The following is a 57,671-nucleotide window of genomic DNA, read 5'->3' on the forward strand; positions in this document are numbered from 1 at the left end:
TGGGCCATCTGAAATATTGACTAGCATATCTTGAAGTACAAACTTCATTCTTTGATTATCAATTTTATAGTGTTTCCATAATTTAGGACTAATACCTCCATCATCCTCCATTAAATATAATGTATATACTTCTCCCGCTGGAGATATATAATAACGTTGAAAGCCAACCGCCACATCAGAAAAATAAATATAATTATTAGCTAAATAAATCTTATCTTCTACAATATTGTCTTTAACTATTGATAGAGATATTTCACGCCCAAGGACAGTTTCAGGGGCAATATCATATTCATTTAATGGCATACTCAATGTCAGTTGAAAATCTTGTCCGTTATAGATGACGCGGGGACCTTGGTAAATAAATTTATGCAAACTTGTAAAATCAAATTTGAGATTATTTAAAGGGCAAAGCTTATCTGCTTCTTGTTGCTTTATATTATCCAATTGCCAATAATCTAAAGGATAGGTACAATCTTTTTCTAATTTATTCATATCGATTTTTCTAAAAAATGGGTCGCCACGATATTTATCCTCTATTTGATAGTGCTGACTGTAACAGTGGGGGCTAATTAATAAACATAATAATGCTAGATAATATGAATATTTCATAATTTTATTCCTTAATCTCTTCAATTTTGGAAAGTGAAAATTCCGCATGAAAGTGAGAATTATGCAAACTTTTACCATCTTTTACTTTTGATAATTTTCTAAATTCAACAAAGTGATCATCACTACCAACTAGAATTATTTCAAAAAATAACCGCATCGCATTTAAAAAAGCTTCGTCATCCTTATATTGTTGAGAAGTATGTGGATGATATTTACGCTTCCAAGTTGCTTTACCATCTATTATGACTTTTTTCTTCCCGTTAGATGACTTGTAGGTAAAATCAATACTCATACCATTAATATGATTTATACTTGGAAAGCAAGAGCCCCACTTAAACGCACTCCCTGTAGTAGTAACGCTTTTATTATAAACAGCGATACTGCCTAACATTGCAGCAAATAACCCTGGATTAGCATAACGACGTTGGGAGTCACTAAAGCTATATTTAATCTTGAAATTGTCAAATTGCTTATTTAGCGAATCGGGTATTTTAATCAATTCAGTATCATCGGTAGTTGCTCTAAATAATCGCCATATCGTTCCTTTAGTATCATGAGAACCAAACTCGGCAACATCACCATTTTCATAAAAAACTCGGCGAGTTGTATTTCCATCAGAGACCTTATTATTTGATAAAATCGGACTATGTGTCCAATAAGAAGACTCATTGGATTTAGTTTTTAGATTATTAGCGGAACTATCACTTTGCTTCTTTTTAATAGTATGCCAATCACAAATGCATATTTCATGTTCATTACTGTTTTGATCATGATAAACATACTTATATTTTTGCTCGTAACGTTTCGATATTTCCTGTGGTATGTGTTTTTCAATTTTTCCATCGTGATAAATATGATATGTCACTATACCTGGATTTACAAATCTACCCAGCATTGATACTGGATGAATAAACCATGCTTTACCATCAGCAGAAAGATTGCTTAGTGCCGGTGTTTGTGCGATTTCGTTGTTTGATGATTGGGTTGGTTGGGATTGTGCTACTTCTCGCCACCAAAGGGAGGGTTTAATACGCTGCTCTTTTTCTAGTTGCCAAATTGAATTGGTTTTCTCATGCACGTCATCCACCATGTTTAAGGCATAATCTCGCTTATAAGGTATCGTTATGTTATTTTCATCTAACTGTTTTTCAATTAAATTTTTTTGTTTTTCCTCCTCAAATAAATCATCTATTTCATTCCATTTGGTTAGCGCTTCGTCTGCATACCATTCACTTTCATATTTTATTATTAAGTGACCTATCATTTCAGCTGTCCAACTGTTGCGAAGACCGTCTTTCAGATATTCAACAGTAAAAGGCGGCAGTGCTTTTTTTCGCTGAACAGAATATAAAAGGGATTGAGTCAATATTTTATGCAGCTTCTTCATTGAATCGGTATAATCTTCAATATCCAATGTCGCTGCTCGGTTGTCGTTGACTTTAGTATAAAATTCTCCCACAGCAGCTTTTTCGATTACTGTCTCAAATCCTTGCCAATGCCAAATGCTTATTCAGATGAATATTTATAATGTTTAAGATATTAATGAATGCCAGATAATAAGAATATTTCATCTGTTAACCGTTAATCCTTTCCTTATTTTTGAAAAAGTTGCGTTTAAAAATCACAACTTTTTCTATGTAATTATCTAACTTTTTTATCATTTTTATAATTTCATACTTTCAAATCCAACTTCCTCGCTAATGAATGAGTTGTTTTTCAACACGTGATAACTCTACTTTAAAGCCTTTTATTTCGCATGAATATAGATTATCAAGATAGCGATCAAGCCCATCATCATCAAACGGAAGCGGAGTAGCTAAACATTTTTTATCTAATTTCTGTTTGAATAGTGAAAAACGATTTTTTTTATCTTTTTGTTTTTTAGTCAATAACTCCATTTTTGATTTTAATTGATCTAGATAATAACGATAGACTTGGGAGCCAAAACACCCCTCACTTGTTTCATCTTTTAAACATTTTTTAAACTCTTTATCTTTATAGTTGTCCGTATCATTAGGTTGGCTTAGTTTAAAAAAACTATCTGATAAGCTAATTTTAAAATATCTAGTATCAATTTGAATTAGCTTAAACTTCATAGTTTGTGTATCGATTTGATAATGCTTCCATATTGTAGGTAAAATTCCATCATCAGATTCTCCTAAATATAAAGTATATATATCGCCCTGTGGAGATATATAATAATATTGGTAAGCAACAGCATCATTGGAAATTTCAATAAAATTATTGGCTAAATAAATCTTATCTTTTACAATATTATCTTTAACTATTGATAGCGATATTTCACGCCCAAGGATAGTTTCAGGCGCAATATCATATTCATTTAATGGCATACTCAATGTTAATTGGAAATCTTGTCCGTTATAGATAACGCGAGGACCTTGGTAAATAAATTTATGCAAACTTGTAAAATCAAATTTAAGATAATTTAAAGGGCAAAGCTTATCTATTTCTTTTTGCTTTGTGTTATCCAATTGCCAATAATCTAAAGGATAGGTGCAATCTTTTTCTAGTTTATTTATATTGATTTTTCTAAAAAATGGGTCGCCACGATATTTGTCCTCTATTTGATAGTGCTGACTGTAACAGTGGGAGCTAATTAATAAACATAATGATGCTAGATAATATGAATATTTCATAAATTATTCCTTAATCTCTTCAATTTTGGTTAGTGAATAGTCAGCATGAAAATGATGATCGTGTAAAAGACCACCATCAATAACATTTTCTAATTTCCTAAACTCAGTAAAATGGTTATGTTGACCAACTCGAATTTGCTTAAAAAATAACAGCATTGCTTTTAAAAAAGCGAGGTCATCTTTATATTGTTGAGAAGTATGTGGGTGATAGGTATCTTTAGATATATAAGATCTATATGTGAAATCAATACTCATACCATTAATATGTAAAACACTTGGAAAACAAGAGCCCCACTTAAATGCACTTCCGGTAGTAGTAACGCTTTTATTATAAACCGCGATACTGCCTAACATTGCAGCAAATAAACCTGGATTAGCATAACGACGTTGGGAATCTTTAAAACCATATTTGATACTAAAATTGTCAAATTGTTTATCTAAAGTATCGGGCATTTTTAATAACTCTACCTCATTATTGTTTACACCAAATACACGCCAAGTATATGGATTATCAAGTTTGGGGTTAAAATATTTACCATGTTTACCCCACTCAGCAATTTCTCCATTGGCGTAAATGATACGGTAATAAGTGTCACCATCACTTACATTTGAGGCAGTATCTCCGTGACCTGGGGTATAAAAATTTTTGGCTGTATTTGGATTAACTACTTTACTGTACTTTTCTTTAATTTTGAAATATTGCAAGTCACAAACTTTATGCTTTAGTCCATTATTATCAATAATAATATAACGGTATTTATTTTTATTCTCTTCACTGATAAATGAGGGGATATATTTTTTTATTTGACCATCTAAATATATATAATAGGTGGCAATGTCTTTTTCTAAAGAAAAAGAAAAATTAATCAATGTAATTGGATGAATAAACCATGCTTTACCATCAGCAGAAAGATTGCTTAGTGCCGGTGTTTGTGGGGGTTGGTTATTTGATGATTGGGCTTGCTGGGATTGTGCTACTTCTCGCCACCAAAGGGAGGGTTTAATACGTTGCTCTTTTTCCAACTGCCAAATTGAATTGGTTTTCTCATGCACGTCATCCACCATGTTTAAGGCAGAATCTCGCTTATAAGGTATCGTTATGTTATTTTCATCTAACTGTTTTTCAATTAAATTTTTTTGTTTCTGTTTTTCCTCCTCAAATAAATCATCTATTTCATTCCATTTGGTTAGCGCTTCGTCTGCATACCATTCACTTTCATATTTTATTATTAAGTGACCTATCATTTCAGCTGTCCAACTGTTGCGAAGACCGTCTTTCAGATATTCAACAGTAAAAGGCGGCAGTGCTTTTTTTCGCTGAACAGAATATAAAAGGGATTGAGTCAATATTTTATGCAGTTCTTTCATTGCATCGGTATAATCTTCAATATCCAATGTTGCTGCTCGGTTGTCGTTGACTTTAGTATAAAATTCTCCCACAGCAGCTTTTTCGATTACTGTCTCAAATCCTTGCCAATACCAGGGGCTGATTCGTTTAACGTGCTCTTGAGCATCTTTTTTGATGTTTACCCAACCTTTTATTGGCATACCCTCTTCATTTCCTGCGGTCACATTTACCCATATTGAACCCGTGCTTTCATCTTCTATAGCGATTAAATTCTCATTACTTAATGAATTTAATGACACCGTCCGTGGATAATGTACTGTGTTATCTTTGGTTGCAGGAGGTAGATTATCAAGTGATAATGGAAAATTATTCCAAAAAGGAATAGCGTTATTGAATATTCCAATTTGTCCAAATAAGTGAGAGACATCTTTTGACGTTACCCAATAATGTTTAGTTTCCACACAAAAACGTATTTTGACAGATGAGCTAGTGTGATCAATTTCAATCAGTTCAACCTTATCTGGAATATCTGAAATGGTTAACTGCGGATAAATGTCATTATATCTATTTTTTAACCAATATCTTTGGTCGGCAGTTAAATTAATTTCTTCATTCTTATTCGACAACGAGCCCGCAAGTTCTTCAATATTTATCAATCTATATCGTTGTGTTATTAGATTATTTTCAGCATAGTATTCCTTTGAATTTAAAGTATATTCCAGATTAATTTTAACGTAATAATTATCTTTATCACTAATAAACTTTATCCCTAATCCTGAATTTAAGTTACCATTTGCTTTTGATTCTTTTATCAATCTTGCCTTTTTTTCAACTAGAACTAGATTTTTTTCACTTTCCGGTAAACTATCGGCTAATTCTCGTGTTTTGGTAATAAATGTTGGTAAATCATCACAGGTAAATAATTCAACATGTAACAAAGGCGGTAATTTTTTATCTGATGGCCGTTTTAACTTTGGTATCGGTAAGCTTTTTAATGCCTCAATATGGTCTTTTTGGCGTTGATTATGCCCAATATAACCGATAAAATCGCCACTTGAAATCGCAATCGGTGATTTTAATACCACAATATCATTGAATTTTTCAGGTTTAAACGTGAATGAAGTCAGTGAGGTCACTTTGACATAACCTTTATGCGGTGCATCTTCACTGCCATCTTCTTTTTTTAATAGGTCTGGAACTTCACATCCTTCAATTTTACGAATTTTAGCGTAGCCGTTTTCTTGGCCATCTAATTCAAATGTTGCCGTTAGTGGTAAATAAGTCAATTTTTGTTTATCATCAGCAGTTTCATATACCGCTATGCCCTTTACCTGCACATTTGACTTACCAACAGTGTTATTGTCTTCTTTTAAAACTTCATAATCTTGATTGGCATCTGCTGTGTTTCCGGTTGGTAGCGGCGATAGGTCCTTATGCCAAACATAACCGGTAATATTACCTAATTGTTGTTTAAATTCGGTTGTGGTTACCAATGTCCCTTTTGATATCGAAACAATTTTATACCAGCCTGCTTTTCTGTGTTTTTCACCTAAACGAATTTTACTCCCTTTTAACAACAGACCAACCACTTCGGTTCCTTTGCCATCGGTTCTAATTACACTACCACAAACCGTATCCCCCTTATTCTCGTCAGCTTTTCCTGATTCAAGGTCCCAATAGTGAGGATATTGTACGTTTGTTGTTTCATCTTTCATTTTTCTCTGATAACCATACCAATCGAGCTGATGCATATACAAACTGTATAAGGTTATTGCCGGAGGCTCATCTTTTGCATCAATTGCTTTTGGCATTTGTAATAGGTGTCTGACTAATGTGAAACCAGTGGAAAAATAAGAAACTTTTTCTAGCTTGGCAAAAATTAAATTTTCTTCTGGATAAGTTATTTTAGGGTAAACATCATTTATACGATAGGCAATGACTTCACCGTTAGCCATGCAATGTAATTGCTCATCATTACCAAGTTTGTTTAACACTTTTTTATCAAGATGAATGCCGCCATGCCATAAACCATTTTCTCCAAATGGATAAAAACCATGATCAGCTTCGGATAATGCCCTATAATAGGTATCTTGGCTTAATTCTTTTTCACCTACTGGAAAAATGAATTTCGTTGTTTTTTTTATGGACATTTTATTATTCCTTTATTAATTATCCCGAAAAATTAACATAATGACTGTTTATTAAGCGTACTATAGACACTTCTAGTTCATTTTTGGTAAAATTACGCTTCTCGTTATCTTGTGTAGTAGGCCCCATTTTCTGCAATGCATTACTTTTTATATAAACATTATCAGCCGTGCCCAGCTCAATCCCGGAACTGCTGATTTTGATATATGAACCACCGCAGATTAATGTGATTTTTTCACTGGCGGTAATTGTCATTTCTCCATCAACACTGTCTATTTGAATATCTTGTTTGGCAGCCATATTCAGGTCGGCATTTTGTGCCTGTACCTCAACATCGCCCTGATTGGCAAAGATTTTCATTCCTGATTTATGGGCAAATAGACCGATGGATTCACCTGACGAGATGGTGATATTTTTTAATGCATTAATGTCAGTTTGGTTTTCACTGGCTACCGATACACTGTTCGAGGTTGACAGTTGGATGTTTTCCGGACTGGTTAAAGCTATCCCCTCTTGTGCATAAGCTATAATGCCACTTTGGGATAACTGGGTTAATGTCGCTTTAAGTTGCTCTTGACTGTCGGTATCCGCACCATGGGCTTCAGATTCGGTGGCGGCATTTTGTAAGGCTTTGGCAATCGATAGCGCATTTTCCAGCTGAGTAATGGCTGCTTGCATATCAAGCTGTTTGCCCTGTGCCTTAGGCGTGGTCTGACTGGTTAGGTATAAGCCTTTATTGGCAGCAATCGCCCCCCATTCATCAGTACGCAGCTCAAACCCTTCACCACGTCGGATTTTGTTTTGGTCAACTAAATGCCCGATATTAAGCTGAGATTTACCATATTCGGTGGCTAACTTGATGTGCTCTTGTCCGCGCTTATCATCCATCCGTAACTTATTATTCGCCGGTGTGCGAATCACATTACGATGTTTGTTTATGGTGGTCACATGGTCAGGGTGAGTGCTGTCATGCATCGCATGCGCGATATAAGGTCGGTCAGGATTACCATTAGTAAAGGCAACCGCAACTTCTGTACCGTCAATCAATGGAAAGTGAAAACCATAAGTACTACCGGCATACGGTTTAGCTAGCCTTAGCCATAAGCTCTCTTTACCGTTTCGCCACTCTTTTAAGTCAAAGTTAAATTTAACCCGATAGCGCCCTTGGGTATCAATATAACCATACGTGTCATTATCCGGACTGGTCACCCGTGCCGGTAAGGTGCCATCAATGGTCGGGAAAGGAATTGGCTCCGGGCGGTAAGATTTTGATGGCTGGTAAGGTATGGCGGTAAAACTCAGTTCATATGCATCACTGCGGTTTCCCTGACCTTGCACCGTCAATATCATTATCCCTTCATCTATTCCGGCAATGGTACTGCCTTTGATGCGAATATGTTGTCCCGGCGCTAAATTGGCTTGGTTACTTTTACCCCGGATAAGAATTTGACGGCTTATTGCTCGCTCATGACGAATACGGGCATACCATTCACCACTTTCAACGCTCTTACTCGCTTTACCTATATTACCTATACTATCCGTATTACTTGCACTAACAAAACTAGTGCTAATAGAACGACTATTATCGTTATTATTGTCGTTACTGTCTTGACTGTCGTCGGTATCGATATTGTCACTGTTTTCATCATCGTCATCATTATTTAGAGGGGCACTATTAATTGGATTATTGCTGTTACCATTGCTATTTAACCCTTTATAGTGTTCATCATAACGATAATCGGTGCCATAAGTGGTGTTATCTTTCAGTTGACTGTTAACTTCACCCAGTAAATTCGCCGATGCATCTCGATAGTTATACTCCTGTACTTTTACCGAAGTTTCCACCATTTGACTGTGTAACGACATATCCCAGATACTTTCAACGCCGTTATCCAGTGTACCACTCGGTTGTTTGCAGACAATATCCGCCACCTGCTGATAGCCTTGTTCATAATCACTGATGACCATCACATCACAATTGTGTTCACCATGCGCTTCAAAGCGAAAATAGACCCCCACATCAGCAAGCAGCCTTTGTATAAACTCAAGGTCACTCTCCTGCCACTGGGTGATAAACTCTCGCTCCGGATATTGCTCTTTAAGCGCTAAATGATAATCAATCCCGGTATAACCATGACCACGCAACACCTCTTCAACCACACTAATAACGCTTTGATTTTGAAAAATGGCACAGTTATGACTTAATGCCAGTTTGGCCAATCGCGAGGACAAAACAACTTGATAACGCGCCTCATCTTTACTGACTGATAATTGACTGAACTGGGTTATCACACCATACAGCGTGCGTGAGCCACCTTGAGAGAAGAGTGAGTTTAATAAATTAAGCGGATTGAGTTGGCTTAAAGAGTTAAGTGAATCGAGCGGATGGGACGGTAGAAATTTATCTAGCTGCTTTAATGACTCAGGCGGTTTTAGTGCATCTAAAGGATTAACGGAGGAGAGAGAGGAAAGAGAGTTAAGTGCCTTAAGTCCTTTATTAGCAAAACCACTTAAATTGTTGGGAATAGCCGGGTTAAAAACTAAATGGGCATTTTGATTAAGAAATGACGCAACAGATAGATGTTTATTCGAGCTAGTAAAGGTAATGGTATAATGCCAAGGCTGGTTAAGTTGCTCATTACCCTCAACCTGCAAGACTGAAACCTCAGCCGATAAACCATCAATATTTAACGTATAACGATTGTGACCTGCTCCATTAACTAAACCATGCTTTCGACCATGACTTAAATCATTGCCCAACTGACTAATCAAATTGGTTAATCCTTTATCCATGTTATCCTCAATATATTTTATGTATATAGCAAATACAATTTTGTTTTATTGAACTATTTTAAGATTATTAATAATTATTTAGTGTAATTCTTCACTAAGGATTTATTGTTATAAGTAAAACGATTTAATGAATTTACATTAAAAAAATAATCTAAATATGAATATAAAATACACTGTTGTGCGTATTTTTCAATATGCTTTACATTTCTTTAAATTTCAATCAAATGGATAACTTACTAATATTGTTAATAAATAAAATGGCATGAAAAATTTGTCATCTAAACATAAACAAGCAAGGATTAACAAAATTTTACTTTTTTAGATTTTTTATTGAATATTTTTATTAAAAGTTATATCTATAAAATCTGTAAATACCCCCATTGTTAGTGCACAAACCAGATAGAAAATCATGCTATTGGTTTCATGTTTCTATTGGTGTCATATTATTTAATGCTTCATGCAGTCTTTCTGTGTTATACATTTCTAACCACTCTTCCGTTATTTTTCTTACTTGTTCGAAATTGTTAAATAAATACAAATCTAACATCTCCGTTCGATATGTCTGTTTAAATCGTTCTATGTGGCCGTTTTGATAAGGACTACCAGATTTAATATATTCTAGGGTTATTCCATGTGATTTTGCCCAGCTTGTAAATCTATTTGAGGTAAATTCTGCACCATTATCAATGCGTATTTTTAGGATAACCATGGTATTGGGCTAATCTGTTTAAATAACGGATACAACCCTACCTGCCGATAAACTCCCTACTATATCAATGCCTAAAGCCTGACAATTATAATCATTAATAACATTAAAGATTCTAAATCGACGATAGTTTTGAGAGCTATCACTCATAAAATCCTTTGACCAGCATTCTCCCAGACGACTTGGTACTGATAATGGATCTAAATAACGTTGTGGCAGTCGTTTATTGCGTTTAGAACGAATATTATGTTTTAACTGACATTAAACCCAATATATCCGTTTATGATTTGTTAACTCTAAAATTAACCAATAATCTTGTTAAAAATATTGAGGAGTCTATACCGTTATAAAATTATTTATGAACGATAGACAAGATTTAGCAAGGCAGCTATTAATTAATATTTTGATTCGTTGGTTTATAGACAAATCATTTCATATAATTAGCCTTTAATTAGTTCATTCCCCCAATTAAATTAGTTAATCATAATTCATCCGTTAATTTTATAGGCAATTGATAATGTTTTTTGCTCATTAAATAACAGAGATATGCCGTTTGTAGAGCATGTTCAATCTTTATCGGATGGTTTTGTGTTAGTTTATTTAGCGTATGGCTTAGCGTGGTTAAACCAAGTGAGATACAATGAAATTGTAACGTCTCGATTTTTTGTTTATCGTTATTAGATAATACTAGCCGACCAGAACTGGTTATTGCTTCAAGTAATGTTAGGGTTGGTTTTATAATATATGTTGCAATGGGATCTTGTTGGTAAGCAATTTGCGTATTGAGCTTTTTCTTGTTTGATAATTTTAGTTTTTCGAATAGTTGATTGAATTTTTTGAAAAATTTGGGGGTATTATTTCTAACAAATAAACTTTCGTTATCAAAATCTAAATATAGTAAATTAATCTGCTTGGTTTGCGACTCTTGATAAAAAAGTGCAAAAGGCTCTAGATCTAAATTATTGTCATTTTTTATGCATTTTACCAATACAGTTAAAGGTTTATGTTCTGTTTTTAAAAAACAATTTAATATTCTAATACGCTGCTCATCTATACCATCCCAAAATAGTCTCAATTGTAGTTGATTATTTTTATTATCTTTAATACACCAAACTAGGCATTGTCTAATTTCATCTAATTCTGGTTTTTGTGAATTGGTGATATGAATAGCCAATATATTGTCAAACAAAGAATCATTTATATCATTTTTGTGTAGATAATCGGACAACTTTGTCCAATCATGAAAACCATTAGTGGTGCGAAACATTTGATAATCCTGATCACTCCAACCGGTCTTCTTTAGCGTTACATTAGAACCCAAAGCAGATAAATTATTACCATCAGCTAGACGTGGATTATGCAAGGTAAACCCTCTTTTCATCAGCATATTTGGTATTGATTGCCATAGAGAAACAGTTTGCCAGATCGCTTCGCGATAGAAATTGATATCGGCATTGTTAGGTCTGGCTATTGTTGTTTGGTAATACTGATTATGCTCAGGTTGCCAAAAGTAGAATGTGGCACCTTGAGCACCGGTTTTGCTTTGCCACCAATAACCACCTAGTGGCAATAAATCTAACGTTTGATTTTTGGTTTGATATTGACGTTTTTGATTACCTCGCATATCTATAAGCTGTTGACCACGGCTATTTAATAGTGCTTGCAAATGCGCGGTTAACCGGGCTAAAAGTAATAAAATATCTTGTTCTTCAATAGAAAAATGTCGATTAACTTGTAATTCAATTAACTGACAAATTTGCCTAAGCATAGCGGCTAACATAGGTAACCCTTGTGCTCTGGCGGACATATTAAGTAGCTGTAGCTGGTTAGATTGACTTTTGCTAACATGAGACAAACCATGTTCTATCAATGAGTTAATCTGTGACTGCACCTGTTTAATCAAGAGAATTTCATCATCACTAAGCTGATCTTGCTGATTATTTTGCTGATGTTCGGTAATAATTTGATCTGGCCATTGCCAGTTTTTTTGATTTTGTTGAAATAGATAAGCAATAACCGCTAAATGTACTGCCTGTTTTTGCTTATTTGGTAATTCAGAAATGATACCAGCAAAACCCGTACCCGCTGTATAGATAATAGGTGTAGTACTTTGTGGAACATGAATACGAAGTTGAACGCCCTGAGTTTGTACACTGACTGCATCGTTTTGTAACCAATCAAATAAAAGTTGATAGGCTAATCTTATATTGGCCTTACCCACTGTTTTAAATAATTGGTTACTATCAATTGTTAATAGTTCGGCTAAAGGATCACTATAGTGGTTAGAGGATTCAATTGGCTGATTAGATGTGTCACTATTTGGTTTAGCAGCAACTTGATCAATAACGGGATTTTCTTGTAACCATAACACTGCAGCGATTATGTGTTTACAATGTTCACTGGCTGGACAGCTACAGTTAGCCGTTTGGATGCCTTGTGGTGTCAGTTTGACTTGTTGGCTATCAACCTCGAATAACAGATGTGATTGCTGGTGTTCGATTAATTTGACTTTATTGGCTTGAATATCTTTAAGTGCACGTCGAATGACGCCAACATTAGCATAGAGAGCTAAAGCATCTTGATCGTAATTTAAGTAGATTTGCGACCAACTCATTTCATCACCTCTGCAAGCCAAGTAGCAAAATGTTCGGGTGTTAAAGCCGCAATTTGCATCCCTCGATTAGCCAGTTGTTGGGATACTTGCAGATCATAAACCGGAGTTGCATCATAATCTAAAGCGGCTAAGCCAAGCATTTTAACGCGATTAGCGTTGAGGCGCGCAACGGTGTTATAAAGATTGGTTAAGCTCACCCCTTCATAAAAATCACTGACAATAACCATAATTGTACGCGATGGATTAGTTATTTTTTGTTCCGCATAATTTAATGCATAGCCAATGTTGGTACCACCACCGAGTTGTACTGTCATCAGTATTTCAACTGGATCGCTCGCTAAATGGGTTAAATCCACCACTTGAGTATCAAAAACCAATAAATGTAAGTTAACAGCCGGTAACTGAGTAATAATACTGGCACAAATAGCCGAGTAGAAAATGGAGGTATCCATTGAACCACTTTGATCAACACATAAAATGATATCCCAAGGAAGTTGGCGAGTAGCGCGAGAGTTAAAGATGGCTTTTTCAATAATGATGCGTTGTTTATCCTGATCAAAATGTTTTAAATTAGCTTTAATGGTTGCTCGCCAATCAAAGTTTTGATTGCTTTTAATTGATGAACGTCGGAATCGATTTTTTTTGCCAGTCAACACATTAATAAAATTGGTCTTAATTTTTTGCAGAATTTCATCCACTACTTTTTTGATAAGCGCTTTTACCTCTTCTTGCACACTGTTATTGAGCTTACCACGTAAGTTCATTAATAGTCTCACTGAATTGAAATTGGGTTGTAACTCTTTTACGGCATTAGGATCGTTTAAAATACCTTCGAGCTGATATCGTTCAATTGCTTGGTTTTGCATTCGTTCAAAGGTACTTTTAGGAAATAATTTGCGTGTCTGTCTTAACCAATTTACAGTGTTGTAAACCGAGTTATCTTTTCCTCCATATTTTGATTTTGAAGCGTTTTCGTCCTTAGTTAATAAACCTCGAGAGCGATATTCATTTTGATAGAGATAATTTAAGGCTTGATCAATTTGCCGATCATAGGGATTTAAATCATTATTGGGATTGAGATGTTCATCAGCGTATTGACCTAAAATTAAACGCCAACGCTTAATTTGTTCGTCTGGTTTGCTATCTTCTTTGGTTTGTTTATCGTTATTCATGCCAATACCTAGTGTTTGAACCAATCGGTGAGTTGTTGCTGTTTTATGTGTTCGTTAATTGACAATTCCAGCGAGAGTGCTTTTTGTAGCTGATTTTCACTAAATTGATATTGTTGAAGATGCAAATCAGCATCAGTAATATGATATTTTTTAGCAATTTTTTCTGCCAAGGAGGCATTTTGATTTGGATTTAATTGGCTAAAAGCTAAACGCAAATCAGGTAAGATTTTGATAAACTGCTCTGCTGACCAATCTATCAGTAATTTATCTAAACTGTCCAATAAAATCGATGAATGTATAACTAATTCAGGTGTACATTGCATGATGCCAATAAAATAGTTAATTGCTTGTTCATTTTGAGTACCTAAACTAAAGTTGATTTTAATATTATCTTCCAATTGCTCTTGGCTTAAATAGGAATCTAAATAACTCATACTATCGATAGCACCACGAATCAAAGGTGCATGAGTCAACTCTAGTTGCAAACGGGACAAATTATGGTAAAAATCCTGTTTAAGTTGGTTAACATCAAGCTTATCGGGCAGATAATTTAATAAATCTCTAAATGAAAGTAATACTTTTAAATTATGCAGTTCATTTTCATGTTGTTCAAGTTTATTCAATAAGAAAAAACTCTGTTTAACAATTTTAGTTAATAACGTAAGTAAGATGGATGTGGCTTTAAGTTGTAAAAAAGTTTGACCTTGCCATAAGTAAACCATGCGATGGCCACAATGAATGAGTGAACTCAATTCACCATCACTTTCAATAAAATCTGCAAAATTATCAACTAAATGGTTAAAACAATCATCTAGCCCCATTAATGCCGCTTGCGTCAACTGCTCAACCGCAAGTAAACTTGCTGACTCCATGTTATTTTCTATAGCGTCCATTTGCATTTCACTTTGCATTTCACTTATGGCAATTTGTTCCAGCTTAGTTCCCTGTTGTGATAACTCAATCAATCTCGCTTCCACCGTTGGTGTCCATGCATAGCGCCAATCTTCAAACATCACATTTAAACGTTGACCATGAACGTAATCAGGACCATCAACTCGACTAGCAAAACCGATATCTAAAAAAGCCATCAAGTGTAAAAAACGACTACGTTGTCGATGTTCAGGTTTACGATAAATATCAATATGAGTGAGTTTTTGATCGGTATCATCCAATTTGAAACGATATTTTTTTAAAGTTAAATAGACATCATTAACCAGTGGAGGTTGTGCTACTCCAATTGGCACTTCGCCCAGTAAATTGCCTGATAGGCAATCTCGTATTGTTAACCAAAACTCACTACGCGCATTGTCAATGCTCTCTTTAATAAAGCAAGATTGAATGGCATCAAGTAAATCATATCGTCCTGGTCCATTATGTCCGCGCAAATCAGCAAGTAATATTGCTTGTTCCATGGCTGATTTTAACGGGACAAATCCTGTTAAACTATCATAGTTTGATTGTTGGCGTAATTTATCGGCAATTTCTGACAGTAAATCTAAGGTTAGCCGTTGGCGATATTCTCGCCCCGATTGATCTTTATTTGTCGCATTATCATAATGCAATATCGATTGCCAAGCTGCTTGATAATAAGCGGGTGATGGCATACCCGAAGCATAACCATTTAACGCATCAAGACGATCAAAGCTGTAACGAATTAGCCATGCTTGATCTTTCACACTATTTTTTTGTTGGCGGTTAAACTGTATAACATCTGATCTTTTGGGTAACACAAGCTGATTTTGCCATAATCCCTCTACTAACGCTAAAGTATGAAATCCCCCTGTTACTACGACAATTTTGGCTTGTGGTTTGGATTTTTTTAGCTGACCAATAGCGGTTAACATATACTGTTCACGCTGAACTGATCCTTCGGCAACTAGCGATTCTTCAGTATAATCAAGCCTTGACATGGTACACCAAATAAATGTATCTACAAAAAATGATTGCCAATCAGCGATATCATCATAATCTTTTAATTCAAACAGATGTTCCCAAACTTCATCATGATCACGGCAGTGCAATTTTTGCATTAAACGTTGTATATATTGACTATGTTTGAGATAAGTTTCAGAAAGTAGAGAATGATCTTGCTCCAAATCAATACTTAGATCCGTTTGTAAACTCCAAGGCAAATCAATAAATTGTATATTAGCATGTTGCTTTTTTGCCATCTGCATTGCTAACCACTCTGGTGAGTAATGACAAAATGGATAAAATGCTGAATAGGTTGCTGAATAGGTAATTGATTTAGGTGTTATATCATCGGTATCATCGGTATCATCGGTATCATCTTCCGTTTCTGGCTCGGAACTTGTTATTAGTTGATCAATGGTTTTTTCGGTTTGACATAGTACGGCGATAGGTGGCTTTGTGTCACTATGTAATAATTGCTCCATAATAGTCTTAAAACTAGATGGCGCTTCGATCAATATGTGTGTTGGCTGGACTTCTTCAATTAAGTGTTTTAGTGCATAGCTACAGGCAGGACTATGATGACGCACTGGCGCAAAGTAGATCTGCTGTAACTGTAGCGCTTTGAGACTTTGTAACGCTTTTGATAACCTTTCCGGTAATAATGAATGGCTGATTGTCATAGCAATGAGTTATTTCCAAAAAGTTTTTGATACTTGATAAAAACTACGCCATATATCGGATTTTTTAGCCCGCTCTCGTACCACATTATCCATATAAAATTGGATTCTTTTAATATCATCCGCATTGTCTTTCAAAACAACGCCAATCAACTGTTTGGCAATTTGTTCACCTGTTAATGTCCCATTACCAAGATAATGGGCATCTAATGCTGATGCATAGGCAATATTTACCGCTTCGGCAGTGGACATTACTGCATCGGGTGTTTTTAATTTGGCACCTCCCGACGTTTGCCCCTGTCTAAGCTCTTGAAATGTCGTCACCAATAGTTCGATAACATCAATAGGTACAGTGATTTGTGATTTTAAATCACCTAATTCTTGACTAAGTTGCCGTTGGATTAATTCAATTTCAAAATCTTTATCGGTTATAGGATTAACCGTTTCGAAATTAAAACGTCTCTTTAACGCAGCTGACATTTCGTGCACACCACGATCTTGTAAGTTTGCTGTACCAATAATATTAAATCCGGGTTTAGCTTTGATAACGCTGTTAGGCCCCATTTCAGGGATCATCATTTGTTTTTCAGACATAATTGAAACCAGCATATCTTGAATTTCTGGTTGGCAACGGGTTATCTCTTCAAAACGAACAATTTTACCTTGTAACATACCTTGATAAACTGGCGAGCCAATTAAAGCGCGTTCAGTGGGTCCTTCTGCAAGTAATAGTGCATAATTCCACGAATAACGAATATGATCTTCATTAGTACCAGCAGTACCTTGAATGGTCAGATTTGAATCACCACTTATCGCTGCTGCTAATAATTCTGATAACATGGATTTTGCTGTACCGGGTTGCCCCACTAGCATTAAACCTTGTTTTCCTAATAGTGATACAATTGCACGGTCAACTAATGGATCATCACCAAAAAATTTTCGGCTAATTCCCAAAGTTTCGTTACCTAAAATAAATTGACGAACTGATTTAGGAGATAAAAGCCAACCTTGTGGTTTATTATTGTCTTTATCGACTTTGCTTAATGTTGCCAATTCTTGCTCATAACGCTCTTCTGCTGTTAAGCGAATTGCTTGTTTCTGATTTACCATTCTAATTTTTCCTTCCAATTTGGCTCAAATCCGCTTGAGGCATTAGCGACAGCTATATAATCAGCATAACCTTCTGCAAGTAACACTTTCGGTAATTTATCGAGAGCAATGACTTTATCGGTATAACGTGAATTTTCAGTGAAATAAACTGTATAGAGCACTGCTGGAATATTTTCTTCAGGTACAAAACTACCACTAAACTCAATATTGATATAAATTCCAATACTTGCAAAGTATTTATGATAACCTTCAAACCACCCCGCATCTTCTATAACATCTCGTTTATAACCTAATTTAGTTAATATACCGCGTATAGTAAAACTATCAGTCATCCAGCCTAAGCGATCATCAATTACACCATTTTTCATTTTACTAATATCCGGTAATTTATGGGTAAATTGTTCAACCAACTGATTTATTTTGTAATCTTTAATATGCGATTGCCACAGCGCAATATCAGTATTTGACATTAATGCACAATGAGCGAGTGTAATAAAGTGATTTGGATCTAAAACGATTTCATCATCTTGATTGTTAATTAAACTACCGTCTTCAGTTGGTCTAAAACTATTTACTATTTGACCATTATTATCTAATTCTAACCAAACTAAACGTTGAATAAGCCGTCCTACAATAGGATGGGATTGCAAATATTTTTGCCAATCTTCTATGCTCCATTGACGCTGAGTACACATTGCTTCATAAAAACGACTAACTTGCATATCAAGTAATTGGCTAAGCTCTTTTTTACTGTTTTTAAACTGATTTTTTGCTTCTTTAACTAGATCTGCATCTTCGGTTTTACGGGCTTCAGGTAAAGCTTTTATTTTAACGCCATCCGCATTTTTTAATTGCCATTTAAATTTATCATCCAAACTAGCAATAAAAGTACGCTCACCATAATCAAGGATTAATAGCCCATCGTCATCTAAACCGGCCGTTGATATCGTACGATCGGCTAATTGATCAGTAGTCCAACCATTACGTTGGGCTATATTTTCTACTAATAATCGCGCTTTTTCTTGAATTGATGTAGTTCGATAACGACGAGCTAATGATAGTAGGAGTTGAGTAATCAATGGATCATCGCTGTTTCCCAGCGCTTCAAGCAACGCTTCAATTTGTGCTCGACGTCGATAATGATCTTTCATATAACTGGTTAATAGTGCAACAGCTACACGTCCATCAACATTACTGGATAAAGCTAATATACCTTTTCCTTTAATCGCTGACCCATAGTAGGTTGATAGCGTTTCATTTTTGATTTCTTCAAAAACTTGTTCATAAGTAATATTTGCATAATTAGCATGGTACTCCGGATATCGCTTGTAATACCTTTTATATTCTTGAAAACGTTGGGGAGCTAATAAATTTGCCTTAACCTCAGCCTCTTCTATGGTAGCTGTTCGGGTGTCTTGTTTAATAAAACTTTGCAAAATAAGTTCGCCTAATTGTTGTTGGCTTGATTGACTAAGCAAACGAGAATAAATGGTTAACAGGGAATTAGAGGGATCTTTTAATTTAACCGCTAACCATACCCACCATTCAATAATTTGAGAATTAACTTCATCACCATTTTGCCAAGTCAGAGATGGCATTAAGTCAAAATTAAACCAATCAAGTTCTGCTGGCTTTTTACCTTTTAAACCTTTTTGGGCATCGGCCAATAACTTCTTCGACGTTAAATATTGACTAATGTCTTCACCTATTTTTTGTAGGGCAATTAAGATTGCAGCTTGTACTGCTTCACGTTTTTCTTTTTTCAGGGCTACATGTAAAGCTTCAATAGAAGATTTTTGCCCTAAGTCAGCCAACCAGTTAGCTGCGGCAATACGGACATTCTGTTTTGCGGACGATAAAGATTGTTCAATTTGATTATGTATATTAGGGATCAGTTTTAAGGCATCTTGGGCAATATAGCAAATCGATTTGCTTCCCTCTAAAGCTAATTCACATAGATAGGTAACATATTTGACTGGAATAATAGGGAAAAATTGTAATGTTTTAATGGCGCTAATTACATCAACACTATACCACTCGGCGTTATGTCTTTTATCACGATTACGGGAATTATACCAGTCATTAGATAGAGGGGTAAAACCTAATGCTTCATCAAGCAAAAATTCATTTTCGGCAAAAAATGCCCAAAGTTTATGAGGTTCATCTATATAAAGATCGTGATAGGTGTCATCATGTAAAAATAGCTCAGCAACAGTATATTTGACATTCTCATTGCTTTCAATCTTGACTATGACATCAACAATTTGTCTAAGGTCAAGTTTTTTTATAAAATCGTATTTTTTGTATATTCTTTCAAGAAAGTAACTAGCATCCAAGCTATAAGAGTTACTTTCACCGTCCAAGTCATATTGGAATCGATATTTTAATCGATATATTCGAAAAAGGTGAAACAAAGTAAATTCGGGTAAACTTTGTAACCTATTTTTAGTAAGTAAAAATTTAAAATTTGTATCCCTATCAAAATGTGTACGAAGTGTTGAATATTCGATTTTGCCATTCAGATAAGCAACTATATCATCCAAAAAATGTAATTTAATTTTCTTTAATGATTTATAATTTGTTTGATAATAATCCTGATTAGTTCTGTTTTTTTTGTTTTCCTCTAACTCATTCTGCATTAATTTTTCATACTTAAAAATATATTCTTCAATATTTTGCTGTAAAATATCGCGCGCATTTATTGGTAACTCAGTATCAGCAATGGGTTGAAAATCAGGAATAACTAAATTTGTTTGTTGTTTGACACTGTTAGCGCTTTCGAGTCGTGATAGAGCGCTTTCGATTGCGGTAATCACCTTTTTATTGGTTTCGTTAGCTAATGCCTGTTGTAAAATTGTCGGTTCGACAGACATTCTCGCCAGTGATACTACTGCACCACAACGTTGATCAACTGAACCAGAGGTTAAAAAGTGCTGTAGATGAGGTGCAACTGAGGTAATTGGTAAACTAAGTAGCATTTCTGTTGCTAATTGACTCACTTTTTTTGAAGTACTCAACGATTGCATGGTAATGAAATCAATCAACTGTAGCCGCAGTTCATCGTGTTGGTAAATATAGTTTAATTGATCTAATTGCCCTAAAATTGCCAACCCTTGTGTCGGTAGTTGTTTAAATATTTCAATATGATTTTCGATATACGGTAATAAGCCATTTATTGTCATAAAATATTCAAAGTAGTTGTAATAACTAATTTGTACATTCTGGCGATCAAAAATGGCAAACAATAACTTTTCGCCTAAACCAGCTTGTTCACATTCAAGTAATTGATGTAATTGTTCGATATTCCAATTTTTGCGTTCATCAAATTTCTTATTATCTTTATTAAAATATGGCAATGTACTAATTAAACCATCATATAACAAATAGATAAACCATGCGGGTAATTGATTAGTAGAGAGTTTAATAAACGGTAAATGCTGACATAAAGTGGCTAAAACTCTAGCATATCGGGTTAGCTGTTCGAGCGTATAGTTTTCAGTCCATTGTCGGTAAAAATCAAAGCGTGTTTTTTCTAAAGAAGAAATATTGTTATGATAATGTCCACAATCTAATTCACAAGGTCTACTTAATAATTCATAAAGTTTATCTGCGGTATCGGATGATTGACACATTTTATCAAAATCTACCAACACACTTGGATCTTCTCCCTTTAAGATATATTGTGTGATACGTACTGGTAATTCATTATCAAGTTTTTTTATAGGTTCAAAAAGAGTTGAAACTAATTCTTTGGAAAATAATTTACTTACTATTAATTTTTTTATATTCTTCATATTGCTTTATTCTCCTTAAAAGTTAAATCCTTGAAAGTTATTTTCAATTACTCAATAAATATAGTGTTATATAATTAAAAGTTCAACTTTAATTTGGCTATTTAAATCAAGCTAATTATCATTGTTATCAAGATAAATCTTTTTAATACACTTGGGATTTTAGCTAAAAATTATGCTGTTTATGCTTAATTAAATAATAGTAATTCATAACTCTGTCTTATATATCAATTTCAATTGGCAATATCTTTATAGACTAAAATCAGTTTTGATATATACTGACAAATCGGTTCGGGTATTGACTGTTTTAAATCATATAAATCCGCAATGCAATCAACAATAACCTTCTCTCTCGACTTCTGATCATGTATCCCATATCACTTTATTTCGCCAATTAGGGTCAAAACCATTGGATGCGTCGGCTACCGCCATATAATTAGCATAACTTTCGGCTAATAACACTTTAGGCAGGTTATCTAGCTTAACTACGTCATCTTGATAACCCGGTGTTTTACTAAAATAAAGTCTATCAAGTACTGCTAAAATATTTTCTTCAGGTACCATACCACCACTGAAATCAATATGGATATAAATTTTTAAACGGCTATAGTATTTGTGGTAACAAAAAAAGTATTCACCCCCCCCCTGCGCACTTTCACGCTCATAACCCAATTCGGTTAAAATATCACGTACGGTAAAACTGTCCATTGACCAACCATGACGATCATTAATGATATCATTTCTAAATTTGTTCATATCCGGTAATGGATGACTAAGCTGGTCAAACCAAGAGATTACTTTGTAATCTTTAAGATGCGATTGCCATTGTGCTATATCTTTACTTGATAGCAACACTGAATGAGCAACGGTAATAAAATGATGTTGCTCAAGTGAGATTTCTTCATCTTGATTGGTTATTAAGTTGCCATCTTCTGTTGGCCTAAAACTATTGACTATTTGACCATTACTATCTAATTCCAACCAAACTAAACGTTGAATAAATCGTCCCATAATTGGGTGAGATTGCAGATATTGTTGCCAATCTTCCACTCGCCATTGATGCTTGGCACACATGACTTCATAAAAACGACTAATTTGCATAGTGAGTAATTATAAATCCATTCAAATATTGAATACACTAAATCAGGCTAACCTAGCCTATAATGCAATTATCAATGACCCGTTCCATTAGGTTTAGGCCATTTTTACCATCTTAATTTATCTTTCCAATTAGGATCAAAACCACTACAGGCTTTTGCCGCAGCCATATAATCAGCATAACCTTCGGCTAATAACACTTTAGGTAGTTTATCTAGTGCAATTGCCCTATCTTTGAAAGACGTTTTATTGCTAAAATAAAGGCTATAGAGTATAACTGGAATATTTTCTTCAGGTAGTGTGCTACCACTGAATTCAATATTGATATAAATACCTAAACTGCCAAAGTATTTATGGTAGCCCATAAAACACTCGCCATCTTCAAGATTTTCTCGCTTATAACCCAATTTCGTTAAAATACCACGTAGAGTAAAACTGTCAGTTAACCAGCCTAAACGATCATCAATTTCGACATCTTTAAATTTGTTAATATCAGGTAATGGATGACTAAGCTGGTCAAACCATGAAGTTATTTTGTAATCCTTAAGATGCGTTTGCCATTGCGAGATATCTTCACTTGAAAGCAACACTGAATGAGCAACGGTAATAAAATGATGTTGATCAAGTGAGATTTCTTCATCTTGATTGGTTATTAAGTTCCCATCTTCAGTTGGCCTAAAACTATTGACTATTTGACCATTACTGTCTAATTCCAACCACACTAAACGTTGAATAAACCGTCCCATAATTGGGTGAGATTGCAGATATTTTTGCCAATCTTCCACTCGCCATTGACGCTGAGCACACATGGCTTCGTGAATACGGCTAATTTGCATTTTGAGTAATCGGCTAAGTTCTTTTTTACTGTTACTAAACTGTTTTTTTGCCTCTTGGACTAATTCTGGGTTTTCGTTTTTACGTGCTTCAGGTAATGCTTTGATTTTTTCTCCCTCAGCATTTGTCAATTGCCATTTAAATTGCTCATCTAAACTAGCAGTAAAGGTACGTTCACCATAATCAAGAATTAACAAGCCATTATCATCTAACCCTGCGGTTGATGTCGTGCGATCGGCTAGTTCATCTACTGTCCAACCACAGCGTTGAGCAATCTTTTCTACTAAATATCTGGCCTTTTCTTGAATGGATACCGTTCGATAGCGACGCGCTAATGATACTAATAATTGAATGATCATCGGATCATCGCTATTTGCCTGTGCTTCAAGCATCGCTTCAATTTGTGCGCTACGTAGATAGTGATCTTTCATAAAACTGCTTAATATTGATACAGCAACAGGACCTTCAATGCTACAAGTTAACGCTAATATTCCTTTTGATTTAATGGCTGAGCCAAGATAAGATGTTAATGTCTCTTTTTTAATTTCATCAAAAACTTGTTCATATGTAACATTCTTATACTTAGAATAAATTTGCGGATAAATCTGATAATCTCTAATATATTGTTGCAATCGTTTATCGGCTTCTGAACTAGCTCTGGCTTCAGCCTGTTCCAATGTTGGTGTTCGGGTATCTTGGTTGATGAAACTTCGTAAAATAAATTCGCCTAATTGGCGTTGACTTTGGATGCTTAATAATCGATTATAAATAGTAAACAGCCAATTAGCTGGATCTTTTAATTTAGCTGCTAATCGGATCCACCACTCAATAATTTGTGGTTCAACTGTTTTACCATTTTGCCAAGTCAAAGCTGGTATTAAGTTAAAATCAAACCAATCAAGGTTGCTTGGTATTCTACCATTTAAGCCTTTCTGGGCATCAGCCAATAACTTTTGCGGGGTTAAGTACTGACTGATATCTTCACCGACTTTTTCAAGTGCAACCAATATCGCTGTTTGTGCTGTTTCGCGTTTCTCTTTTCTTAACGCAGCATTTAGTGCCTTAATTGAGCTTTTTTGTTTCAGCTCGGCCAACCAATTAGCTGCAACAACACGCATCTCTTGTTTAGGGAAGGATAAAACTTGTTCAACTTGATTATGTATATTGGGGATCCGCTTTAAGGCATCTTGCGCCGCATAACGTATCTGATTACTTTCACTTAAAGCTAATTCAAATAGGTAAGCGACATATTTAACTGGAATAGTTGGAAAAAGCTGTAATATTTTTATGGCATTAACTTTTTCAATGCGGTTATAAGAATCCTGAATGATTTGTAGAGGAGCAAAACCTAATGCTTGATCAATTATAAATTGATTTTCAGCAAAAAAGGCCCATAATTTGTGGGGTTCATTTTCATAATTATCATGGTCAAAATCACTGGTTAAAAACGGTAAAGCAATTGTATATTCAACATTTGGATAGAAATTAAGTTTTAACATTACATCAGCTATTTGTCTCAGATCTAATGTTTTAGCAAAATCGTAGATTCTTCCAAGACGATAAGTATCATCTTGACGATTGATTAAGTAATTTATTCGAAATAAGTGAAATAAAGAAAGTTCGGGTAAATTTAATAGTCGATTTTTAGTAAGTAAAAAGTCCAAATCTGTATTTTCATCAAGTTCTTTGAATAATGCTGAACGATCGATTTTACCATTTAAATAATCAAATATCTTATCCAGAGACTTTGATGTCACTATTTTCAACTTTTGATAACGGTTCTGATGATAAGTCCATGATCTATTATTTTCTTTATTTCCCTCTATTTCATTTTGCATTGATTTTTCACATTCGATAAGGAACTCGTCATAATTTTGCTGTAAAACATCACGAGCATTTAGTGGCAATGGCGTGTCAATTAATGGTTCAAAACTAGGAATAACTAAATTATCTTTATCTACATTAGCACTTTCCAACCTCGATAATGCACTTTCAATGGTAGCAATAACTGTTTTATTGGTTTCGTTAGTTAAAGCTTGCTCTAAAATTGTTGGTTCAGAAATGATTCGAGAGAGCAATATTGTTGCATTAGCACGCTCTTTAACTGAGCCTGAAGTTAAAAAGTGTTGTAATTGAGGTTGAACCAGCTCTAGTGGTAATTTAAGTAGTATCTCTGTAGCTAATTCACTTACCTGTTTTGAGGTATTAAATGCCTGTATGGCAAGAAAATCAACCAATTGTAACTGAAGTTCAGGATATAATTGAATGTATTCAAGTTGTCCTATTTGGCCCCTAAACGCCAAACCACGTGCGGGGAGTTGCTTAAAAAATTCAAGGTGATCTTGAATATAACTCAATAATCCATTCAACCGATTAACATGTCGAAAGTAATAACCATAGCGATAATTACCACCAGGAACATTATGACGACCAAAAATCTCGAACAGCAAATTCTCGCCTAATCCTGCTTGTTCAATTTCAAGAAATTGATGTAATTGTTGTATTGACCAATTTTTACGCTCAATAATTTCATTTTCGTCTTCATCATAATAAGGTAATGTGGTAACGACCCCATCATATAATAAATAGATAAACCATGATGGGAGTTGTTCGCTTGTACGTTTAAAAAAACTTGAATGGTCACATAAGGTGGCTAAAACTCGAGCAAATCGAATTATCTGTTCAGGCGTATAAGCATCTGTCCAAAGTATATAAAAATTAATGCGAGCTTGTAACGACGAATGAATTTCGCCATAAAAATTTAAATTATATAATTCCGCTGGTCTTTGCAATAATTCATGAATTTTTGTAAAGTTATTCGGCATTTGGCATAACTTATCAAAATCAATTAACACAGCAAGTTCATCATCATGCAAAATATATTGCGTGAGCCGCGCTGGCAAAGTTTTATCCAGTTCACTTAATGGGTTAAAGATAGTGGCGATTAACTGTTTAGATACATGTGAATTTGTTGATAATTGTTCTGTTTTTTTCATATTTCTTAGTTTTTCCATTAAGGTTCAAATCTTGGGTATTTATTTATAATTAATTGTTATAGCGATTTAATTTTTATATAAAATGATATCTGATAATAACTTTGCCAGATAAACGCTCTTGTGCAGTTAATCGTATTTCTTGTTTCTGATTTAACATCTTTAATCCTTTCTATCCAAATCAAATTTACTTGATACATCGGCAACCAACATATAATCAGCAAAAATTTCAGCTAATAACACTGGCGTGATGCTATTAATGGCGATTCTTACTGTCATGATTACTTTGAGCGACAAAACTAGGCAAATCAAGTAGACTATAAATTCGTTCAAATATTGAATACTCTAAATCAGGTTAATCTACCCTATAAAGCAATCAACAATGACCAGTCCATTATATTTTTGCCATTTTTACTATATTATTTTATCTTTCCAATTAGGATCAAAACCACTACAGGCTTTTGCCACCGCCATATAATCAGCATAACCTTCGGCTAATAACACCTTAGGTAGTTTATCGAGCGCAATTGCTCTATCTTTGAATCCCTTTTTATTACTGAAATAAAGGTTATAAAGTACTGCTGGAATATTTTCTTCAGGTAGCATGCTACCACTGAATTCAATATTGATATAAATACCTAAACTGCCAAAGTATTTATGGTAACCATAAAAACATCCGCCATCTTCAGCAGTGTCACGCTCATAATTTAATTTGGTTAAAACACCACGAATGGTAAAACTGTCCGTTAACCAGCCTAAACGATCATCAATAACGCCATCGTTAAATTTGCTTATCTCTGGAAGTGTATGACTAAACTGTTCGAACAATGGGGTTATTTTGTAATCCTCGATATGCGCTTGCCATTGTGCTATATCATCACTCGCTAGTAACGCCGAATGGGCGACGGAAATAAAGTGATTTTGATCAAGTAAGATTTCTTCATCTTGATTGGTTATTAAGCTACCATCTTCAGTTGGTCTGAAACTATTGACTATTTGACCGTTATTATCCAATTGTAACCACACTAAACGTTGAATAAATCGTCCCACAATCGGGTGTGGTTGCAGATATTTCTGCCAATCTTCTACTCGCCACTGACGCTGAGCACACATGGCTTCGTAAAAGCGGCTAATTTGCATTGTAAGCAATTGGTTAAGCTCTTTTTTACTATTGCTGAACTGTTTTTTGGCTTCTTTAACTAATTCAGGGTTTTCGTTTTTACGTGCTTCAGGTAATGCTTTGATCTTTTCTCCATCAGCATTTTTTAATTGCCATTTAAATTTATCATCCAAACTAGCAGTAAAGGTACGCTCACCATAATCAAGGATTAACAAACCGTTATCATCTAACCCTGCAGTCGATATGGTGCGGTCTGCCAGTTCTTCTGTACTCCAGCCTGAACGCTGGGCAATACTTTCTACCAAGTATTTAGCCTTTTCTTGAATGGATGCCGTCCGATAGCGACGCGCTAATGACAATAATAGTTGTATAATCAGTGGATCATCACTGTGTGCCAGTGGTTCAAGCATTGCTAAGATTTGTGCTCGACGTTGATAATGATTTTTCATAAAACTGCGTAAGAGAGACACTGCAATAGCCCCCTCAATACCACAGGTTAATGCTAATATTCCTTTTGATTTAATGGCTGATCCTAGGTAGGTTGCTAATATCTCTTGTTTAACTTCATCAAAGATTTGTTCGTAAGTAATATTCTTATAGTTAGGATAATATTGCGGATAGTTCTGATAATATCCAATATATTGTTGCAAGCGTTTATTGGCTTCTGTACTGGCTTTGGTTTCAGCCTCTTCTAGCGTTGGTACTCGGGTATCTTGATTGATGAAACTTCGTAAAATGAATTCGCCTAATCGTTGCTGACTTTGGGTGCTTAATAATCGATTATAAACTGTTAACAGTAGATTAGACGGATCTTTTAATTTAACCGCTAAACAGATCCACCACTGAATAATTTGTGGCTCAACTGTCTTACCATTTTGCCAAGTTAACGTCGGTATTAAGTTAAAATCAAACCAATCAAAATCGGTTGGTATTTTACCTTTTAAACCTTTTTGGGCATCAGCTAATAACTTTTGCGGGGCTAAGTGCTGACTAATGTCTTCACCAATTTTTTCCAGCGCGATTAATATCGCTGCTTGTGCTGTTTCGCGTTTCTCTTTTTTTAACGCATCATTTAATGCCTTAATCGAGCTTTTTTGTCCTAACTCGGCCAACCAATTAGCAGCAGCAATACGTACCTCTTGCTTCGGGGAGGATAAGACTCGTTCAGTTTGTTCAATTTGGTTATGTATGTTAGGGATCTGTCTTAAAGCATCTTGAGCTACATATGATAAGTTAAATAATATTTCTGTGGCTAATTGGCTCACCTGTTTTGAAGTATTTAACGCCTGCATTGCTAGAAAATCAATCAATTGTAACTGAAGTTCTGGATATCGTTGAATGTATTTAAGTTGTTCCACTTGTCCAAAAAGCGTCAAGCCGTGTGAGGGGAGTTGTTTAAATAATTCAATTCGTTCTTGAATATAGGTCAATAATCCATTCAACCTCGTGAAATGTTGAAATAAATCGAATCGATTAATAGTAATATTTTGACGGTCAAAAATCGCAAATAACAATTTTTCACCTAATCCTTGTTGTTCAATTTCAAGAAATTGATGTAATTGTTGTATTGACCAATTTTCACGCTCAATAATTCCGTTTTCGTTCCAATTAGGATATGGTAACGTGCTAATGAGTCCGTCATATAACAAATAGATAAACCATGATGGGAGTTGTTCACTTATGCGTTTAATAAAACTTAAATGGTCAAATAAAGTGGCAAAAACTTGAGCAAATCGAATTATCTGTTCTGATGTAAAAGTATCTGTCCAAGACTTATAAACATCAATGCGAGCTTTAAATGATGGATGAAATTTGTAACCAATACGGTAATAAGAACGTGGACAATAAAACTCGGAGGGTCTGTGCAATAATTCATAAAGGTTATTTGCGTTATTAGGTATTTGACATAATTTTTCTAAATCGACTAATACATCAATTTCATTACCATGCAAGATATATTGTGTGATCCTCGTTGGCAAAGACTTATCCTGTTCACTTAATGGCTTAAAGATAGCGGTAATTAACTCTTCGGATATGTAAGTTTTAGTTGATAATTGTTTTATTTTTTTCATATTCCTTTGCTTTCCTATTAAGGATCAAATCTTGAGTATCCATTTGTTATTACAACATATTTGTAACTTTTGATTGCTAGTCTTTCTAATTCAATTACAATTCATTCATACATTAATTTTGACAATCACATAAAGCAATCAACAATGACCAGTCCATTATATTTTTGCCATTTTTTATTATATTAATTTATCTTTCCAATTAGGATCAAAACCACTACAGGCTTTTGCCACCGCCATATAATCAGCATAACCTTCGGTTAATAACACCTTAGGTAGTTTATCGAGCGCAATTGCTCTATCTTTGAATCCCTTTTTATTACTGAAATAAAGGTTATAAAGTACTACTGGAATATTTTCTTCAGGTAGCATGCTACCACTGAATTCAATATTGATATAAATATCTAAACTGCCAAAGTACTTATGGTAACCATAAAAACATCCGCCATCTTCAGCAGTGTCACGCTCATAATTTAATTTGGTTAAAACACCACGAATGGTAAAACTGTCCGTTAACCAGCCTAAACGATCATCAATAACGCCATCGTTAAATTTGCTTATCTCTGGAAGTGTATGACTAAACTGTTCGAACAATGGGGTTATTTTGTAATCCTCGATATGCGCTTGCCATTGTGCTATATCATCACTCGCTAGTAACGCCGAATGGGCGACGGAAATAAAGTGATTTTGATCAAGTAAGATTTCGTCATCTTGATTGGTTATTAAGCTACCATCTTCAGTAGGCCTGAAACTATTGACGATCTGACCGTTATTATCCAATTGTAACCACACTAAACGCTGAATCAATCGTCCCACAATTGGATGTGGTTGCAGATATTTTTGCCAATCGTTCACTTTCCATTGACGCTGAACACACATGGCTTCGTAAAAGCGGTTAATTTGCATAGTAAGCAATTGGCTCAGCTCTTTTTTACTGTTGCTAAATTGTTTTTTGGCTTGTTTGACAAGTTCTGAATTTTCGCTTTTACGTGCCTCGGGTAATACTTTGATCTTTTCTCCCTCTGCATTTTTCAATTGCCATTTAAACTGCTCGTCTAAACTAGCAGTAAAGGTACGCTCACCGTAATCAAGAATTAACAAGCCATTATCATCTAAGCCTGCGGTCGATATGGTGCGGTCTGCCAGTTCATCTGTGCTCCAGCCTGTACGCTGGGCAATACTTTCTACCAAGTATTTAGCCTTTTCTTGAATTGATGCCATCCGATAGCGACGAGCTAATGACAATAATAGTTGAATGATCAGCGGATCATCACTGTTTGCCAGTGGTTCAAGCATTGCTTCAATTTGTGCTCGACGTTGATAATGATTTTTCATATAACTGCGCAAGAGAGATACTGCAAAAGAGCCCTCAATACCGCAGGTTAACGCTAACATTCCTTTTGTTTTAATGGCTGAGCCAAGATAAGTTGCTAATGTTTCTTTTTTAATTTCGTCAAAAACCTGCTCATAAGTAATATCTTTATAGTAAGAATAAAACTCCGGATAGCGCTGATAATTTAAAATATATTGTTCGGTTTGCGAATTGGCTGCGGCTTCAGCTTCTTCTAGAGTTGGTGTTCGGATATCTTGGTTGATAAAACTTTGCAAAATGAATTCGCCTAATTGTTGCTGACTTTGGGTGCTTAACAATCGATTATAAATAGTTAACAGCGGATTAGCCGGATTTTTTAATTTGACCGCTAAGCAGATCCACCACTGAATAATTTGTCGATCAACTTTATCACCATTTTGCCAAGTTAAAGTTGGTAATAAATTAAAATCAAACCAATCAAGGTCGGTGGGTATTTTACCTTTTAAACCTTTTTGGGCATCAGCCAATAACTTTTTCGGCGTTAAGTGCTGACTAATGTCTTCACCAATTTTTTCTAGTGCCACCAATATCGCTGCTTGTACTGTTTCGCGTTTCTCTTTTTTTAGCGCAGCATTTAGTGCTTTAATTGAGCTTTTTTGTCCTAACTCGGCCAACCAATTAGCTGCGGCAGTACGCACTTCTTGTTTAGGAGAGGATAAAGCTTGTTCAACTTGATTATGTATATTGGGGATCCGCTTTAAGGCGTTTTGCGCCGCATAACGTATCTGCTTACTTTCGCCTAAAGCTAATTCAAATAAGTAAGCAACATATTTAGCAGGAATAGTTGGAAAGATCTGTAATATTTTTATGGCATTAACTTTATCAACGTGTTTACAGTTATAAAAAGACCAAGTGATTTGTGAAGGAACAAACCCCAAAGCTTCATCAATTAAAAATTCATTTTCAGCAAAAAAAGCCCATAATTTGTGTGGTTCATTTCCATAATTGTCATGATAAAAATCACTGGTTAAAAACTCCAGGGCAATTTCATACTCAACCTGTGGATAGTTGAGTTTTACCATGACATCAGCTATCTGTCTTAAATCGAAGTTTTTAACAATTTTATAATGATCATATATATATCCAAAAGGATGTTTATCTAGAGCGCTCAGTAACTTGGTCATGCGAAGTAAGTGAAATAAAGAAAATTCAGGTAAATTTACTAGTCGATTTTTTGTAATTAAAAAGTCAAAATTAATATTCTTATCGAATTCTTGCAATAATGCTGAGAGTTCGATTTTACCATTCAAATAGTCAAAGATATTATCCAGAGATTTTGATGTGACCGTTTTCAATGATTTATAACTGTTTTGATAATGATCCAATCCCCATAAATTATTATCTTTTTTGGTTTCCTCTAATAAATATTGTATCAATTTTTTACGTTCGATAAGGAAATCGTCAAAATTTTGCTGTAAAACATCACGAGCACTTATTGGCAATAGCGTGTCACTAAGAGGTTTAAAATCAGGAATAACTAAATCAGCTTGCAGTTTGGCTGCATTAGAACTTTCCAATCGTGATAAAGCATTTTCAAGAGCAGCAATAACTGTTTTATTGGTTTCGTTAGCTAAAGCCTGTTGTAAAATTATCGGTTCAGAGATAATTCGAGAGAGCAATATTGTTGCATTAATACGTTGCTTAACCGAGCCCAAAGTTAAAAAATGTTCTAATTGATGTTGAACCAGCTCCAGTGGTTGGCTTAATAGTATTTCTCTAGCAAGTTGACTCACCTGTTTTGAAGTATTTAATGCCTGCATTGCCAGAAAATCAACCAATTGCAGACTTAGTTCAGGGTATTTATGAATGTATTTAAGTTGTTCTAGCTGTCCCAAAAGCGCCAAACCGCTTAAGGGAAGTTGCTTAAAAAATTCAAGGTGATCTTGAATATAATTCAATAACCCATTCAACCGAGTAAAATATTGAAAGTAATTAGAATGATATTCAGGAATATTATGACGGTCAAAAATTGCGAATAGCAAATTCTCGCCTAATCCTGCTTGTTCAACTTCAAGAAATTGATGTAATTGTTGTACCGACCAATTTTCACGGTCATCAATTTTGTCTTCGTTTTCACCATATAATGGTAAGGTAGTAATCAGTCCATCATATAACAAATAAATAAGCCATGATGGGATTTGCTCGCTTACGCGTTTAATAAAAGGTAAATGTTCACACAAGGTTGCTAAAATTCGGGCAAATCGAATGATTTGTTCTGGTGTATAAACATCAGTCCAAAGTTTATAAAAATTAATCCGAGCATGTAACGACGGATGAATTTTGTCGTAGTTATCTAAACTATAAAAATCTGCTGGTCTTTGCAATAATTCATAAATCTTGTCAAAATTATTCGGTATTTGGCATAATTTATCAAAATCAACTAACACAGCAACTTCATCGCCCTCTAAGATATATTGTGTTATCCGTGTTGGTAAAGATTTATTTTGTTCACTTAATGGGTTAAAGATAGTGGTAATTAATTCTTCGGATGTAAGAGTTTTACTTGATAATTGTTTTATTTTTTTCATATTCCTTTGTTTTCCTCTTAAGGATCAAATCTTGGATATCCATTTGTAGTTGCAACATATTTGTAACGTTTCCTCGCTACTCATTTTAATTCAATTTTACCATATGTATAAATATAAAACGGTTTAAATTAATACTAATCAATTTTTAAGGCTTAATAAGTTAATTAAAACGTTATCAAAAAAATACTTACGCATTAAAACCTCATATTTGTTATCATGTTATAGTTCTATATTATCAAATTTATTTTTTTGCTTTATTGTAATTCGCCAGATACTATTTATACACGATCCATTTAGGTTATCTACTTAAAACTTTTAATATCAAAAATGATAGATAAGTATTACTACTTCAATTACAATTCATTTATACATTAATTTTGACAATCACATAAAGCAATCAACAATGACCCGTTCCATTAGGTTTAGGCCATTTTTACCATCTTAGTTTATCTTTCCAATTAGGATCAAAACCACTACAGGCTTTTGCCACTGCCATATAATCAGCATAACCTTCGGCTAATAACACTTTAGGTAGTTTATCTAGTGCAATTGCCCTATCTTTGAAAGACGTTTTATTGCTAAAATAAAGGCTATAGAGTATAACTGGAATATTTTCTTCAGGTAGTGTGCTACCACTGAATTCAATATTGATATAAATACCTAAACTGCCAAAGTATTTATGGTAGCCCATAAAACACTCGCCATCTTCAAGATTTTCTCGCTTATAACCCAATTTCGTTAAAATACCACGTAGAGTAAAACTGTCAGTTAACCAGCCTAAACGATCATCAATTTCGCCATCTTTAAATTTGTTAATATCAGGTAATGGATGACTTAGCTGGTCAAACCATGAAGTTACTTTGTAATCTTTAAGATGCGCTTGCCATTGCGAGATATCTTCACTTGAAAGCAACACTGAATGAGCAACGGTAATAAAATTATGTTGATCAAGTAAGATTTCTTCATCTTGATTAGTTATTAAACAGCCATCTTCTGTTGGCCTAAAACTATTGACTATTTGACCATTACTGTCTAATTCCAACCACACTAAACGTTGAATAAACCGTCCTATAATTGGGTGAGATTGCAGATATTTTTGCCAATCTTCTACTCGCCATTGATGCTGAGCACACATGGTTTCGTGAAAACGGCTAATTTGCATTTTGAGTAATTGGCTAAGTTCTTTTTTACTGTTACTAAACTGTTTTTTTGCCTCTTTGACTAATTCTGGGTTTTCGTGTTTACGTGCTTCAGGTAATGCTTTGATTTTTTCTCCCTCAGCATTTGTCAATTGCCATTTAAATTGCTCATCTAAACTAGCAGTAAAGGTACGCTCACCATAATCAAGAATTAACAAACCATTATCATCTAACCCTGCGGTTGATGTCGTGCGATCGGCTAGTTCATCTACTGTCCAACCACAGCGTTGAGCAATCTTCTCTACTAAATATCTGGCCTTTTCTTGAATGGACGCCGTTCGATAGCGACGTGCTAATGATACTAATAATTGAATGATCATCGGATCATCGCTGTTTGCCTGAGCTTCAAGCATCGCTTCAATTTGTGAGCTACGGAGATAGTGATCTTTCATAAAACTATTTAATATTGATACAGCAACAGGGCCTTCAATGCTACAGGTTAACGCTAATATCCCTTTTGATTTAATCGCTGAGCCAAGATAGGATGTTAATGTCTCTTTTTTAATTTCATCAAAAACTTGTTCATATGTAACATTCTTATAGTTAGAATAAATTTGCGGATAAATCTGATAACCTCTAATATATTGTTGCAATCGTTTATCGGCTTCTGAACTAGCTCTGGCTTCAGCCTCTTCCAATGTTGGTGTTCGGGTATCTTGATTGATGAAACTTCGTAAAATAAATTCGCCTAATTGGCGTTGACTTTGGGTGCTTAATAATCGATTATAAATAGTTAACAGCCAATTAGCCGGATCTTTTAATTTAGCTGCTAATCGGATCCACCACTCAATAATTTGTGGATCAACTGCCTTACCATTTTGCCAAGTCAAAGCTGGTATTAAGTTAAAATCAAACCAATTAAGGTTGCTTGGTATTTTACCATTTAACTCTTTCTGGGCATCAGCCAATAACTTTTGCGGGGTTAAGTGCTGACTTATGTCTTCACCAATTTTTTCAAGTGCAACCAATATCGCTGCTTGTGCTGTTTCGCATTTCTCTTTTTTTAGCGCACCATTTAATGCATTTATCGAGCTTTTTTGGCCTAACTCAGCTAGCCAATTTGCAGCGGCAATACGCACCTCTTGTTTGGAGGAAGATAAGGCTTTTTCAACTTGATTATATATATTGGGGATCCGCTTTAAGGCATCTTGCGCCGCATAACGTATCCGTTTACTTTTATCTAAAGCTAGGTCAAATAGGTAAGCGACATATTTCGTTGGAATAGTTGGAAAAAATTGTAATATTTTTATGGCACTAACTTTATCAATACGCTCATAAGCTGCCTTAGGGATCTGTACATGAGTAAAACCTAATGCTTGATCAATTATAAATTCATTTTCAGCAAAAAAAGCCCATAATTTATGAGGTTCATTGGCATAAACGTCATGAAAAACATCACTGGTTAAAAACGGCAAAGCAACTGTAAATTCGGCGTGAGGCCGAAATTTGATTTTTACCATAACATCAGCTATTTGTCTTAAATCGAAGTTTATAATAACGTCGTTATATGGATATATTCCTTCAAAAAAACAAATATTATCTCGACGATCGATTAACCGTTTGATTCGGAATAAGTGAAACAAAGAAAATCCGGGTAAATTTGCTAATTGATCTTTTGGAAGGAAATAACGTAAATCAATTTTTTCGTTTAATTCTGCAAATAATGCTGAACGATCAATTTTACCATTCAAATAATCAAATATGTAGTCAATAGACTTTGATGTTACCGTGTTCATCAATTTATAACGTTTTTGATGATAATCCCATGATCTATTATTTTCTTTATTTTCCTCAATTTCTTTTTCCATCGACTTTTTACATTCGATCATAAACTCGTCATAATTTTGCTGTAAAACATCACGAGCATTTAGTGGCAATGGCGTGTCAATTAATGGTTCAAAACTAGGAATAACTAAATCAGCTTTGGCTGCATTGGCAGTTTCTAATCTCGATAAGGCACTTTCAAGGGCTACAATAACTGTTTTATTGGTTTCAATAGCTAAAGCCTGTTGTAAAATTGTTGGTTCAGAAATGATTCGAGAAAGCAATATTGTTGCATTAGCACGCTCTTTAGCCGAGCCTGAAGTTAAAAAGTGTTGTAATTGAGGTTGAATCAGCTCATGTGGTAAGTTAAATAGTATTCGTGTGGCTAATTGACTCACCTGCTTGCCAGTATTTAGCGCCTGCATGGCAATAAAATCAACCAGTTGCAGCTTAAGTTCTGGATATCGTTGAATGTATTTAAGTTGTTCTACTTGTCCTAAAGGCGCTAAACCGAGTGAAGGGAGTTGCTTAAATAATTCAATGCGTTCTTGAATATAAGTCAATAATCCATTTAACCGAGTAAAATATTGAAAATCACGCAAAGAACTTTCAAAAATATTTTGACGGTCAAAAATCGCGAACAGCAACTTTTCGCCTAATCCTGCTTGTTCAATTTCAAGAAATTGATGCAATTGTTGGATTGACCAATTTTCACGGTCATCAATTTTATATTTGTTTTCGCTATAAGAAGGTAAAGTAGTAATCAGTCCATCATATAACAAATACATAAGCCAAGAAGGAATTTGTTCGCTTATGCGTTTAATATGATTTAAATGATCAAATAAAATAGCAGAAAATCGGGCAAATCGAATGATTTGTTCTGGTGTATAGGCATCCGTCCAAAGCTTATAAAAATTAATGCGCGCTTTTTGCAACGGATGAATCTTTTGATAATTATATGAACTATAAAAGGCAGCTGGTCCTCGCAATAATTCAAAAATTTTATCAACATTAGCTGACTTTTGACATAGTTTATCAAAATCGGCCAACACATCAATTTCATCACCATGCAAGATATATTGTGTGACCCGTTCTGGTAAAGATTTGTCTAATTCACTTAATGGTTTAAAGATAGTATTGATTAACTGTTTAGAACCATTTGAGTTTATTGATAATTGTTCAGTTGTTTTCATATTCCTTTGTTCTCCCATTAAGATTTAAATCTGGGATATCCATTTTTAATTGGGTTTCATAGCGATTTGTTATTTTCAAAAAGTTTTTTATACTTGATAATAACTATGCTATATATCAGATTTTCTGGCACGCTTAGGTACCCTATTATCTGTATAAAATTAGATTTATTTAATATCATTCGTATTATCTAGCAAAACAACAAGATATAGGCTTGACCAATTAGTATTAAAAATTGTTTTTCTAATAGTGAGATAATTGCACGTTAAACTGACGGAACCTCACCAAAAAATTTACAACTAATATTTCGTTATTTAAAATAAATTGACCAGCTGATTTTGGTGATAACTACCCATCTTAGCGCTTATTTTTATCATCGGTTTTGCTTAATATTGCTAGTTATTAGCTATAACACTGTTATACAATTAATCATATTGCTTGTTTCTGATTTACCATCGCTTTTATTCTTTCGTTCTGAATCAAATTTCGAATTTGCATGATGCATTTGCGACAGCCATATAATCAGCAAAACTTTCGGCTAATAACACCGCTGGGATGTCGTTAGCATCAATTTTGGGTTTGGTATAGATCCTTTTTTGACGAAAAGAGAGATAATAACGCTCTACTAAACTATTTTCTTGAGAAATATAACGCCCACTAAATTGAATGATAGTATACAAATTAAGATTACTATAGTATTTACAATAACAATCTAAGCATTCACTATCTTCAAAATATTCATTTTTATAACCTCTTTTAGTAAGGACATTGCGAATGGTAAACGCATCCGTTAACCAACCTGTATAATTATTCACTATGCCATCATCAATCCATTGGCTCTTTGGTAAAGGGTTAGCAAATTGGGCAAACAATGGCGTAACTTTATAGTCTTTAAGATGTACTTGCCACTGGTTTATATGACTGGCTGGTAACAACACATTATGAGCTAGAGTGATATAGTGATTTTGATTCAAAGTGATCTCTTCATCGTGTAAATTAATCAAACTACCATCTACAGTTGGCCTAAAGCTGTTGCAAATCTTGCCTTGTTCATCAATTGCTAACCATACTAATCTTTGCACCAACCGCCCGACAATTGGATGGGCAAATAGATATTGTTGCCAATTACTTACTTGCCAACGGCGCTGGGTGCACATGGCTTCATATAAGCGTTCAGTTTGGCTTGAAACAATTTGTGTGAGTTCTTTTTTACTACGTGAAAACTGTTTTTTCACTTCTTTGATCACGGTTGGATCTTCATCTTTACGCGCTTCTGGTAAGGTTTTTATAATGTTACCTTCCAAATTTTTTAATTGCCATTTAAAGTTATCATCAATACTGGCCGTAAAAGTTCTTGCACCATAATCAAGCATAAGTATGCCAGAATCATCCAGCCCAGCAGTTAGAACAGTACGTTCAGTAAGATCGTCTGTTGTCCATTTTTTCTGCTCAGCAATTTGGTTTATTAAAGATTTTGCTTTTTCTTGAATAGTTTTTTTGGGATTCGAGTAAGCAATGGTTAATAAAAATTGAATTATGATGAAATCATCATTAACAGCGATCGCTTCTAACATTGCTTCAATTTGCTCTCGTCTAGTGTAATGATTTTTCATATATGCTTTTATTATCGATACGGCTACATGACCTTCAATTCCACCTATTAGAGCTAATAAACCTTTCGATTTAATTGCTGAACCAATTAAACGAGTTAGCACCTCTTTTTCGATACGCTCAATAACTTGCTGGAGAGTGATATTTTGATATTCGGGGTAAAAGTCAGGATGATTCTTATAACTATTTAAATAGGACTGTAGTCGAGCTGGTGCGGTTAATTTGGCCTCATTTTCTGCTTCTATTAAGGTCGGGGTTAAAGTATCTTGTTGGATAAAACTTTGCAATATAAATAAACCAAGCTGTTTTTGGCTTTTATCACTTAATAGACGAATATAAATAGTTAATAAAGGATTGGCCGGCTCTTTTAGTTTTACAGCTAACCACATCCACCAAATGATAATTTTACGATCAACCTGCTCACCATTTTGCCATGTTAAAGCAGGGATAGTGTCATTAACTAACCATTCAATACCCGCTGGTTTTTTACTTTTTAAACCTTTGTTTGCATCATCAAGTAATCGAGATGGTGTTAAATATTGGCCAATATTTTCACCTAAACTTTCCAGCGCGGATAATAGTGCTGCTTGTACCACTTCTTGTTTTTCTTGATTTAAAGCGGTATTTAAAGCTGCAATCGAAGATTTATTGCCTAATGTTACCAATAAGTTAGCTGCTAAAATGCGCTGTTTATATTTATTGGAAGTTAATACGTTTTCAACTTGACGATGTATACAAGGCGATTTACTTAGTGCTTGTTGGGCCAATAAGCGAGGTATTTTGGTATCGCCTAATGCTAACTCTAATAAATAAATATTATATTTAACTGGAAGTTTTGGAAAAAAAGTTAAGATTTTTAGTCCACGCTTTTTATCAAAAGTATAATTACTATTTTGTGGCTCAAGGCTGGGGATTAATCCTAATGCTTCATCAAGATAGATAAGGTTTTCAGCAAAAAAAGGCCAAACACAATTTGCGTCACTCTCAAATGTTAGATCATAATAATTCATCAAATATGCTGCGGCAACAATACGTTTGACATCTGGCATATTGGATATGTTAGTTAACACCTGAGCGATCAAGCGTAAATCGGTATGTAGTAATATTTCATGTTTTAAAAAACTTAAAGCTAAACAGTACGATTCAATGTTTGTATAAGTAATTTTTTCTGCGCGTAATAAGTGATACAGATTAAATTCAGGAATTGTTTGCAAACGCCCTTTATGTAAAATAATTTCATTAGTTAGCTGATTTTTAATATCAGATTGCATTAACTGCCCTTTACCGTTTAGATAATGAAAAATCATATCTAAATCATTGTCAGTAAAAGTAGTTAATTGTTCGTAACGTTCCTGCTCATTCCTTTCTAGGTTATGATATCCTTGATTATCGAGTTTTTCTAGTTGTGCTCTGTTTTGCGATTGTATTAACAACTCTTGATAATTTTGGTGCAATATATCGCGCGCTTTAACAGGTAAATCAACTTCAGTAATTGGCATAAAAGGAGGAATGATAATTTCATCCTCTTCCTGCTTAACTAACTTATCATCTTTAATAGAAAATAAAGCACTTTCGATACTTTTAACCACTATTTTATTCGTTTCTTCAGTTAGTATTTTTTCAAATATTTCTTTATCAACAGACAATTTAACTAATAGCGCAATTTTTTGACAACGTTGCTTTGGTGTGCCTTGTGCGAATGAAGCAATTAATTGATTTTGCGCACTTTCCTTAGAAATACTAAGCAATAGCGTTGTCGCTAACTCTCTTATTTTTTTGATGCTACTAGTGGATTGTTTGACTAACAAATCAACTACTCGTTCTTTAAGATCGTTATGACTAGCAATATATTGCAATTGTTGTAATTGACCAATTGTGGATAATTCTTGATCTGGTAAAGATTTAAACTTTTCTAAATTGTTAGTTATATATAATTTCAACCCTCTAATCGCAAAAACAGTATTAAAATAACGGTAGTGATATTCTGGTACATGTTGCCGCTCAAAAAAAGCAAACATAAGTTGATCTCCCAACCCTTTCTGCTCAATTTCGAGTAATTGATGTAATTGCTCAATGGACCAATTATCACGCTCAGCCATATTTTGCTCAGCATCGAAATTGCGGTTTAAAAAAGTAGTGACCAAACCGTCAATAAACAGATATAAAAACCACAAAGGCAGTTTGGGAGTGATAACACTACTACTTGTTTTCTCATAAAAAGACCATCTTTGAGGCGTATCCGGAATATAAGCTGCTGCTAAAATTTTACCAAACCTGATGAGCTGTTCTGGTGAATATTGACTCGTCCATAATTGATAAAATTTAGCTCGTACTTTTTGCTGTGGTTCATTACTTTCATCTAAAAAACCGACAGAACCTAGCATACCAAGCAAATTATAAACCCGGTTATCATATTTATAAGTTTTTGATAATACTTTTAGCTCATCAAGAACCACGACATCTTTGCCATATAAAATATAATGACAAATCCGTTCAGATATTGATTGTTCTAATTTATTTAAACCCGCAAAGCAATCAAGAATAACCTGATCCATCAGGTTTTGGTCATGTTTTACCATATTAATTTATCTTTCCAATTAGGGTCAAAACCACTACAAGCTTTTGCCACCGCCATATAATCAGCATAACCTTCGGCTAATAACACCTTAGGTAGTTTATCAAGTGCAATTGCTCTATCTTTGAATCCCTTTTTATTACTGAAATAAAGGTTATAAAGTACTGCTGGAATATTTTCTTCAGGCAGCATACTACCACTGAATTCAATATTGATATAAATACCTAAACTGCCAAAGTATTTATGGTAACCATAAAAACATCCGCTATCTTCAGTAGCATCACGCTCATAACTCAATTTGGTTAAAATACCACGAATGGTAAAACTGTCCGTTAACCAACCTAAACGATCATCAATAACGCCATCGTTAAATTTGCTTATCTCTGGAAATGCATGACTAAACTGATCAAACAATGGGGTTATTTTGTAATCTTCAAGGTGCGCTTGCCACTGAACTATATCATCACTCGCTAGTAACGCCGAATGCGCAACGGAAATAAAGTGATTTTGATCAAGTAACATTTCGTCATCTTGATTGGTTATTAAGCTACCATCTTCAGTAGGCCTGAAACTATTGACGATCTGACCGTTATTATCCAATTGTAACCACACTAAACGTTGAATTAATCGCCCCACAATCGGATGTGGTTGCAGATATTTCTGCCAATCTTCCACTCGCCATTGACGCTGGGCACACATGGCTTCGTAAAAACGGCTTATTTGCATAGTGAGTAATTGATTAAGTTCTTTTTTACTATTGCTGAACTGTTTTTTGGTCTCTTTGACGAGTTCAGGGTTTTCGTTTTTACGTGCTTCAGGTAATGCTTTGATCTTTTCTCCATCAGCATTTTTTAATTGCCACTTAAATTTATCATCCAAACTAGCAATAAAGGTACGCTCACCATAATCAAGAATTAACAAGCCATTATCATCTAACCCTGCAGTCGATATGGTGCGGTCTGCCAATTCTTCTGTACTCCAGCCTGAACGCGCAGCAATACTTTCTACCAAGTATTTAGCCTTTTCATGAATGGATGCCGTCCGATAGCGACGAGCTAATGACAATAATAGTTGAATGATCAGCGGATCATCACTGTTTGCCAGTGGTTCAAGCATCGCTTCAATTTGAGCTCGACGTTGATAATGATTTTTCATAAAACTGCGTAAGAGAGACACTGCAATAGGGCCTTCAATACCACTGGTTAATGCTAATATTCCTTTTGCTTTGATGGCTGAGCCAAGATAGGTTGCTAATGTTTCATTTTTGATTTCTTCAAAAACCTGCTCATAAGTTATATTTTGGTATTTAGAAAAATATTGCGGATAGCGCTGATAATATCCAATATAGTCTTGTAATCGTTTATCGGCCTCTGAGCTAGCTTTGGCTTCTGCTTCTTCCAGTGATGGACTTAGCGTATCTTGTTTAATAAAACTTTGTAAAATAAATTCGCCTAATTGTCGCTGACTTTGGGTGCTTAACAATCGATTATAAACGGTTAACAGTAGATTAGCCGGATCTCTTAATTTGACCGCTAAGCAGATCCACCACTGAATAATTTGTGGCTCAACAGTCTTACCATTTTGCCAAGTTAACGTCGGTATTAAGCTAAAATCAAACCAATCAAAATCGGTTGGTATTTTACCTTTTAAACCTTTTTGAGCATCAGCCAATAACTTTTTCGGCGTTAAGTGTTGACTAATGTCTTCACCTATTTTTTCGAGCGCAACTAATATCGCTGCTTGTACTGTTTCACGTTTCTCTTTTTTTAAAGCAGCATTTAGTGCTTTAATCGAGCTTGTTTGTCCTAACTCGGCCAACCAATTAGCGGCAACTATACGTACCTCTTGTTTTGCGGAGGATAAGGCTTGTTCAACTTGATTATGTATATTGGGGATCCGCTTTAAGGCATTTTGCGCCGCATAACGTATCTGCTTAATTTCGCCTAAAGCTAATTCAAGTAGGTAAGCAACATATTTAGTAGGAATAGTTGGAAAGAGCTGTAATATTTTTATGGCATTAACTCTATCAATACGGACATAACAATTCTGAGCAATTTGTATAGGAGCAAAACCCAAAGCTTCATCAATTAAAAACTCATTTTCAGCAAAAAAAGCCCATAATTTATGAGGTTCATTTTCATGAATATCATGAAAAACATCACTGCTTAAAAACGGTAGAGCAACAGTATATTCAACATCTGGAATGATATTCACTTTTATCAACACATCAGCTATTTGTCTAAGATCGGCATTTTTAACCAAGTCATAGTTTTCGTATAGTTTTGAAAATAAATTAGAGATGCTTAGATAATCAGTTAATCGTCTTATTCGAATTAAGTGAAATAACGTAATTTCAGGCAAATTTGATAATCGATTTTTAGTTAGTAAAAATCGAAAATCAATCTTTTCATTGATTTCTTTGAATAATGTTGAGCGATCGATTTTACCATTCACATAATCAAATATACTATCAAGGGACTTTGGTGTCAGCGCTTTCAATTCTTTATAACGGCTTTGATGATAATCCCTTGATCTATTATTTTCTTTGTTTTCCTCTAGCTCATTTTGCATCAATCTTTTACATTCGATAAGGAACTCGTCAAAATTTTGCTGTAAAACATCACGAGCAGTGATTGGTAATGGCGTGTCACTAATTGATTCAAAATCAGGAATAACTAGCTCAGCTTGCTGTTTGGCTTCATTGGCACCTTCTAATCTTGATAAAGCACTTTCAATGGTAGCAATAACTGTTTTATTGGTTTCGTTGGCTAAAGCTTGCTGTAAAATTGTCGGTTCAGAAATGATTCGAGAGAGTAATATTACGGCATTAGTTCGTTGCTTAACCGAACCTGAAGTTAAAAAGTGCTGTAATTGAGGTTGAGCCAACTCCAATGGTAAGTTAAATAGTATTTCTGTGGCTAATTGACTCACCTGTTTTGAAGTATTTAATGCCTGCATTGCCAGAAAATCGACCAATTGTAACTGAAGTTCTGGATATCGTTGAATGTATTTAAGTTGTTCCACTTGTCCCAAAAACGACAAACCGAGTGAGGGGAGTTGTTTAAATAATTCAATTCGTTCTTGAATATAGGTAAATAATCCATTCAATCTGGTAAAATATTGAAATAAATCAAGACGATTGACAGGAATGTTTTGACGGTCAAAAATGGCAAACAGTAATTTTTCGCCTAAACCTGCTTGTTCACATTCAAGTAATTGATGTAATTGTTTTATTGACCAATTTTCACGCTCAATAATTTCATTCTCGTTTTCATTATTATAAGGTAACGTGGTAATGAGTGCATCATATAACAGATAGAGAAACCATGATGGTATTTGTTCGTTTATAATTTCAATAGAACTTAAATGATCAAATAAAGTGGCAAAAACTCGGGCAAATCGAATTATCTGTTCTGGTGTATAAGTATCTGTCCAAAACTTATACACATCAATGCGAGCTTTAAATGATGGATGAAAATCCTCATTAATACGGTAATAAGAACGTGGATGATAAATACCTGAGGGTCTTTGCAATAATATATAAAGAGCATTTGCATTATTAGGTATTTGACATAATTTCTCTAAATCGACTAATACATCAATTTCATTACCATACAAGATATATTGTGTTATCCGTAATGGTAAAGATTTATCTTGATCACTTAATGGCTTAAAGATAGCGGTAATTAATTCTTCGGATGACAGAGTTTTAGTTGATAATTGTTTTATTTCTTTCATATTCCTTCATTTTCCTATTAAGGATAAAATCTTAGTTATCCATATGTTATTTTAGTATATTTGCAACTTTTTAACGCTACTTATTCTAATTCAATTTTGTCATTTGTATAAATATAGAACGATCCAAATCAACCTAAATCACTCCAAAAAGCTAGATAAGTTTATTGGATATTAGTAAATAAAATGGCTACAAGTTAGCTCCTCATCTTTCTTATCATCATTTCGTTTTATTTGATAAATTTATTTTGTTACTTTATTCCAATGCATTAAATACTTATTGGTCTTGATAGATTTCTGTTAGCTAACAAAAATATATCATCCTTAACAAGGAAAATGATAAATAAGTATCACTGTATTTAGATACAATCAATTCATAGATTAATGTCGACAATCACATCTAGGTATAAAATATTCATGTAATGGATGGATAAATTGAAAAAGCGGACGACAACTAAATGCTTCACTACTAAAATCAAATATAACTGGCGGTTCATTTTTTAAAATGCTTCCGACCCATTGAAATATTTCTTTATTGTCATCTATTGAACTGCTTAATGGTAAAAGCATTCCTCCTTCAAAATAACCGTGGACCACATTTGTTATCATATTTGAATCAGAATCTAAGATAATTAAATGTCTTATAATGATTTCGTTTTTGCTTGGAGTTTCATAATTTTGTATATAAAAGCGTAGACCGATCGCTTCAGCCATAAAATTATCACCCTTTATTAAATCTTCTGGATTATATACAGGTATAAGGGAAGTAATTTCGTCATCACTTTCAAGAACAGGAAAGTCTTTGCTATCAATTTGATGCCAAACTAGTGGAGTTAAGGGTTTCTGTAGAAAAGGATTTTCCTTACCTATATAGACAATATAGGATGCATATTGATCAAACATGTTTGAATTTAATTTAAATCCAAACATATATGCATCTAATTCATAAGGTTCATGAGGATGATAATAAGTATTCACGACAGCAAAAGTATTCAACCCATAAACAGGAACCGATTTTAATTTATTATTTAAGTAATCATAGATAAATACTGTATCATCTTCTGATATACCTGCCAAATTGAGCAATTTAGTACGGTATGAACCCGTGAGTAAATATTGTTCTTTTTTATAAGTTTTTTTTTCAGTGCTTGGAATTAAATAGATATCTTTTTTGTATTTGTTATCATATAAAACAATATCATCAGATAATGAAATAAAGTCAAATTCGGGCTCATCTTTAATATAATCTATCGAGGTGAGTGTATACATTCGAATATCTTCCCTATAATGTCCCCCTTCCCATTCTAATAATTTGTTTCCACCTAACATTTCCGCGCTACTGCAAAAACTAATTGATGATAAGGCAAAAATTGTAAACAGAAAGCTAATTAATTTATTTTTCATTTATTAGTTCACCATTTTCCTTAAATATACTTCTCACATCCATATGGCATCGCAATAATTTTAACTTATTGTTAATTATTAGTTTTCAATAATCGCTGATTTAATTTTGAACTAACAAGGCTGATTTGGCCAATTATTTTTTCTTAATAATAAAAAATAATCTTCTCTGTTACAAACATTTAATTCACAACTGCCCTATCCTATATATTTATTGGGATTAAAGAATATATTTAAATGGAACTAGTTTTAACTGGTTTCTCTTTACGCCATCAGTGAATAATAATGTTAATCAAATTGATAATATCATGTTAATTAATGTCTCATTTTATTGAGATATATATTTTATTAGGCTAAAAAATAAATCATACTGCTACAAAGAAATCATTTAGTTAGAATAACTTTCTTAATGCCTATTGTCGCACTTTATTATTAAACTTTTATAAGATCGGTCAATAAAATCAATAACTGGGCAGCCAAATGATTTCCACTCAAAACCAAATATTACTAAAGGTTGATTTTTAAATAATCTACCTGACCATTGGACTTTATGTTGGAATTCTGGATGTTGATCATTTAAAAATGCAGGAATAATCTCATCATTAAAAGCATATTCACTGTTAAATAAAATAGCCTCTCCCTGATCTTTAATAACTACCTGTCTGTAATAAGCACTATTAACATCAATTTCCTGAGAAAAATGATCTTGAACATAATAATTCCATCCATTCGCTTTAGCCTGATAAGTTTTGTTAAAACTGTCTTGAATAAATTTAGAGAATATCTCTGTCTTACTTATTATCGGAAAATCCTCATTGTCTATTTTTTTCCAGTCTAATGCTGTAATTTGTTGCAGAGCAAAAGGATTTTCTTTGCCTATATAAACTAATGTTTGGTAACTATCGGGATCGAGAGCCTTCGACAATTGATTGGAAGTTAATCTGAAGCCAAATTGATAATAATCCTCAAATTTACACGGTTTTTCATCCATACTATACGCATCTATAATTGCGATTACTTCCAATTCACTAATAGGGTAAGTGGTTAATTGATTATTCTGATAATCATAAAGATAGTAGGTATCGGTTTCCGCTATCCCAGTTGCTTCCATAAATCGTTGCCGATACTCTTTATTTAAAATATATATATCTTTTTTATAGTTACCAACTGTATCTGGAATTAATTGAAGATTTCTAGGTAAAATAACCACACCATTTTCATCATAATTGTCAAATGTAATGTTTTCGGATAGCGAGGTAAAATAAAAAGCGGATTCATTTTCTAAATATTCAATATAATCAAGTGTAAATATATCTAATTTCTGCGTTGAATGACTTTGCTGCTGTGGTAATTTATCGTTTTCATCAGCATAAATGTCACAACTTAATAAGAACAATATACATATCAGTATTATTTTCTTTATTTGCATTTTATTCACTTCCCTATGTATTAATTCATCAATATCTGGCTATTAAGGCGAATCAAAACCTATTATCACTGAAGTTTGAATAATTTAATCAAGAGTAAAACAATGTAGATGAACGTGTAGTGGTGCAATAAGTTATCCATCGCTATAATGTTGGTGGTGTTAACTTATACTTTAAACCAAATTCATTACGCGTTTTTACTTGTTGATAACGCCTTACCATCTGTTATTTAAAATCTCAAGTATGGGCTCGTCTTTATCATCGTTTTAGTTTTTCGTTTTTGCCATTTTTAAAAATAATTTATCTTATTCCTTAAAAAAGTTGTTCTTAATTAATATTATTTACAATTATAATATATAAAACGAGAGTCGCAACGTAGTGTTATATCATAACTAGGAAAAGATGAATCAATAAAGTCTATCTCTGTGCAGTCATCCCCGAACATTGAATAAAAGCCAAACACGACTAACGGTTTATTTTTAAATAATTTTCCCGTCCATTGTTTTTTGTATTCGTGATCTTTATCTTTGCCATTTATAGGCATAGAATTTACACGCCTTCTTATATAGTTATCATTAAATAAGATATTATTTTTCGCATTCTTAATAATTAAACTTCCACATTCAGGGTAATCGAGGGGAAAGGGAGATTGCCTTAAATAGTAATGTAATCCATGAGCTTGTGCTAAATAATCATACTCTTTATCGCTAATTTTTTGCCAGTTTAATAAAGTTAGTTGCTGTTGAGCAAAAGGACTTTCCTTTCCAATATAAACAAATGTTGTATCATTAGGCTCGTAAGTATCATTATGATCGTAATCTTGAGGTAGTTGATTCAACTCTAATGCAAATCCAAATTGATAATTTGTTTCATCAGTAGGTAAACAGTCGCTCTTTATTGCAAATACCTCTAATTTACTAATGGGAAAACTATACAATTTATTATATTCATAATTATATACGAATAAGTTATCCGTTTCGGATATGCCATTTGCAGTCAAAAAACTTTGTCGATATTTTTGAGGTAATTGATATTTATTTTTTTTATAATCATCCTCTATATCAGGAAATATAGGTTGAATAGATTGTTTTTTATTGCCATCTTTGTCATAAATAACAATATGACTGCCTTCGAGTAACTTAACAAAATAGAATTTTGGCTCACTATTATCAACAAGATTAAGTTTAAATATCTCTAATCGCTCTCGTGTATTGCCAATTGCATAAAAGCTACAACTTAATAAGAGCAATATACATATCGGTATTATTTTCTTTATTTGCATTTTATTCACTTCCCTATGTATTAATTCATCAATATCTGGCCATTAAGACGAATTAAAACCAAATATCACTAAAGTTTGAATAATTTAATGTAGACAATATAAATGAACGTGTAGTGGTGCTTTAAGTTATCCATCGCTATAATGTTGGTGGCGTTAACTTATACTCTTAACTAAATTCATTGTATGTTTTTCCCTGTTGATAAAACTTTACCATCTGTTGTTTAAAATCTTCAGTATGGGCTCGTCTTTATCGTCGTTTTATCTTCTTCGTTTTTGCCATTTTTAAGAATAATTTATCTTATTCCTTAAAAAAGTTGTTCTTAATCAATATTATTTACAACTATAAAAACGAAGATCGCAACGTAATCTTATGTCATAACTAGGAAAAGATGAATCAATAAAGTCTATCACCGGGCAGTTTAATTCTGAGACAAAGCCAAACACAACTAATGGTTTATTTTTAAATAATCTTCCCGTCCATTGATTTTTGTATTCATGATCTTTATCTTTAAATAATCTTCTCGCCCATTGCTTTTTGTATTTATGTTCTTTATCTTTGCCATTTAAAGGTAGAGTGATGTATATCGTCTTTGAAAGATAGTCACTATTAAATAAGATGTAATTCTTGCCATCCTTAACCACTAATATCCCAATTTCAGGGTAATAATCTCGTTCAAGGTAATGATCTGGGTCCCACACTTTCCCTAATGTCGCTAAATAGTAATGTAATCCATGAGATTGAGCTAAATAATCATACTCTTTATCGTTAATTTTTTGCCAGTTTAATAAAGTTAGTTGCTGTTGAGCAAAAGGATTTTCCTTTCCAATATAAACAAACGTTGTATCATTAGGATCGTAATCTTGAGGTAGTTGATTCAACGCTAATGCAAATCCAAATTGATAATTTGTTTCATCAGTAGGTAAACAACCGCTCTTTATTGCAAATACCTCTAATTTACTAATGGGAAAACTATACAATTTATTATATTCATAATTATATACGAATAAGTTATCCGTTTCGGATATGCCACTGGCAGTCAAAAAACTTTGTCGATATTTTTGAGGTAATTGATATTTATCCTTTTTATAACCATCCTCATTATCAGGAAATATTGGTTGAATAGATTGTTTTTTATTGCCATCTTTGTCATAAATAACAATATGACTACCTTGGAGTAACTTAACAAAATAGAATTTTGGCTCGCTATCATCAACAAGATTAAGTTCAAATATCTCTAATCGCTCTCGTGTATAGCCAATTGCATAAAAGCTACAACTTAATAAGAGCAATATACATATCGGTATTATTTTCTTTATTTGCATTTTATTCACTTCCCTATGTATTAGTTCATCAATATCTGACCATTACGGCGAATCAAAACCTATTATCACTAAAGTTTGAATAATTTAATCTAGAGTAAAACAATGTAGATGAACGTGTAGCGGTGCTTTAAGTTATCCATCGATATAATGCTAGTGGCGTTAACTTATACTCTAAACCAAATTCATTGTGTGTTTTCCCTGTTGATAAAACATTACCATCTGTTGATTAAAATCTTCGGTATGCGTTCGTCTTTATCGCCGTTTTATTTTCTTCGTTTTTTCCATTTTTCAATTATAACTTATCTTATTCTTTAAAAAAATTGTTCCAACTATTAAAAATTTAGAAGAGCAGCAAAAAAACGGATTGGATAACAGCGGATTATCTCAGCAATTTTCATGACCCACATGACCAACAAAAAACATTGAAGGTTATCCTTCACTAAGTTGAGCTGTTTTTTGCTAAAAAAGAACAATAATTATTCAATTAATTTTATTTATCATTTATACTTTCACCAAATTATATATACAGTTTTTTAGTAATACTAATTTATTCACAGCAAAAATAATGAAGTAAAACACAATACATTAGCTATATTTTGCGTTTTAGTTTTATTGCGATTAAAAATCTATTATTGATAATAGTAATTGAGATGATAAGGAATATCATGGATATAATACGTTTCATTCTTCGTCTACCGTATCGCATCTTCTGTATCTGTCTAGAAGCGATTCTCTATTTTGCACTTTTTCTACTAATTGTATTACGAGCCATATTATGGCTGATAAGCCCGATTATTGGTCAAGTTAATTGGTTGATACCTAAGTGGTATCCACGTGCTAAAGATATCTATCAAGCTTCAATTAAAAGAATCAATAACTATAGTTCAATTATTGGTTGTGTTGTTATTTTGGCAATTGTTGCCTATCTCAGTGGTAATTATGCCTACCATTGGTACTTAAATAAACCAAAACCTATTGAACCAGCCCCCGTAATTACTAATACGTATGGTATTTCTTTTTATGCGCCTGAAGAATCCGGTGTGATTACTGATCCTAATCAATCTTATTTAAAAATCAAATTTACTGGACATAGACGATCGCCCGCTCCGATAGATAAAATTGGCAAGGAAATAACAGAGGGTATTGAAATTTCACCTGAAATTAAAGGGATTTGGAGTTGGCATGACGATGAAAATATCTATTTTAAACCAGAACAACCATGGCCAATCGGTGAAACCTATACGGTTAAATTGGATGGTTCGAAATTACTTAATCCTAACAATTTAATAAGTAATGAAGATAATATGTTTACATTTAAAACAACCGGTTTTTCTTTTGTAATTATAAGCGGTGAATTTTATCAAAATCCTATTGATGCTGAAGAAAAACTGGGTATTTATGAAGTAAAATTCACTCATCCTGTCGATCCAACAACCTTTGAAAATAATTTAAAACTATCACTATTTCAAGATACTGATCAAAAATATAAACCTCATGAATTTGTCCAAAATGTAAACTTCACAATTAATTATAATAAAGATAAAACACGTGCTTATATAAAAAGTGATAAATTAGAATTCGCTGATAAGAATCGCTATTTATCATTAAATATTGCAAAGGGTATAACATCTTCAATGGGAGGATCCCCAGCAACCTTAGAAAGTTCGAAAGATATCAATATACCGAATAAATATAATCTTAATATCAATTCAACTAAAATTTCCTTTGTTGAACTATCCAATAATGAAATGCGCCAAATTATCACAATTAATTTAGGTTATAATGTTAAAGCTAGTGATTTACAAAAAGCATTATCAATCTGGCAGTTACCCGATCCAAACGCCAAATATAGTGAAGAATATTACGATAAAACCGATGACACATACAAAACTAAATATTTTATCGATAAAGCCATCTTAGATAAATCAAAACGATTAACAACTAAATACATTGAAACTGACGATAATAGAACTTATCAAAATCAATTTAGCTTTGAAATAAACGGCGATCAACGTCAACAGATATTTATTACTGTTGATCCATCTTTAACGTCCGAAGGTGGTTACACATTTAAAAATAGATATGAGAAATTGATGCGAATTAGTGAATATAGTAAATTGCTTAATTTCGCTGCTACGGGTTCCCTATTATCACTGTCAGGTGATAAAAAGATTCCCGTCGTTTCTCGTAATGTTAATCAAATAAAGTTAGAACTCAAACGTGTTATTCCATCCCAATTACAGCATTTGGTCTATGATAATGAAAGCGATTTTAGTTTTATGAATTTTGAATATTATAACAGTGATAATTTTGTTGAAAAATATTCAATTACAAAAGATGTCAAGGGTAAATCAGGAGCTATTCATTACTCTGACTTTGATATAACACCATACCTTAAAAAAGATGTTAAGGAAAATGAAGCTAATCACGGTGTATTTTTATTAAATCTCTATGCCAAAAAAGATAATGTAAAAAAAGGTGAAGAACCTTACGAATATTACAATTCTCGATTCATATTAGTGACCGATTTAGGCATTATAAATAAAAAATCACTAGATGGCTCTTATGATCTCTTTGTGCAATCTATTAACAGTGGTTTACCTGTCAATGGTGCTAAAGTTTCAATACTCGGCGCCAATGGTATTGAAATTACTTCTTCAATCACCGATAACACTGGTCATGTCAATTTCGCACCATTATCTGATTACTATAAAGGCATTAAACCGTTGTTATTCTTAATTGAAAAAGGTAAAGATATGTCATTTTTGCCAATTTCTAAAGGTTATCGCTATTATGACAGAAAACTTAATTACTCTCGTTTTGATGTCGATGGTCAATATGAAACAGTTGACCGAGGAGAGTTACATGCGCATCTATTTTCTGATAGAGGAATCTATCGACCTGGCGATACATTCCACATTGGGATGATTATTAAAGCTGATGATTGGACTAAATCATTGAATGGAATTAAGTTAGCTGCCAACATTTATGATGCTAAAAATAATCTTGTAATAACTAAAAAAATCAAAGTTGATGATTATGGTTTTAATGAGATTTCATTTAAAACGGAAGAAAGTTCTCCAACTGGACAATGGCATGTCTATCTATACATTGAAGATGATGAAAATGATTCGGGGAATGATGATCAAAATTTCCTAGGTTCTACTTCTGTGACTATTCGAGAGTTTGAACCAGATAAAACTAAAGTTACCGCACAAATAGTAACTGAAAACAAACAAGGGTGGATTAATCAATCGGATATAATTGCCAAAGTGACTGCAAAAAATCTCTTTGGAACCGCAGCCCAAGATCGTCGAGTTGAAAGTAAGTTATATTTACAGCCAACCAGATTTAGTTTTAAAAAATATGAAGATTATCAGTTTTATCGCATAGGTAATAACCGTAGTAATTTCAAAATTGAACTTGAAGACAATTTTACAAATGAAGAAGGAATTGCTGATATTGATTTGCATATTGAAGACTTTGAAGGTCAATATGTAGCCAAATTCTTGACTGATGTATTTGAACCAAATAGTGGGCGTAGTGTTGCAGCAATGGATTCAATTTTGATTTCTGCATCTGATTATCTAATTGGGGCAAAACCTGATGGTCAGTTAAGTTATATTAAACGGGATAGCATGCGTTTACTTAATCTTATTGCAATAAATCCAACTCTAGATCAAATTACACTAGATGGACTCAAACTCGTTACCCTTGAGAAAAAATATCTTTCTGTGTTAGTTGAACAGTCTTCAGGTGTTTATAAATATGAATCTAAACAAAAAGATGTGGTAATTTCACAAATTCCTTTTGAAATTGATAATAAAGGAACTGTTTATCAAATTCCAACTAAAACCCCGGGTAACTATATTCTTCAATTGTTAAATAACCAAAATGAAGTAATTTATCAAACCGAATATACAGTAGCAGGATCAGCAAATGTAACACGCTCATTAGATCGTAATAGTGAATTAATGTTAAAAATTGATGCTAATCAATATAAACCGGGTCAAGATATAGAAATAGCAATAACCGCACCTTATACCGGAAGTGGAATCATCACTATCGAAAGGGATAAAGTTTATGCATGGAAATGGTTTAAAACTGATACTACCAGCTCAGTACAAAAAATCACTTTACCTGAAGAAGTGGAAGGAAATGCCTATATCAATGTGCAGTTTATTCGTGATCCAAATTCAGAAGAAATATTCATGAGTCCGCTTAGTTATGGTGTTGTTCCATTTAAGGTTTCAGATGATAAATTTATGGAGAAGGTAAAATTAGAAACTCCGAATTTAATCAAACCGGGAGAGACGATTCCAATCACAATTAAAACTAATAGCCAACAACGAGTCGTAGTTTTCGCAGTTGATGAAGGTATCTTACAAGTTGCTGGCTATCAATTAAAAAATCCAATTAAAAACTTTATACGTAAAAAAGCGTTATCAGTAAGAACGGATCAGATTTTAGATCTTATCTTGCCTGAATATAAACGTTTACTAACTTTATCTGCACCAGGAGGTGATCAAGATAGTGATAATAAACTTAATGCTCATTTGAATCCATTTAAACGTAAGACCGATGAGCCTGTTACCTACTGGTCCGGAATTATAGACGTTAATGGTGAAAAACAACTCAATTACAAAGTACCTGAATTTTTCAGTGGAAAAATTAGAGTGATGGCTGTGACAGTCGGTAAGAAAACAATGGGTGTTACCCAAACGTCGACTACAGTTCGTAATGACTTTGTATTAAACCCTAATGTACCTTATTTCGTCACGCCAAACGATGAATTTGAAATAAGTTTATTAGTTGCAAATAACATCACTGAAATCGGTAATGAAGAGATCCCAATTAAGGTTAAGCTAACCACAACGCCACATCTAGCAGTTTTAGATGAGCCAATTAAAACCGTCAACTTAGCGTCAATGAAAGAAGGTACTTTAAGCTTCCGTTTAAAAGCAACCGAACAATTAGGTAGTGGTGATTTACTCTTTACTGCAACTTATAAAGATAAGACGATAACAAGACAAGTAAGTACTTCTGTTCGTCCGATAAATCCTTATCGAATAAAAACAATTATGGGTCGAATGGATGGTAAAACACAAACCTTTGCTGGGTTTAGACATATGTATCCAGAATTTAATGAACAGAATGCTGGCGTCTCTTATTCTCCAATGATCTTAGCTAAAGGTCTTACCGAATATTTAGATAATTATGAATATTTCTGTTCTGAACAGATTGTTAGTCGTGCGTTACCACTGGTGATTGGCAATAAATATCCTGAATTCAATTTAATCACCGATAAAACAATACCATTTACCGGAGTAATGCAAAAACTACAAAGCCGCCAAAATAGTGAAGGCGCGATTGGTTTATGGTATTCAACATATAATGTTGATCCATTTATTACACTTTATACGGTTCACTTTCTACTCGAAGCAAAAGATGCAGGATTAGTAATACCAAAAGATCTACTAGAAAATGCCAATAAATATGTTAAGTTAGTTGCTGCTAGTAGTTTAACTGATCGTTACAACTTGCGATTGCGAGCTTATGCAATTTATTTGCTAACTAGACAAAATATTATTACAACTAATCAAATTGCTTCAGTCATTGAGGATTTAAATCATAATTACCAAACTTGGTCTACTGATCTTACGGCGTTGTATTTAGCATCATCCTACAAAATGCTCAAAATGGACAAACAAGCAGATAATCTTTTAAAACCGATTTGGAAGGATCTGTCCAAAGCCTATGATAAAGCATGGTGGAGTCACAATTATTATGATCCATTAGTCATTGATGCTGGGAAAATCTATTTAATCGCAAAACATTTTGATAATAAAATTAATGATATCCCTGCGCAAGCTCTTGAGAATATGGTGTTAATGCTAAATGAGGAACGTTATACAACTCAATCAGCTGCGATGACGATGTTGGCTTTAGATAGTTATAATTCAGCAATTAAAACTCACGAGTTAGATGAAAACGATCTTACTGTAACAACAAAGTCTAACGATCAACAGAAAAAAATTGCCACTATTGCTAAATTGAAAAACTTGTTAGCCAACGGAAAATTCAATGATTCGGTAGAGTCTATTAGCTTCCATAACGCTAAAGATTTGCCAGCTTGGTATTCAATATCGCAGAAAGGCTTTGATCGTTCAATGCAACAAGAACCAATTAATAGAGGGCTTGAAATTTATCGTGAATTTACAGATAACGATGGTAAGCAAATTGATACCGTGAAATTAGGTGAAACTATCAATGTAACCGTTAGAGTCCGTTCAATATCTGAAGAAGGATTAACCAACATTGCAATTGTTGATATGTTACCAGGTGGTTTTGAAGTTGTTCAACAAAAAGCGGTTAATAATCATGCTGAAACTGAAAACGATAAACAAAGCGACGAAGATGAGGGTGAAAATGATAATTATGATTCTGAACAACAGTGGATATCACCAATTGCCACAGGTAAATATACTTGGTATCCAGACTATACAGATGTTAGAGAAGATCGCGTGATTATTTATGGTTCGACTAGAAGTGATCAGATACAAACATTTAATTATCAGATAAAAGCGACCAATATTGGCCAGTACGCGGT

23 protein-coding genes (2 of these 23 running past the window's edge) are annotated in these 57,671 nt (G+C 33.8%); 1 reads left to right on the top strand and 22 read right to left on the bottom strand.

Features of this window, described 5'->3' with window-relative positions; translation table 11 throughout:
• From AC5LXI_RS09970 to AC5LXI_RS10075, 22 genes are all read right to left on the bottom strand, one after another.
• Positions 1 to 609: the 5' portion of a hypothetical protein gene (locus tag AC5LXI_RS09970; RefSeq protein ID WP_493442179.1), read on the bottom strand. The gene continues 375 nt to the left of window position 1, outside the view; only the first 609 of its 984 coding nucleotides appear in the window; it begins with the start codon at positions 607 to 609; its stop codon lies off the left edge, out of view.
• A gap of 4 nt (positions 610 to 613) precedes the next feature.
• On the bottom strand, positions 614 to 2,068 hold the full coding sequence (locus AC5LXI_RS09975) for a hypothetical protein (protein ID WP_493442180.1): 1,455 nt from the start codon (positions 2,066 to 2,068) through the stop codon (positions 614 to 616).
• Positions 2,069 to 2,306: 238 nt separating this feature from the next.
• The gene (locus AC5LXI_RS09980; RefSeq protein WP_493442181.1) at positions 2,307 to 3,266 is read right to left on the bottom strand and encodes a hypothetical protein; all 960 of its coding nucleotides are present in this window, start codon (positions 3,264 to 3,266) and stop codon (positions 2,307 to 2,309) included.
• Between the two features lie 3 nt (positions 3,267 to 3,269).
• Entirely contained in the window at positions 3,270 to 6,764 is a 3,495-nt protein-coding gene (locus AC5LXI_RS09985) for a hypothetical protein (protein ID WP_493442182.1), read from the bottom strand.
• Between the two features lie 19 nt (positions 6,765 to 6,783).
• Positions 6,784 to 9,555, bottom strand: coding sequence for a type VI secretion system Vgr family protein (locus tag AC5LXI_RS09990; RefSeq protein ID WP_493442183.1), 2,772 nt, complete (start codon positions 9,553 to 9,555; stop codon positions 6,784 to 6,786).
• A 421-nt stretch (positions 9,556 to 9,976) separates the two neighbouring features.
• Positions 9,977 to 10,264: an integrase core domain-containing protein gene (locus AC5LXI_RS09995; RefSeq protein WP_493442184.1), complete on the bottom strand. Its 288-nt coding sequence runs from the start codon at positions 10,262 to 10,264 to the stop codon at positions 9,977 to 9,979.
• A 478-nt stretch (positions 10,265 to 10,742) separates the two neighbouring features.
• On the bottom strand, positions 10,743 to 12,875 hold the full coding sequence (locus AC5LXI_RS10000; RefSeq protein ID WP_493442185.1) for a YehQ family protein: 2,133 nt from the start codon (positions 12,873 to 12,875) through the stop codon (positions 10,743 to 10,745).
• Positions 12,872 to 14,047 carry a VWA domain-containing protein gene (locus AC5LXI_RS10005; RefSeq protein WP_493442186.1) on the bottom strand — a complete coding sequence of 392 codons (1,176 nt, stop codon included), beginning with the start codon at positions 14,045 to 14,047 and terminating at the stop codon, positions 12,872 to 12,874. Before AC5LXI_RS10005 ends, AC5LXI_RS10000 begins: the two co-directional genes overlap by 4 nt.
• A gap of 8 nt (positions 14,048 to 14,055) precedes the next feature.
• Positions 14,056 to 16,641: a DUF5682 family protein gene (locus AC5LXI_RS10010; protein ID WP_493442187.1), complete on the bottom strand. Its 2,586-nt coding sequence runs from the start codon at positions 16,639 to 16,641 to the stop codon at positions 14,056 to 14,058.
• A gap of 9 nt (positions 16,642 to 16,650) precedes the next feature.
• A complete protein-coding gene (locus AC5LXI_RS10015) occupies positions 16,651 to 17,748 on the bottom strand; it encodes an ATP-binding protein (RefSeq protein ID WP_493442188.1) in 1,098 nt (365 codons plus the stop codon).
• Positions 17,742 to 21,542, bottom strand: coding sequence for a DUF4132 domain-containing protein (locus AC5LXI_RS10020; RefSeq protein ID WP_493442189.1), 3,801 nt, complete (start codon positions 21,540 to 21,542; stop codon positions 17,742 to 17,744). The genes AC5LXI_RS10015 and AC5LXI_RS10020 overlap by 7 nt, the downstream gene beginning before the upstream one ends.
• Positions 21,543 to 21,902: 360 nt before the next feature.
• Positions 21,903 to 22,640, bottom strand: coding sequence for a DUF4132 domain-containing protein (locus tag AC5LXI_RS10025; RefSeq protein WP_493442190.1), 738 nt, complete (start codon positions 22,638 to 22,640; stop codon positions 21,903 to 21,905).
• Between the two features lie 104 nt (positions 22,641 to 22,744).
• The gene (locus AC5LXI_RS10030; RefSeq protein WP_493442191.1) at positions 22,745 to 26,467 is read right to left on the bottom strand and encodes a DUF4132 domain-containing protein; all 3,723 of its coding nucleotides are present in this window, start codon (positions 26,465 to 26,467) and stop codon (positions 22,745 to 22,747) included.
• 411 nt (positions 26,468 to 26,878) lie between these two features.
• Positions 26,879 to 29,656 carry a DUF4132 domain-containing protein gene (locus AC5LXI_RS10035; RefSeq protein WP_493442192.1) on the bottom strand — a complete coding sequence of 926 codons (2,778 nt, stop codon included), beginning with the start codon at positions 29,654 to 29,656 and terminating at the stop codon, positions 26,879 to 26,881.
• Positions 29,657 to 29,833: 177 nt separating this feature from the next.
• Positions 29,834 to 33,553 (bottom strand): DUF4132 domain-containing protein, encoded by a 3,720-nt coding sequence (locus AC5LXI_RS10040; protein WP_493442193.1) that lies wholly within the window; start codon positions 33,551 to 33,553, stop codon positions 29,834 to 29,836.
• A 433-nt stretch (positions 33,554 to 33,986) separates the two neighbouring features.
• Positions 33,987 to 37,709 carry a DUF4132 domain-containing protein gene (locus tag AC5LXI_RS10045; protein ID WP_493442194.1) on the bottom strand — a complete coding sequence of 1,241 codons (3,723 nt, stop codon included), beginning with the start codon at positions 37,707 to 37,709 and terminating at the stop codon, positions 33,987 to 33,989.
• Between the two features lie 477 nt (positions 37,710 to 38,186).
• The gene (locus AC5LXI_RS10050) at positions 38,187 to 41,897 is read right to left on the bottom strand and encodes a DUF4132 domain-containing protein (protein WP_493442195.1); all 3,711 of its coding nucleotides are present in this window, start codon (positions 41,895 to 41,897) and stop codon (positions 38,187 to 38,189) included.
• A complete protein-coding gene (locus tag AC5LXI_RS10055) occupies positions 41,891 to 45,631 on the bottom strand; it encodes a DUF4132 domain-containing protein (protein ID WP_493442196.1) in 3,741 nt (1,246 codons plus the stop codon). Before AC5LXI_RS10055 ends, AC5LXI_RS10050 begins: the two co-directional genes overlap by 7 nt.
• Before the next feature lie 378 nt (positions 45,632 to 46,009).
• Positions 46,010 to 47,032: a hypothetical protein gene (locus AC5LXI_RS10060; protein WP_110423118.1), complete on the bottom strand. Its 1,023-nt coding sequence runs from the start codon at positions 47,030 to 47,032 to the stop codon at positions 46,010 to 46,012.
• A 403-nt stretch (positions 47,033 to 47,435) separates the two neighbouring features.
• Positions 47,436 to 48,458, bottom strand: a complete 1,023-nt coding sequence (locus AC5LXI_RS10065) for a hypothetical protein (protein ID WP_493442197.1) — start codon at positions 48,456 to 48,458, stop codon at positions 47,436 to 47,438.
• Positions 48,459 to 48,793: 335 nt separating this feature from the next.
• Entirely contained in the window at positions 48,794 to 49,738 is a 945-nt protein-coding gene (locus AC5LXI_RS10070) for a hypothetical protein (RefSeq protein WP_493442198.1), read from the bottom strand.
• Between the two features lie 330 nt (positions 49,739 to 50,068).
• Positions 50,069 to 51,061: a hypothetical protein gene (locus tag AC5LXI_RS10075; RefSeq protein WP_493442199.1), complete on the bottom strand. Its 993-nt coding sequence runs from the start codon at positions 51,059 to 51,061 to the stop codon at positions 50,069 to 50,071.
• 665 nt (positions 51,062 to 51,726) lie between these two features.
• Between AC5LXI_RS10075 and AC5LXI_RS10080 the strand changes: the two genes are divergently transcribed.
• On the top strand, positions 51,727 to 57,671 hold the 5' portion of the coding sequence (locus AC5LXI_RS10080) for an alpha-2-macroglobulin (protein ID WP_493442200.1). 88 nt of this gene lie beyond the right edge of the window; only the first 5,945 of its 6,033 coding nucleotides appear in the window; the start codon lies at positions 51,727 to 51,729; its stop codon lies off the right edge, out of view.

The organism is Gilliamella sp. LMG 34361, from assembly GCF_984569075.1.

What these genes read in the sequence shown, in the direction of transcription:
- AC5LXI_RS10025 (WP_493442190.1), bottom strand. Translation starts at nt 22,640, where the DNA reads ATGCAAATTAGTCGTTTTTATGAAGTCATGTGTGCCAAGCATCAATGG.
- AC5LXI_RS10030 (WP_493442191.1), bottom strand. Translation starts at nt 26,467, where the DNA reads ATGAAAAAAACAGAACAATTATCAACAAATTCACATGTATCTAAACAG.
- AC5LXI_RS09985 (WP_493442182.1), bottom strand. Translation starts at nt 6,764, where the DNA reads ATGTCCATAAAAAAAACAACGAAATTCATTTTTCCAGTAGGTGAAAAA.
- AC5LXI_RS10040 (WP_493442193.1), bottom strand. Translation starts at nt 33,553, where the DNA reads ATGAAAAAAATAAAACAATTATCAAGTAAAACTCTTACATCCGAAGAA.
- AC5LXI_RS10045 (WP_493442194.1), bottom strand. Translation starts at nt 37,709, where the DNA reads ATGAAAACAACTGAACAATTATCAATAAACTCAAATGGTTCTAAACAG.
- AC5LXI_RS09980 (WP_493442181.1), bottom strand. Translation starts at nt 3,266, where the DNA reads ATGAAATATTCATATTATCTAGCATCATTATGTTTATTAATTAGCTCC.
- AC5LXI_RS10000 (WP_493442185.1), bottom strand. Translation starts at nt 12,875, where the DNA reads ATGAGTTGGTCGCAAATCTACTTAAATTACGATCAAGATGCTTTAGCT.
- AC5LXI_RS10035 (WP_493442192.1), bottom strand. Translation starts at nt 29,656, where the DNA reads ATGAAAAAAATAAAACAATTATCAACTAAAACTTACATATCCGAAGAG.
- AC5LXI_RS10075 (WP_493442199.1), bottom strand. Translation starts at nt 51,061, where the DNA reads ATGCAAATAAAGAAAATAATACCGATATGTATATTGCTCTTATTAAGT.
- AC5LXI_RS10015 (WP_493442188.1), bottom strand. Translation starts at nt 17,748, where the DNA reads ATGGTAAATCAGAAACAAGCAATTCGCTTAACAGCAGAAGAGCGTTAT.
- AC5LXI_RS10020 (WP_493442189.1), bottom strand. Translation starts at nt 21,542, where the DNA reads ATGAAGAATATAAAAAAATTAATAGTAAGTAAATTATTTTCCAAAGAA.
- AC5LXI_RS10060 (WP_110423118.1), bottom strand. Translation starts at nt 47,032, where the DNA reads ATGAAAAATAAATTAATTAGCTTTCTGTTTACAATTTTTGCCTTATCA.
- AC5LXI_RS10055 (WP_493442196.1), bottom strand. Translation starts at nt 45,631, where the DNA reads ATGAAAGAAATAAAACAATTATCAACTAAAACTCTGTCATCCGAAGAA.
- AC5LXI_RS10065 (WP_493442197.1), bottom strand. Translation starts at nt 48,458, where the DNA reads ATGCAAATAAAGAAAATAATACTGATATGTATATTGTTCTTATTAAGT.
- AC5LXI_RS10005 (WP_493442186.1), bottom strand. Translation starts at nt 14,047, where the DNA reads ATGAATAACGATAAACAAACCAAAGAAGATAGCAAACCAGACGAACAA.
- AC5LXI_RS09990 (WP_493442183.1), bottom strand. Translation starts at nt 9,555, where the DNA reads ATGGATAAAGGATTAACCAATTTGATTAGTCAGTTGGGCAATGATTTA.
- AC5LXI_RS09995 (WP_493442184.1), bottom strand. Translation starts at nt 10,264, where the DNA reads ATGGTTATCCTAAAAATACGCATTGATAATGGTGCAGAATTTACCTCA.
- AC5LXI_RS10070 (WP_493442198.1), bottom strand. Translation starts at nt 49,738, where the DNA reads ATGCAAATAAAGAAAATAATACCGATATGTATATTGCTCTTATTAAGT.
- AC5LXI_RS10050 (WP_493442195.1), bottom strand. Translation starts at nt 41,897, where the DNA reads ATGGTAAAACATGACCAAAACCTGATGGATCAGGTTATTCTTGATTGC.
- AC5LXI_RS10010 (WP_493442187.1), bottom strand. Translation starts at nt 16,641, where the DNA reads ATGACAATCAGCCATTCATTATTACCGGAAAGGTTATCAAAAGCGTTA.